This is a genomic window from Acinetobacter lwoffii, assembly GCF_024129355.1.
Classification (GTDB): domain Bacteria; phylum Pseudomonadota; class Gammaproteobacteria; order Pseudomonadales; family Moraxellaceae; genus Acinetobacter; species Acinetobacter lwoffii_I.
Map to the genome: position 1 here is coordinate 173014 of NZ_JAMXXP010000001.1, position 54284 is coordinate 227297.

At 42.5% G+C, this 54284-nt stretch carries 75 protein-coding genes (2 of these 75 only partly in view); 54 read left to right on the forward strand and 21 right to left on the reverse strand.

The window, feature by feature from the left end:
- From trpD to NI468_RS00865, 16 genes are all read right to left on the reverse strand, one after another.
- Positions 1–355: the start of an anthranilate phosphoribosyltransferase gene (gene trpD, locus NI468_RS00790; protein WP_064095533.1), read on the reverse strand. 692 nt of this gene lie to the left of the window's left edge; 355 of the gene's 1047 nt are visible here — the first part of the coding sequence; its start codon is at positions 353–355; its stop codon lies off the left edge, out of view.
- 9 nt (positions 356–364) lie between these two features.
- Complete coding sequence (locus NI468_RS00795; protein WP_253099049.1) at positions 365–949, reverse strand: anthranilate synthase component II; 585 nt, start codon at positions 947–949, stop codon at positions 365–367.
- A 118-nt stretch (positions 950–1067) separates the two neighbouring features.
- The gene (locus NI468_RS00800; protein WP_253099051.1) at positions 1068–1337 is read right to left on the reverse strand and encodes a helix-turn-helix transcriptional regulator; all 270 of its coding nucleotides are present in this window, start codon (positions 1335–1337) and stop codon (positions 1068–1070) included.
- Positions 1327–1596, reverse strand: coding sequence for a hypothetical protein (locus NI468_RS00805; RefSeq protein WP_253099058.1), 270 nt, complete (start codon positions 1594–1596; stop codon positions 1327–1329). The genes NI468_RS00800 and NI468_RS00805 overlap by 11 nt, the downstream gene beginning before the upstream one ends.
- Positions 1593–1907: a hypothetical protein gene (locus NI468_RS00810; protein ID WP_253099060.1), complete on the reverse strand. Its 315-nt coding sequence runs from the start codon at positions 1905–1907 to the stop codon at positions 1593–1595. Before NI468_RS00810 ends, NI468_RS00805 begins: the two co-directional genes overlap by 4 nt.
- Positions 1900–2247: a hypothetical protein gene (locus NI468_RS00815; RefSeq protein WP_253099061.1), complete on the reverse strand. Its 348-nt coding sequence runs from the start codon at positions 2245–2247 to the stop codon at positions 1900–1902. Before NI468_RS00815 ends, NI468_RS00810 begins: the two co-directional genes overlap by 8 nt.
- The gene (locus tag NI468_RS00820) at positions 2247–2489 is read right to left on the reverse strand and encodes a hypothetical protein (protein WP_086044593.1); all 243 of its coding nucleotides are present in this window, start codon (positions 2487–2489) and stop codon (positions 2247–2249) included. Before NI468_RS00820 ends, NI468_RS00815 begins: the two co-directional genes overlap by 1 nt.
- A 130-nt stretch (positions 2490–2619) precedes the next feature.
- A complete protein-coding gene (locus tag NI468_RS00825; protein WP_253099063.1) occupies positions 2620–3612 on the reverse strand; it encodes a recombinase RecT in 993 nt (330 codons plus the stop codon).
- A gap of 18 nt (positions 3613–3630) precedes the next feature.
- Positions 3631–4611 carry a YqaJ viral recombinase family nuclease gene (locus NI468_RS00830; RefSeq protein WP_247144036.1) on the reverse strand — a complete coding sequence of 327 codons (981 nt, stop codon included), beginning with the start codon at positions 4609–4611 and terminating at the stop codon, positions 3631–3633.
- Positions 4608–4955 (reverse strand): hypothetical protein, encoded by a 348-nt coding sequence (locus NI468_RS00835; protein ID WP_338149767.1) that lies wholly within the window; start codon positions 4953–4955, stop codon positions 4608–4610. The genes NI468_RS00830 and NI468_RS00835 overlap by 4 nt, the downstream gene beginning before the upstream one ends.
- 345 nt (positions 4956–5300) lie before the next feature.
- The gene (locus tag NI468_RS00840; protein WP_034171176.1) at positions 5301–5540 is read right to left on the reverse strand and encodes a hypothetical protein; all 240 of its coding nucleotides are present in this window, start codon (positions 5538–5540) and stop codon (positions 5301–5303) included.
- A 46-nt stretch (positions 5541–5586) separates the two neighbouring features.
- Positions 5587–6534 (reverse strand): sensor domain-containing diguanylate cyclase, encoded by a 948-nt coding sequence (locus tag NI468_RS00845; RefSeq protein ID WP_253099067.1) that lies wholly within the window; start codon positions 6532–6534, stop codon positions 5587–5589.
- Positions 6535–6685: 151 nt separating this feature from the next.
- Positions 6686–7039, reverse strand: coding sequence for a hypothetical protein (locus tag NI468_RS00850; RefSeq protein WP_005262268.1), 354 nt, complete (start codon positions 7037–7039; stop codon positions 6686–6688).
- A 316-nt stretch (positions 7040–7355) separates the two neighbouring features.
- A complete protein-coding gene (locus tag NI468_RS00855) occupies positions 7356–7646 on the reverse strand; it encodes a hypothetical protein (protein ID WP_253099069.1) in 291 nt (96 codons plus the stop codon).
- Positions 7647–7797: 151 nt separating this feature from the next.
- Positions 7798–8100: a hypothetical protein gene (locus tag NI468_RS00860; RefSeq protein WP_253099072.1), complete on the reverse strand. Its 303-nt coding sequence runs from the start codon at positions 8098–8100 to the stop codon at positions 7798–7800.
- Between the two features lie 77 nt (positions 8101–8177).
- Positions 8178–8837, reverse strand: a complete 660-nt coding sequence (locus NI468_RS00865) for a LexA family protein (protein ID WP_253099074.1) — start codon at positions 8835–8837, stop codon at positions 8178–8180.
- A 112-nt stretch (positions 8838–8949) separates the two neighbouring features.
- Between NI468_RS00865 and NI468_RS00870 the strand changes: the two genes are divergently transcribed.
- The 18 genes from NI468_RS00870 (at position 8950) to NI468_RS00950 (ending at position 18248) form a co-directional block, all read left to right on the forward strand.
- The gene (locus tag NI468_RS00870; RefSeq protein ID WP_253099075.1) at positions 8950–9150 is read left to right on the forward strand and encodes a helix-turn-helix domain-containing protein; all 201 of its coding nucleotides are present in this window, start codon (positions 8950–8952) and stop codon (positions 9148–9150) included.
- Positions 9151–9158: 8 nt separating this feature from the next.
- A complete protein-coding gene (locus NI468_RS00875; RefSeq protein WP_180031383.1) occupies positions 9159–9434 on the forward strand; it encodes a type II toxin-antitoxin system HicB family antitoxin in 276 nt (91 codons plus the stop codon).
- A gap of 45 nt (positions 9435–9479) precedes the next feature.
- On the forward strand, positions 9480–9644 hold the full coding sequence (locus tag NI468_RS00880) for a hypothetical protein (RefSeq protein WP_253099077.1): 165 nt from the start codon (positions 9480–9482) through the stop codon (positions 9642–9644).
- Positions 9641–10519, forward strand: a complete 879-nt coding sequence (locus tag NI468_RS00885) for a DNA-binding protein (RefSeq protein ID WP_253099080.1) — start codon at positions 9641–9643, stop codon at positions 10517–10519. Before NI468_RS00880 ends, NI468_RS00885 begins: the two co-directional genes overlap by 4 nt.
- Positions 10512–11888 (forward strand): replicative DNA helicase, encoded by a 1377-nt coding sequence (gene dnaB / locus NI468_RS00890; RefSeq protein ID WP_253099082.1) that lies wholly within the window; start codon positions 10512–10514, stop codon positions 11886–11888. The genes NI468_RS00885 and dnaB overlap by 8 nt, the downstream gene beginning before the upstream one ends.
- Before the next feature lie 14 nt (positions 11889–11902).
- Positions 11903–12649 (forward strand): DNA-methyltransferase, encoded by a 747-nt coding sequence (locus NI468_RS00895; protein ID WP_253099247.1) that lies wholly within the window; start codon positions 11903–11905, stop codon positions 12647–12649.
- Positions 12646–12909 (forward strand): hypothetical protein, encoded by a 264-nt coding sequence (locus tag NI468_RS00900; RefSeq protein WP_253099084.1) that lies wholly within the window; start codon positions 12646–12648, stop codon positions 12907–12909. The genes NI468_RS00895 and NI468_RS00900 overlap by 4 nt, the downstream gene beginning before the upstream one ends.
- Positions 12906–13346, forward strand: coding sequence for a hypothetical protein (locus tag NI468_RS00905; RefSeq protein WP_253099086.1), 441 nt, complete (start codon positions 12906–12908; stop codon positions 13344–13346). Before NI468_RS00900 ends, NI468_RS00905 begins: the two co-directional genes overlap by 4 nt.
- The gene (locus NI468_RS00910) at positions 13343–13747 is read left to right on the forward strand and encodes a hypothetical protein (RefSeq protein ID WP_253099088.1); all 405 of its coding nucleotides are present in this window, start codon (positions 13343–13345) and stop codon (positions 13745–13747) included. Before NI468_RS00905 ends, NI468_RS00910 begins: the two co-directional genes overlap by 4 nt.
- Positions 13744–14118: a hypothetical protein gene (locus NI468_RS00915; protein WP_253099090.1), complete on the forward strand. Its 375-nt coding sequence runs from the start codon at positions 13744–13746 to the stop codon at positions 14116–14118. Before NI468_RS00910 ends, NI468_RS00915 begins: the two co-directional genes overlap by 4 nt.
- Positions 14111–14392 carry a PDDEXK family nuclease gene (locus NI468_RS00920; RefSeq protein WP_253099092.1) on the forward strand — a complete coding sequence of 94 codons (282 nt, stop codon included), beginning with the start codon at positions 14111–14113 and terminating at the stop codon, positions 14390–14392. The genes NI468_RS00915 and NI468_RS00920 overlap by 8 nt, the downstream gene beginning before the upstream one ends.
- Positions 14393–14403: 11 nt before the next feature.
- Positions 14404–15099 carry a metallophosphoesterase gene (locus NI468_RS00925; protein WP_253099095.1) on the forward strand — a complete coding sequence of 232 codons (696 nt, stop codon included), beginning with the start codon at positions 14404–14406 and terminating at the stop codon, positions 15097–15099.
- Positions 15100–15111: 12 nt separating this feature from the next.
- Positions 15112–15666 carry a hypothetical protein gene (locus NI468_RS00930; RefSeq protein ID WP_253099097.1) on the forward strand — a complete coding sequence of 185 codons (555 nt, stop codon included), beginning with the start codon at positions 15112–15114 and terminating at the stop codon, positions 15664–15666.
- Positions 15667–15830: 164 nt separating this feature from the next.
- Positions 15831–16070: a hypothetical protein gene (locus tag NI468_RS00935; RefSeq protein WP_253099099.1), complete on the forward strand. Its 240-nt coding sequence runs from the start codon at positions 15831–15833 to the stop codon at positions 16068–16070.
- A gap of 426 nt (positions 16071–16496) precedes the next feature.
- Positions 16497–16622 carry a hypothetical protein gene (locus tag NI468_RS16235; protein WP_276534224.1) on the forward strand — a complete coding sequence of 42 codons (126 nt, stop codon included), beginning with the start codon at positions 16497–16499 and terminating at the stop codon, positions 16620–16622.
- A gap of 496 nt (positions 16623–17118) precedes the next feature.
- Entirely contained in the window at positions 17119–17394 is a 276-nt protein-coding gene (locus NI468_RS00940; RefSeq protein WP_253099101.1) for a hypothetical protein, read from the forward strand.
- Positions 17394–17726 (forward strand): hypothetical protein, encoded by a 333-nt coding sequence (locus tag NI468_RS00945; protein ID WP_005097158.1) that lies wholly within the window; start codon positions 17394–17396, stop codon positions 17724–17726. The genes NI468_RS00940 and NI468_RS00945 overlap by 1 nt, the downstream gene beginning before the upstream one ends.
- A 33-nt stretch (positions 17727–17759) precedes the next feature.
- Positions 17760–18248, forward strand: a complete 489-nt coding sequence (locus NI468_RS00950) for a recombination protein NinB (protein WP_253099103.1) — start codon at positions 17760–17762, stop codon at positions 18246–18248.
- A 70-nt stretch (positions 18249–18318) separates the two neighbouring features.
- Here NI468_RS00950 and NI468_RS00955 read toward each other — a convergent pair whose 3' ends face one another.
- The gene (locus NI468_RS00955) at positions 18319–18501 is read right to left on the reverse strand and encodes a hypothetical protein (protein ID WP_004646436.1); all 183 of its coding nucleotides are present in this window, start codon (positions 18499–18501) and stop codon (positions 18319–18321) included.
- Positions 18502–18743: 242 nt separating this feature from the next.
- Between NI468_RS00955 and NI468_RS00960 the strand changes: the two genes are divergently transcribed.
- The 16 genes from NI468_RS00960 (at position 18744) to NI468_RS01035 (ending at position 30609) form a co-directional block, all read left to right on the forward strand.
- The gene (locus tag NI468_RS00960; RefSeq protein WP_253099105.1) at positions 18744–19181 is read left to right on the forward strand and encodes a hypothetical protein; all 438 of its coding nucleotides are present in this window, start codon (positions 18744–18746) and stop codon (positions 19179–19181) included.
- The gene (locus NI468_RS00965; protein WP_253099107.1) at positions 19141–19782 is read left to right on the forward strand and encodes a putative metallopeptidase; all 642 of its coding nucleotides are present in this window, start codon (positions 19141–19143) and stop codon (positions 19780–19782) included. The genes NI468_RS00960 and NI468_RS00965 overlap by 41 nt, the downstream gene beginning before the upstream one ends.
- 46 nt (positions 19783–19828) lie before the next feature.
- On the forward strand, positions 19829–20320 hold the full coding sequence (locus NI468_RS00970) for a DUF2280 domain-containing protein (protein ID WP_253099109.1): 492 nt from the start codon (positions 19829–19831) through the stop codon (positions 20318–20320).
- Complete coding sequence (locus NI468_RS00975) at positions 20317–21993, forward strand: terminase large subunit (protein ID WP_253099111.1); 1677 nt, start codon at positions 20317–20319, stop codon at positions 21991–21993. The genes NI468_RS00970 and NI468_RS00975 overlap by 4 nt, the downstream gene beginning before the upstream one ends.
- A gap of 11 nt (positions 21994–22004) precedes the next feature.
- Complete coding sequence (locus NI468_RS00980) at positions 22005–23462, forward strand: phage portal protein family protein (protein ID WP_253099113.1); 1458 nt, start codon at positions 22005–22007, stop codon at positions 23460–23462.
- A 3-nt stretch (positions 23463–23465) separates the two neighbouring features.
- Positions 23466–24671, forward strand: a complete 1206-nt coding sequence (locus NI468_RS00985; RefSeq protein ID WP_253099115.1) for a phage head morphogenesis protein — start codon at positions 23466–23468, stop codon at positions 24669–24671.
- Between the two features lie 54 nt (positions 24672–24725).
- Positions 24726–25688, forward strand: a complete 963-nt coding sequence (locus tag NI468_RS00990) for a hypothetical protein (protein ID WP_253099117.1) — start codon at positions 24726–24728, stop codon at positions 25686–25688.
- Positions 25689–25691: 3 nt separating this feature from the next.
- Entirely contained in the window at positions 25692–26066 is a 375-nt protein-coding gene (locus tag NI468_RS00995) for a hypothetical protein (protein WP_253099119.1), read from the forward strand.
- 5 nt (positions 26067–26071) lie between these two features.
- The gene (locus NI468_RS01000) at positions 26072–27151 is read left to right on the forward strand and encodes a major capsid protein (RefSeq protein ID WP_253099121.1); all 1080 of its coding nucleotides are present in this window, start codon (positions 26072–26074) and stop codon (positions 27149–27151) included.
- Between the two features lie 10 nt (positions 27152–27161).
- Positions 27162–27521: a hypothetical protein gene (locus tag NI468_RS01005; protein ID WP_253099123.1), complete on the forward strand. Its 360-nt coding sequence runs from the start codon at positions 27162–27164 to the stop codon at positions 27519–27521.
- A 7-nt stretch (positions 27522–27528) separates the two neighbouring features.
- The gene (locus tag NI468_RS01010) at positions 27529–27981 is read left to right on the forward strand and encodes a gp436 family protein (RefSeq protein ID WP_074382909.1); all 453 of its coding nucleotides are present in this window, start codon (positions 27529–27531) and stop codon (positions 27979–27981) included.
- Positions 27982–27988: 7 nt separating this feature from the next.
- The gene (locus tag NI468_RS01015; RefSeq protein WP_253099132.1) at positions 27989–28486 is read left to right on the forward strand and encodes a phage virion morphogenesis protein; all 498 of its coding nucleotides are present in this window, start codon (positions 27989–27991) and stop codon (positions 28484–28486) included.
- Positions 28461–28883 (forward strand): phage tail terminator protein, encoded by a 423-nt coding sequence (locus NI468_RS01020; protein ID WP_180075143.1) that lies wholly within the window; start codon positions 28461–28463, stop codon positions 28881–28883. Before NI468_RS01015 ends, NI468_RS01020 begins: the two co-directional genes overlap by 26 nt.
- Positions 28884–28892: 9 nt before the next feature.
- Entirely contained in the window at positions 28893–29063 is a 171-nt protein-coding gene (locus NI468_RS01025; RefSeq protein WP_253099134.1) for a hypothetical protein, read from the forward strand.
- Positions 29063–29806 (forward strand): phage tail tube protein, encoded by a 744-nt coding sequence (locus NI468_RS01030; RefSeq protein WP_005262215.1) that lies wholly within the window; start codon positions 29063–29065, stop codon positions 29804–29806. The genes NI468_RS01025 and NI468_RS01030 overlap by 1 nt, the downstream gene beginning before the upstream one ends.
- 464 nt (positions 29807–30270) lie before the next feature.
- Positions 30271–30609 carry a hypothetical protein gene (locus NI468_RS01035; protein WP_253099136.1) on the forward strand — a complete coding sequence of 113 codons (339 nt, stop codon included), beginning with the start codon at positions 30271–30273 and terminating at the stop codon, positions 30607–30609.
- Positions 30610–30639: 30 nt separating this feature from the next.
- Here NI468_RS01035 and NI468_RS01040 read toward each other — a convergent pair whose 3' ends face one another.
- A complete protein-coding gene (locus tag NI468_RS01040) occupies positions 30640–30810 on the reverse strand; it encodes a hypothetical protein (RefSeq protein ID WP_005262212.1) in 171 nt (56 codons plus the stop codon).
- 507 nt (positions 30811–31317) lie between these two features.
- Here NI468_RS01040 and NI468_RS01045 point away from each other — a divergent pair.
- The 15 genes from NI468_RS01045 (at position 31318) to NI468_RS01115 (ending at position 46069) form a co-directional block, all read left to right on the forward strand.
- Positions 31318–31878, forward strand: coding sequence for a hypothetical protein (locus tag NI468_RS01045; RefSeq protein WP_253099138.1), 561 nt, complete (start codon positions 31318–31320; stop codon positions 31876–31878).
- 53 nt (positions 31879–31931) lie between these two features.
- Positions 31932–32312, forward strand: a complete 381-nt coding sequence (locus NI468_RS01050) for a hypothetical protein (protein ID WP_228284850.1) — start codon at positions 31932–31934, stop codon at positions 32310–32312.
- A 103-nt stretch (positions 32313–32415) separates the two neighbouring features.
- Positions 32416–36063, forward strand: a complete 3648-nt coding sequence (locus NI468_RS01055; RefSeq protein WP_253099140.1) for a tape measure protein — start codon at positions 32416–32418, stop codon at positions 36061–36063.
- Positions 36060–36479: a hypothetical protein gene (locus NI468_RS01060; protein WP_253099141.1), complete on the forward strand. Its 420-nt coding sequence runs from the start codon at positions 36060–36062 to the stop codon at positions 36477–36479. Before NI468_RS01055 ends, NI468_RS01060 begins: the two co-directional genes overlap by 4 nt.
- A complete protein-coding gene (locus tag NI468_RS01065) occupies positions 36469–38433 on the forward strand; it encodes a hypothetical protein (protein WP_253099143.1) in 1965 nt (654 codons plus the stop codon). The genes NI468_RS01060 and NI468_RS01065 overlap by 11 nt, the downstream gene beginning before the upstream one ends.
- 9 nt (positions 38434–38442) lie before the next feature.
- A complete protein-coding gene (locus NI468_RS01070) occupies positions 38443–40062 on the forward strand; it encodes a hypothetical protein (RefSeq protein WP_253099145.1) in 1620 nt (539 codons plus the stop codon).
- 70 nt (positions 40063–40132) lie between these two features.
- The gene (locus tag NI468_RS01075; RefSeq protein ID WP_253099147.1) at positions 40133–41380 is read left to right on the forward strand and encodes a hypothetical protein; all 1248 of its coding nucleotides are present in this window, start codon (positions 40133–40135) and stop codon (positions 41378–41380) included.
- Positions 41373–41729, forward strand: a complete 357-nt coding sequence (locus NI468_RS01080; protein ID WP_253099149.1) for a carboxypeptidase regulatory-like domain-containing protein — start codon at positions 41373–41375, stop codon at positions 41727–41729. Before NI468_RS01075 ends, NI468_RS01080 begins: the two co-directional genes overlap by 8 nt.
- Positions 41726–42112 carry a hypothetical protein gene (locus NI468_RS01085; protein WP_253099151.1) on the forward strand — a complete coding sequence of 129 codons (387 nt, stop codon included), beginning with the start codon at positions 41726–41728 and terminating at the stop codon, positions 42110–42112. Before NI468_RS01080 ends, NI468_RS01085 begins: the two co-directional genes overlap by 4 nt.
- Before the next feature lie 16 nt (positions 42113–42128).
- Positions 42129–44216: a hypothetical protein gene (locus tag NI468_RS01090; RefSeq protein WP_253099154.1), complete on the forward strand. Its 2088-nt coding sequence runs from the start codon at positions 42129–42131 to the stop codon at positions 44214–44216.
- Positions 44209–44442 carry a hypothetical protein gene (locus NI468_RS01095; RefSeq protein ID WP_253099156.1) on the forward strand — a complete coding sequence of 78 codons (234 nt, stop codon included), beginning with the start codon at positions 44209–44211 and terminating at the stop codon, positions 44440–44442. Before NI468_RS01090 ends, NI468_RS01095 begins: the two co-directional genes overlap by 8 nt.
- Before the next feature lie 80 nt (positions 44443–44522).
- Positions 44523–44849 carry a hypothetical protein gene (locus tag NI468_RS01100; protein ID WP_004646469.1) on the forward strand — a complete coding sequence of 109 codons (327 nt, stop codon included), beginning with the start codon at positions 44523–44525 and terminating at the stop codon, positions 44847–44849.
- Positions 44830–45126 carry a hypothetical protein gene (locus NI468_RS01105; RefSeq protein ID WP_004646471.1) on the forward strand — a complete coding sequence of 99 codons (297 nt, stop codon included), beginning with the start codon at positions 44830–44832 and terminating at the stop codon, positions 45124–45126. Before NI468_RS01100 ends, NI468_RS01105 begins: the two co-directional genes overlap by 20 nt.
- Positions 45123–45698 carry a lysozyme gene (locus tag NI468_RS01110; RefSeq protein ID WP_004646472.1) on the forward strand — a complete coding sequence of 192 codons (576 nt, stop codon included), beginning with the start codon at positions 45123–45125 and terminating at the stop codon, positions 45696–45698. Before NI468_RS01105 ends, NI468_RS01110 begins: the two co-directional genes overlap by 4 nt.
- A complete protein-coding gene (locus tag NI468_RS01115; RefSeq protein ID WP_253099158.1) occupies positions 45695–46069 on the forward strand; it encodes a hypothetical protein in 375 nt (124 codons plus the stop codon). Before NI468_RS01110 ends, NI468_RS01115 begins: the two co-directional genes overlap by 4 nt.
- A gap of 224 nt (positions 46070–46293) precedes the next feature.
- Here NI468_RS01115 and NI468_RS01125 read toward each other — a convergent pair whose 3' ends face one another.
- Both NI468_RS01125 and NI468_RS01130 read right to left on the reverse strand, forming a co-directional pair.
- Positions 46294–47589 carry a Y-family DNA polymerase gene (locus NI468_RS01125; RefSeq protein ID WP_253099161.1) on the reverse strand — a complete coding sequence of 432 codons (1296 nt, stop codon included), beginning with the start codon at positions 47587–47589 and terminating at the stop codon, positions 46294–46296.
- Positions 47586–48143 (reverse strand): LexA family protein, encoded by a 558-nt coding sequence (locus NI468_RS01130; RefSeq protein WP_253099163.1) that lies wholly within the window; start codon positions 48141–48143, stop codon positions 47586–47588. The genes NI468_RS01125 and NI468_RS01130 overlap by 4 nt, the downstream gene beginning before the upstream one ends.
- Before the next feature lie 166 nt (positions 48144–48309).
- On the opposite strand from NI468_RS01130, the gene NI468_RS01135 reads away from it, so the two are divergent.
- The gene (locus NI468_RS01135) at positions 48310–49062 is read left to right on the forward strand and encodes an IS5 family transposase (RefSeq protein ID WP_004782589.1); all 753 of its coding nucleotides are present in this window, start codon (positions 48310–48312) and stop codon (positions 49060–49062) included.
- A gap of 177 nt (positions 49063–49239) precedes the next feature.
- Here the strand turns inward: NI468_RS01135 and NI468_RS01140 are convergent, their stop codons facing one another.
- Positions 49240–50454, reverse strand: a complete 1215-nt coding sequence (locus tag NI468_RS01140) for a tyrosine-type recombinase/integrase (protein ID WP_253099165.1) — start codon at positions 50452–50454, stop codon at positions 49240–49242.
- 991 nt (positions 50455–51445) lie between these two features.
- Here NI468_RS01140 and glnA point away from each other — a divergent pair.
- The 4 genes from glnA to ubiA all read left to right on the forward strand — a co-directional run.
- Positions 51446–52861, forward strand: a complete 1416-nt coding sequence (gene glnA / locus NI468_RS01145; protein WP_004279641.1) for a type I glutamate--ammonia ligase — start codon at positions 51446–51448, stop codon at positions 52859–52861.
- Positions 52862–52951: 90 nt separating this feature from the next.
- Entirely contained in the window at positions 52952–53227 is a 276-nt protein-coding gene (locus NI468_RS01150; RefSeq protein WP_005107419.1) for a hypothetical protein, read from the forward strand.
- 2 nt (positions 53228–53229) lie between these two features.
- Entirely contained in the window at positions 53230–53736 is a 507-nt protein-coding gene (locus NI468_RS01155) for a chorismate--pyruvate lyase family protein (protein ID WP_004279643.1), read from the forward strand.
- A gap of 5 nt (positions 53737–53741) precedes the next feature.
- Positions 53742–54284, forward strand: partial view of a 4-hydroxybenzoate octaprenyltransferase gene (ubiA, locus tag NI468_RS01160; protein WP_253099168.1) — the 5' portion only. Its footprint extends 336 nt past the window's final position; 543 of the gene's 879 nt are visible here — the first part of the coding sequence; it begins with the start codon at positions 53742–53744; its stop codon lies off the right edge, out of view.

The window sequence follows — 54284 nt, forward strand, 5'->3', positions numbered from 1 at the left end:
TGGTCGAAACGCCGCGGTTACCATGTTTGGCAATGGTTGCGCCCGCTGCTGCAATTACAAATGCAGAAGCAGTAGAAACATTAAACAGGTTCTGGCCATCACCGCCTGTACCCACAATATCGACCAGATATGGAATGTCACTGACATCAATTTTGGTGGCAAGTTCACGCATGACACGTGCAGCTGCGGTAATTTCGTCAATACTTTCGCCTTTCAGGCGTAAGCCCATCAGCAGGGCGCCAATCTGGGCATCGGTCGCTTCACCTGACATGATGGCACGCATCACGTCTTGCATTTGATCCTGAGTCAGGTGAATGTTTTTAGTAATATTACTTAAAGCTTGTTGAATATTCATAAGGTGTTCTTAGGCATAAATTTCGAGAAAGTTTTTAAAGATTTGATGACCATGCTGGCTCAGAATCGATTCAGGATGGAACTGCACGCCTTCGACCGGCAATGTCTTATGTTTCACACCCATAATTTCTTCCATAGAGCCATCCGCTTCATTGGTCCAGCAGGTCACTTCCAGACATTCGGGCAAGGTGGCTTGATCAATCACCAGTGAATGATAACGCGTTGCAGGAAATGGAGAAGGAAGATTGCTGAAAATCCCGGTATCACTGTGGTACATATCAGATAGACGGCCATGCATCACATGTTTGGCACGCACGATATTACCGCCAAATGCCTGACCAATACTCTGGTGACCAAGACAAACGCCCAGTAAGGGAATTTTGCCAGCAAAATGCTGAATCGCAGGAATAGAAATCCCTGCCTCACTTGGCGAGCACGGGCCGGGGCCAATCACTAAATACTTGGGTTGCCATCGCTCTATATCTTCTAATGTCACGGCATCATTACGGACTACTTTTACTTTTTGATTCAGCTCACCAAAATATTGGACGATGTTATAAGTAAAGGAGTCATAGTTGTCGATCATGAGAAGCATATCGCACGTAACCTCTTGAAAATTATGAAAATGAGTATCTTTATTTCTAATCGTTACTCACTATGTTACTCACTTTTAAAACAGTGACTGATTTTGCAGGCATTAAAAAGCCGCTCAATCAAGCGGCTACTTTACCAGTTTTTGAATGCCTTGTGACAACTTCGTTCACATAACTATTTAGATAGTAACTTCGTGGACCATCTTTGCTTGGCTGGTCAATTTCTCCCTTTTTAATCCGGTCATACAAAGTCGGCTCACTCATATTCATCCGCTTCGCAAATTCCTTGATACTCACTCGGCGCTCATCTTGATTTGCCATTGCTCTTTTAAGCTCCTGCATTTCATCAAAAATGGCTTGGAGTAGATTATGCTCAGATTCAACTATCACTTTTCACCTCCATACAACTCTCTACATCTGCAATGGCTCTTTTCAGGTATTTCTTGTGGCGACTAACCTTTACCGCCACCTTGGCATCAGCTAAACCACCCCAACTTGCCACCAGCTCATGACTCTTTACCAGCTGCTTCAATTGGTCGGTATGAAACGAAAGACCATCCTCTAGACTGCAAAAACCAAATCCCATCTCAACCAGTTCTTTTGATCTTTGAAGTCCATTCTTCTGAAAGTATTTCACTGCATCATTCACGACACTTCTCCCAAAGACTTCACCACACCACTCGGCAATTCACTCAAGTAGCAGGTAAACAGGTGATACAGCTTATCCGCATTACTTTCATCCACCGTGATAACCCCACCAGTGCCAGACTTAACACGCTGACGTGACCAGCCGCGCATGTGATACGTGAACTCATTGTCAAAATCCACCGCGTTTAAAATCGCATTGAATGAGTCAACATCACCGGCAGACCATGTTTCGTTGTATGGCTTATCTTTGGCCACAAGGTTGTCGATCTGAAGCTGGGCGAACTGCACGTTGGTTAATTGAATTTCAGTCATTGGCTGGCTCCTGTGGTTCGATTGCTGGATCATTGCCCAACACAGACCAATGTGTGATTAATTCCTGGTTGAGTGCGTCACCATCTTCTATAGATGAGAAGCCCCAAGGTGACTCCCATTTTGCGACCAATTGTTGGTTCATAATAAAGATCTGGTACGGGCCATCAATGCGAGGCGATTCAACTGTGTAATCTTTCCACTCCGGCACCGCTTGGGCTTTGGCTGGAACAACAAGAAAACCAGCTTCATTAATTGCCTTCAAAACTGCTTCTGCTTGCTCATCACCCCATTCATGGGAGTTGCGCAAAATTGCGGTTTTTACGACTTCTTTAATATCCATCACGCCACCTTCACATCTAAATAATCAGGGTTATCCAGGTGTTCTTCATATTCATCGAATAGCACCTGACATGCCGCATTACCTGTTAAATCTTTCTTTAAGAGCACGTAACTCAGTGTCTTGCGTGTGCCTTTGCCGCTAAATGTCGAGCTGCCATCCGCAAGTTCATTTTTGGTATAACCCAATTTTTCTAGCCACAGCTTGAAACCAACTTCATGCTTCTTTTTAATTCTGAAGATCATCTGTACCCCCAAGTGTTCGCAAAATTTCGAAGGCAATCGTCAATACCGAATAGGTTGATGTTGCGGTAAGTTCTAACCCGACCTTTGTGCTGCACAAGCAGCACGCGGGTCATAGAAGAGTAGGAATAACTCATGGCGTTAGCGCCGCTTCTTGTGCTTCATACGCAGAATTGATTTGTGAGATATGTTCTTCAGTCATCTGAGCCGTGAAGGGTTCAAAGCGTGAAGCCATAATTGCGTTAAGCTCCTCCAGATCGGTCGTGTTGCTGATCTCGTTAATTACTGACTGAATTGATTCAGCAGGAAAAGCCTGAGCGGCCTTTAGCTCTTTACGCTTAGCTTTAAATACTTCACCGATTTCAGACTTAGCTGGCTCACCTAAATTCAACTCAGCAATGTCAGCACCAATCTGATCGAGTTCCTCAAGAGAAGTGGCGTTATCAATACGTTGGTAATACGGGGTTAGGTCAATTTCTGTAGCCACCGACTCGACAGCATCTTTCTTTTTGGCCATGCGCGCTTTCAGCGATGACGATCCGCTATTTGCCTTCGTTGTACTGGTTTCTGGTGCAGTGGGAGTAATATCAATTTCCTTATCTTTTTCCTCCTCAGCAATTGCCATGCCCTTGAGCACATCCGGGAACACGTCACGCAGGGCATAGGAACGCGCACGTAGCTTTAACATGCGTTTTGGATACTGCGTCCAAGGCCCCTGTTTACCTGATAAACCTGCCTTTTTCGCATCCTCCATTGTGAATACTGAAGCAACTGGTTCTTCATTTTTCCGCTTCACAGTTACAGTGGCTTTTTGACCATCTTCGGAAATTTCCTCGCGGATGAAATCGAGCAGACCGGATCCACGAACAAGGGCAAGCATTGCATCACCCCAGATAGAAGGGCGACCATTAATCACGGCAATGTTTTGCATAGCTTGTAATGGCTGCAAGCCAATTTCAGCACCCCATTGCATAGCAACAAGAATGTTCCCAGGCTTGCGCTGGTAGTCCTTCGGCACAATGTCAGACTCGGCAAGGATGCCGGCAATCTGCATTGCTTCTTGCAGGTTGTTCGGAGTTAAGAAATTAACGGCAGCGTTTTGGCCTGTTTTAACAATTGAGTTCATATTCTTCTACCTTAAATCTTAATTAATGCGCAGCACGCGAGTGCTTGAAGTCTTCACAAATTGTTCGTAAATATCCGGGTGAGCGGCTTTCAGTGCTTTGCTATCTAGGGTGTTGCGTTCTTGGTATTTGAATGTTGCTAGACGCTTTTCCTCAGCAATAATCATCTCCGCATCTTCCATGCGGGTGCAGATTTGTAGCTTGAGGGTATCTAACTCACCACTGGCTTCTTTGATCGTGGCGTTTAGGTCCTTATATTCAGCGACCAGCTGAGCAAGGTCGTCATCTGCCTGTAGTGCCTGATCAGGATTATGAGTAGACCAGCGATGCAGAACATCATCAAACGTGGTTGGAGCTGGTGGGACGTCAGCCTGAACATGCTCATTCCAGAACTTTGAGCATTCATCTGTGAGCATTTCAAACAGCTCAGGATCGAATGCGACCTGATAGCTACGGAACTTCTGACCACCGATCAGCACACCCAAGCCACACATCGAAGCGCCTGTAATACCCATGTACCACTGCACTTGCGTCAGGTAGTAATCTGGCACCTGTTCAGACTGCTCATCACCCCACAATTTAGCCAGGTACTGGTTAGCAGTCTTGCATTCCAGAATACGGTCGGTGGTCAGCTTTCCATCTTTGATACGGACATTACCTGCAATTTCTGGATTGATAATGGCACGGTCAATATTGGCACGCATCCAGTCATGTTCAGGGTGAGCAATCGTTGCATTAACACGTTGCACCTTAACGCCATTACGTTTGGCATACTCTTTGGCTACGATGTCCTCTAGCATGTTGCCCCAGTACGCAGGCTCACTGGTACTGTCTTCCAGTTCAGAGCGACCTGTCTTATCCAGCCACAATTGATAGGGAGAGCTGTATTTGCTCAAGCCTAAGATTGCCGCTACATCAGAACCACCAATACCAAGACGGCGTGATTGCAACCATTCTTGACGAGCATCTTCGATGCTTTGTAAATTTACTTGAGTATTCATCGCACACCCCCAGCAATCGCAGCATTAATCTTTTCAATTTCATAACGATCAACGTATGCATTGATGGTCTTGTCAAAATGCACCACGTTCAGAATGTCCAGAAACTCAACCGAGGCATCGTCCAGGGCGTATTCAACATAGATGCTGTAATCGTCAGCTTTGACGGTAGCAAAACAGGTTTCATGGCAAGTACGTTTAAGCACTTCATATTTTTGAGCGGTGATAACCACTTGAGGATTATCATCAGCAACTTTGGCAGGCTGGAAAGCGTAAGCTACTGCTATCCCCGCGCTGATTGATGCTGCAATGAATGCAGACTTGAGAATATTGGATTTAGTTGTCATAATAGTCTCACTCATAGGTAGTATATGGGTCACGCTCCAGGTTGTTGCTGCAACGCTGGGGCTTTTCTTTGTTTGTGAGATAAATATCGCATTTCCGATATTGTCAGTCAATAGGAAATCCGATAAAAATATAGAAAAACCGATATTTTTATTTTTTACTATGCTTTAATAGACAAAAGAAAACCCATCACAGGGATGGGTTGGATGGAGTCATTAGAATGATTGGTATTACAAAAGAAGGTCAGTTAATAGAGGTAATGGATTCATCTCCACTAACTGGGGTGAAACTTATCGGTGTTTTAATTACTAATCCTAATGATTTAAGCAAAAACCATTTAAATATCGCTAATCACTTTTACCACAAAGATTCCCAACAACTTCATAAGTTAGTCCTAGAGGCTTTACGTATAAATCTGAATCACCACCATTTGTCGAGTGAGCAACCTTAACAACTTCATATAAAACCCCTTCGTCATTTTCATCTATTTCAATCCATTCACCTACGCGAGGATGGGTTTTGAATTGTCTAGCATAGAGTGATTTTGGTTTAGTTTCAGATATATCAATAACAATTAATTCAAGCATAAGTTCTCCACCCGATCCAAGAGTCGCCCGGGTATGCGGCTTTTTATCAATCATTATTAATAGATTTAATTAAGATTTTATCTTGATACATCTTTCTATCAGCTTCTATGATGGCGGTGGATAACCCATATGTTGGATTTCGCATTGCAAGACCAATTGCCGCACTAACTTCAGCTTTCGCAAAAGCATTTTGAATTCTTGTTACAAGCTTCTCAGCATTCTGCAGATTAGTTTCGATACTGAGTACGGCAAATTCATCACCACCTAGGCGAGCAATAATATCATTGCTACGTACTATGCCTTTTAAAGCTACAGCCATTCTTTTGATCAGCTCATCACCAGCAGCATGTCCTAGATTGTCATTAGTAATCTTTAGATCATTTAGGTCAATCATAAGCACAGCAGTAGGGTGACCATATCGCTTACACCGTTCTTCTTCTAACTCAACTAATCGATCCCAAGCACGACGGTTATAAAGTCCAGTCATTGGATCAGACAATGCTTCCATTTCAAAGCGTTCAGCTTTACGTATGTGTTCGGTTGCTCTTAATTCAGCTTGAATCGTGTAACTAAGCACCTTTCCTATAAGATCAAACAATGGAGCATCCTCAACAAGGACTTTAGACTGAGGTTCGGGATCAATTGCACAAAGAGTGCCAAACAAGGAACCATCTTCTTTTAAAAGAGGTTGACCGATATAGGCTTTAATAGTGACAAGTTTATTTATTGGTGCATCTGTATAAACTTGAACATCGGGCGAGTAAGGGGCAATGCGGGGCGCATTATTTTGTACCATGTGTGAGCAGAACGAATCTGCCCATTGAAATACTTGTCCTGGCTTAACGTTATAGCCATTATCTTCACTTAGTAACACAATCCAGTCATCACCTTCGGTACGGGTAATCATCCATAACTTAAATCCAAATCGTTGAGATAAGAATTTTAAAATAGCTTGGCCAGCCTCTTCGAAATTCTTAAAGTTAATATTATTCATTAAGTTAGTCCGTATTTGTACTAAGAGAGATATGGAAAAACAATTTTTAGACTACAGCGTCATATATTATAATTTTAAACTGATAGGAATATTACTTCATATAATAAAAAGACAACCCACCACTGGGGTGGGTTGCCCTAGAGCAATAATCTTATTTTTTGTATTCAGTAATACTGATAGGTTTGTCTTTCATAAACTCTACAATACCTTCACCAGCTTTGAAGTGAATTGAAACACCATCATTATTGGCTAAACGCATACCACTTCCTGAAATAGCTCGCTTAAGGTGATAAACCTTGCCAGAATTATCTGTCATTTCTGCAGTTTCAAAATTATCCGAAGATTTCAATTCAACTGTAAGATCCATTGGACCAGTAAAGTTAATTACCTGAGTTTCAGCCGGAGTATTGCTCACAACTTTTTCTTGTACCACTTCGTTTTTTGGATTTGAAGTACAGCCAGTAATTGCTAATCCTAACAATGCTGCACCTAACAAATATTTCATTGATACTTACCTTTCTATTTATGAATCATAGGTATCTTTATATTAATTGTTATAATGTAACATTTAAAGATAAGGTTACACTTACCTTACATAAAGAAAACCCGCGGATAGCGGGTTAGTGATGCTTTACTTAGTTATTACAGACCCGGTCATGAGAGGTCTTAAGTCTAATATAAAGATTTAATATTTCAGAAGTAAGAAAGCTTGAGCACTGAATAGCATCTTTCTCTTTGTAGTTATCCTTAGTCACTAGTACTTAATCTTTAAGCACTCTGAGACAACCTAACTAAACTCAGGCCGCCTCAGGTTTCTGTATTTAAAATCCTTCGTAATTACAGACTTCTATGCTTGAAATAAAATCGAGAGGCATAGTCAATCTCTCAGCAGTAATAGTTTCGAAATGAACCCAGATAGCAGCTTCTCTATTCTCAAAACCAATACTTACAATTTTCACTAAATCATAAGGTTCAGCATTATGGGTCAGAATAATATTGTAAAGTTGATCTGAACGTACGTAAGAGATAAGCATTTGATGGATTGCCGCTTGTTCATCACTACTTAGTTCACTGTATTTACTTAGTTTGGGTAAGCCATATTGCGTATTCACTTCAATCCTTATTGATCTTAAGTTTTCTGTAGAAAACGGCGATTCTATCAATTTAGACAAAGCTGAATATATTGGCTTTTGTTAATTCTTTCTTATCAACCATCTTTTGGCCAATTTTCCTTCTTCAGCCAACAAAAATTGATTGAGGGATTTATAGCGCAGAATACTTTTCTAAAAATTCATCTATCCATCCTTGTGCCACTTCAAGATTGGTTATGTCATTCAGCTTTAGATTCGTTTCTTCTGCTTCGTTAAAGCCTTCAATAATAGCTTCAAAGATATTTGCCTCACTAATGACCTCGCGTGCTATTTCAGCAGCGTCATAGCTTTGCTTGGCCTTCTTAAGCGAAGCTATTTGCTTATCAACCCCTTCACCAATTTTACCTAATGCCAATTTAAATTCTTGACGATTAATTGTTAGCGCAGTTTTGGATTTATTAAGTATTGCGATCATTGTGGTTTCCTTCTTTTTTGGGGCTACTATATTCAACATCTTGATAAAACCTAAGCCGCATATAGCGGCTTTTATTCTTAATTCTTACGCGGTTTTTTCTTGGCTCGATAAACGTAGCGAATACAATCCACCACCTCACCAACAAATTCACAATTTTCATCAAGCGGAATAATATTTGGTTTAAATTCCGGGTTAATTGCCTGAAGATATTTAGTGCCATCTGGCTCAATCACCAGGCGCTTAAAAGTCGCGTCATCAAATTTTCTAACAACAACGATATCGCCTGAGTTCATGTCACAAAATGGCAGGGTCGGATCTACAAGAATGTAATCACCTTCATGGAATTCTGGGTAGTTACTCAAGCCTTGAACTTTCAGGTAAAAGCATTTTTCACAATCACCATCTGGAATGGGTAGCCACTCTTCTACTTGTGACATATCGACAGCTTCGACATTAGTCATAGTTCCAGCCTGCACCCATGAAAGAACAGGAGCCATGCGCGGAACTGCTGGCACAACGTTTGTCAATGAAACCTCATCAAAAACGCCTTTCTTTAATTCTTCAGCGGTCACGCCAAGCGCATTAGCCAGCTCTAAAATCGATCCAGTGGATTTCGCATTACCCGTTTCCAAGTCGGAAATAACAGATTGCTTAACTCCAGATTTTTGAGCCAATTCTTTCTGGGTCATTTTTTTCGCTTTACGAATTTTTTTTAAATTTTCACCCAAAGTTGTCATGAACTTTTCCTTAAATACCGCTATCGGAATTCTGATACAAATTCCAATCGGTTTGGCTATTGTATAAATATCGGAAAACCTATATATTTGTAAGAAATATAGGAGGTCTCCCATGAACCAATGGCAAAAAATGATCATTGATTTGAAGGAACAGGGATTAACCCAAACCCAAATCGCTATTGAGATTAATTGTTCTCAAAACTATGTAAGTAATCTTGAAAACGGCTTATGTGGCAAACGCCTTGGATACGAGAAAGGCAAGAATCTTGAAAAATTATGGCTGGCGCACTGCGCACCCCAACAAATCGCATAGGTGAATTTATGAGTCTTGAAAAGAAATCTACACATGTTCGCTTATCTCCTGAGATCCATGAGCGGGCAAAACTACTTGCCGAAATTAAGGGTAAAGACCTTGCTCAATACCTGGCGTATCTCCTAGAGAAGGAAATCGTCGGTGAGTGGCATGTACTTAATTTACAAGCAAAATCATTCGAGCGCTTGGGATTAGGAGCTTTAGTAAGGGATCTGTCTACAGACGTTAGCTTTGGAGAGGGATTGGAAGGGAATCACTGGGATTTAGGCAAAGAAAAAGCCTGATGGATGAGATCAGGCTTTTTATTCAAAACCGAGCAGGAGTTGAACATGAGTAGTTTAACACGAAATTTTAGAGAAAAAATGCTTATTCAAAAAATTCAACTTTTGGAAAAAGCACTTAAAGCAAACCTTAAAAACCCAAGCTTGGATAATGCTTGTTTGGTTGCCAAGGCCCGTCATGAATTATTTGTATTTGCACGAGGTAAGGCATGAACAAGGCAATTCCAATTATCAAATTGATAGAAGCCATGAATGAACAACCGATTGCCTTCAACAAGCATTACGTTTTTCTAGGGTGCGGTATCAATGGTGCACTCATGCTTTCCCAGTTAGTGTACTGGACATCACGCACCAAGGATTCAGACGGGTGGATTTATAAAACACAAAGCGAGTGGACCATGGAAACTGGACTCACACGCAAAGAACAGGAAACAGCTCGCAAGACCTTAAAAAATCTTGGTTTTATTTTTGAGAAGAAAATGGGTGTTCCTCGTCGTGTATTTTTCCGTGTAGAGCGTGAAAATTTATACCAAGCACTGGTTGAATACTCTGAAACCCTTGCTATTCCTGATATGCGCAATTCGGACATACTGAATGCGCAAATCGTACATGCTGAAAGCGCAGATCGTGCAGACTGTACGCTCAATTCGGACATGCTGTACGCTCAAATCGGGCAATCTAATACAGAGAATACAACAGAGAATACAACAGATATTAATTTAGGCGCATCCGCACCCGAACAACCTAAAAAATTCTCTGCTAAAAAATTCTTAATCGAAAACGGTGTATCTGAAAAAACAGCTCAAGAGTTTATTGATCTGAAAAACAAGAAACGTAAAACCATCACTGACCGTTCCCTGAAAATCATCTTCAACCAAGCGATTGAAGCAAAGCTCTCAAATGAGCGTGTATTCCAGATTATCGTTCTACGTGGCTGGGAGTCATTCAAGGCTGCATGGAATTGGGCTGAAACCAATGCTGAGATCGAGCAGCTAGAGAATCCACAGTCAACTCCAACCCCTGACCAACCAGCAGCACCAGTTTTCAAGGGTGTGGCGAAGAAATTTAAGGGGATGAGCAATGACTGAGTTATTTTCGATTCCTACCGAACAAGCCGTTTTATGTTCGTTCATGGATTTCGCCGGATCTGGTGACTACATCGAGCAACTGGAAGAAAGTGATTTCTATGCCAGCCGTCACCAAGTCATCTTCAATTACATCAAACGCCAGCACTTAAAAGGCGAAGGGCATGATGCAGTTGTTGTTTGGGAACAGATTCGCTCAAATCCAGTAGAAAGCACCCAGATTGATGAAACCTACATCATGGAGCTATCGAGTGCCATATCGCTTCCTAGACTCATTCCTACGCACATCAAAACCTTAAAAGATTTATCTACTCGCAGAAAGATTGCAGACCTGAGCAAGCATATCAGCACCATTGCCAACGATACGCTGACTTACACCGGTGAAACCGCAATTGAAAAGGTGCAGTCACTGGTTTCTGGTCTTGATAACACATCGACCCAGCAGGCCACTTTGAGCGTCGAAGCAATTGCTGTGGATGTACTGACTGACATCATTGATCGTCATCAAAAGATTCATGCCGGCATTGAAGTCAAAGCGGGGGTAAAGACTGGTTTTCTTGAACTGGATAACAAACTGGACCGCATTGATCGTACCGATCTGGTGATTATCGGTGCACGTCCTTCGATGGGTAAAACCACATTGGCCCAAAACATCATGCTCGACCTTGCTGTAAATCAGGGTGAAGTGGTGTTGTTCATGTCTGGGGAGATGTCGAAAGAGCAGATCATGGAGCGAATGATTTCGGGCCTTGGTCAGATTCCATTGAAGCAAGTCCGTTCGGCTGTGTTTGATGAGGAAGGTGCAGGTTGTATTTATCGCGCTGTCGACACTTTGAAAAAATGCCCGATCTTCATCAATGACAAGGCATCTCCAAGTCTGGCTGATATTCGCCGTGAAGCTCGTAAGGTTCAGCAAAAGACTGGTGGTCGATTGAATGCCATCGTTGTTGATTATCTTCAGATCATGACCCCACCTGAGAAAACAGGAAACAAGGTGCAGGAGATTGGTGATATTTCATGGGGCCTTAAAAAGATTGCCAAGGACTTTGGTTGCCCAGTGATTGCGCTGTCTCAGCTCAACCGCTCATTGGAGCAGCGACCGAACAAGCGCCCAGTGATGTCAGACATTCGTGAGTCAGGCGCTATTGAGCAAGATGCAGACATCATCATGTTTATCTACCGCGATGAAGTTTACAACAAGGATTCAAAAGATGCGGGTACTGCGGAAATCATCATTGGTAAGGCGCGTAACGGATCAACTGGAACAGTTCGCCTAGCGACTGATTTAGGTCGAGCGACTTTCTGTGATTTGAGTCCTGAATATTACACGCAGTTGCAGGTTGCAGGGCAAAGCGCAGGGGGTGTGGTGTGAAGGAATTCAACTTAATGCTCGGTGATTGTCTTGAACGCATGAAGGAAATCGAAAGCGGTACCGTGGACATGATTCTTTGTGATTTGCCTTACGGTACCACTTGCTGCAGCTGGGATGCTGTCATTCCGTTTGAAAAATTATGGCCTGAGTATGAGCGAGTCATCAAAGAAAATGGCGCAATTGTTTTGTTTGGTGCACAGCCATTTACCGCAGTACTCGCATGCTCAAACCTGAAATTGTTCCGCTATGAGTGGATCTGGGAAAAGCCTAATGCAACCGGTTTCTTGAATGCTAGAAAGCAGCCGTTACGTGCTCATGAAAATATTCTGGTTTTCTATAAGTCACAGCCGACCTACAACCCTCAAAAAACTTATGGCCATGAGCGCAAAACTGCCAAAAAGAAACTGGCAGGTTCTGAGCACTATGGGAAACAGCTAAATATTAAAGATTACGACTCAACTGAACGGTACCCGAGATCAGTTCAGGTATTTAGTTCTGATAAGCAAAAACAAGCTTTTCACCCAACTCAAAAACCAGTTGAGCTTTGTGAACACTTAATTCGCACATATACCAATGAAGGTGAAACAGTACTGGATAACACAATGGGCAGCGGTACCACTGGTGTTGCTTGTGTAAATACAGGTCGTCATTTCATCGGGGTTGAGAAAGAAGAAAAATACTTTCTGGTGGCTCAAGAGCGAATTGCTTTAGCTGGTACCGAAAGAGATCGTCAACCAGATTTATTCGGGGGTGCAGCGTGAGAAAAGAAGCAGACCGCACATACATCAACTTAATGATTATGCGCACCTTGGCAACCACCAGAGGTCGCGTCTCGATCCAGCAAATTTATGACTCCATTGAGCCAAAAATGGATATCTCGATTCGAAGTGTTCAGCGATACATGAATCGGTTGGAGTTTTGGGGATTGGTCAAATGTGATGGGGCGCATCCAAAGGGATTCTCTCTCACACTTAATGCAGAAGAATTTATTAAAGATATGGCGCAAGGAGCAGCAGCATGAACTTAATCGAAAAGTTAGGGTTAGAGAAGTGTAAGCAGATTGTGGATGGGGCGCCTGAGCATTCATACGCAGTAGTTCCTTGTGCAGATGGTGAAATGTATTTCGCTCAAAGAGAGGATGGTAAGTGGTTTCGATACAGTGACGGCTATCAAAAGTGGCTTGAATATTGGGGTAAGTGCGATCCGATGGATGTGGCAATCAAACTGACCGATATTAAATCTGAAATTGACCAGCACTATTACGGCCGAAGTGAAGCAGAAGAATTGGCTGCCTATGCAGAGCTGAGCCAGGAAAAAATTGAAGGTGGCGCAATGCTGATCGGGGATTTCAGTAAGGTTCGAGAGCGAATTCAATCTGTGTTTGATGATGATGGGGCCGACTACGTGACCGACATCCGTAATCACATTAGCCCAACTACAGTGGTGATTGAGAGATGAGTGAATTTGAAAAGTGGTTTGAGGATCAAGACTTCTACACAAACATGCGATTCATCCATGGTGACAAGCTGTTTGATAAGGATGGCGATGTATATCGAGTGCTGCCGGTTCAGATGACTTATCAGGGGTGGAGTTCACAACGTCAGCGTTCTAAGGATGAATTTGTCGCACTCACTCAGGAATGGCACACCAAAGGATGGAATGCTCGTCAGGGTGAGGTTGATGACTTAAAAGCCCAGCTCAACAACATGGAGGCTTGTTATATCGAGAAGAAGAAGGAGGTTGAGGAGCTGCAGGCTAGAGCCAATAAAGCGCTATCAGTGACAGGGAATTACTGTGATGAGGATGATGCAGCCTTATTGGTCTTTGTTTTGGAGAAAGCCCTGCGAGGTGAGTCATGAAAGCAATAAAAATACCGTGTGAACATGACTTGCTAAGCAAGAACCACAATGTCTGGGCAGATGCTGTAATGAGGTGCAAAGGCGGAAATCCTTACTGTGGCGCAGATGGATTCTGTCACGCAGACGGGAAGTGTTTTGCGGATCAGGAACTCACAAGAGAGCAGGCTATTTTAGAGGTAGATCGTTTGGCTCAGGAGCTTCATCAGGCTAAGCAGGAAAATGACAATTTAAGAACTTCTTCTGCGAGCTTAATCAAGCAGCTTGAATTTGCATTAGAGCAGAACAAGAAGTCTGGAAAATCAGAGCGAGTTTTTGCAATTCGATATTGCATTGGTGAGATCAAGAAAACTTTGCGAGGTGCCAATGCGTAGAGCCGCAAAGGTTGATGCAAATCAGACTGAAATTGTTAAAGCGTTACGTCAGGTTGGGGCAAGTGTTCAATCACTTGCTTCAACTGGCAAAGGTTGTCCAGATCTACTGGTAGGCATTCGGGGATTAAATTTCTTGATTGAAGTGAAGGATGGGGCAAAACCTAAATCAGATAGAAAACTCACACCAGACCAAGTGGTATGGCATCAGACATGGCAAGGCCGTGTTTATGTGGTTGAGAGTGTGGAACAGGCATTAGAAGTAATTAGGGTTTAAGGGTGGATGGGATGGCTTTAGTAAAAATTTGGGATAAAGAAATTAAAGGGAAATTGTGGGGTGTTGGGGATATTCACGGCTGCTACAACCTGCTTATGACTCGACTTAAAGAAATTGGCTTCGACTTTGAAAATGATTTGTTGGTTGCGGTTGGCGATCTGGTGGATCGTGGCATTCAGAATGAAGAATGTGTAAGCCTGATTGATGAGCCATGGTTTACATCCGTAAAGGGAAACCATGAGGATTTGGTCATCATGGGTGATGTTAATCGCTCTTACTTCAATTGCCATATTCAAAATGGTGGTGAATGGTTTTATGACCTGGATTACCAGGTTCAGCGCGAAATCATTAAAAAATTAAAAACACTTCCGATTGCATTAGAGATTAGCCACAAGGGTAAAAAGTTCGGTTTTGTCCATGGTCATATTGAGCAGAATGACTGGGATGAGTTTAAGGATGAGCTTAATAATTTTGATAAAGCTCAACACATTATTGATCACAAGCGCTTCCCAACAGAATTAGCCATGTGGGGTCGTGAGCGCCTGAATGACGAGAATCCGCAATATACCCATGTATCAGGGATTGATGCGGTAATCATGGGGCATACGGTAACCCAGAAGCCATGCAAGCGCGATAACTGCTACTGGATTGATACCGGTGCAGTGCATTGGGGAACAATGACAATTTTAGATTTAAGCAAGATTTAAGAGGGAATAGGGATGAATGCGATGGTTGAAAAATTTGAACAGTTTGAATGGTTGATTCGGGGTACTACAGCAAAGTCACCTAACTTTGAGCCTGTGGTACATGGGACTAATGAGAAGCCTTTAACGTATCAGGATAAATTGGGGGCTATTGCTTCAATGGATACCGCTCTGGCGAAGGCAATTGCTTCAGTTATCGTATTTGGCCCAGCGGCAAAAGCTGACTTTGATCATGTGCAGGAACATTTGGCAAATATTATGATTTTGAATGCAGTCCAAGATAAACGTCGTGAACCGGAAGGAATCAAGATTAAAGATTTAGCCAAACGTGTTGCTTTTATGGTAATTCAGTTCGCCTTAGAGCCGACCTTCGAAGATAACTTTACTGCCAAAGGGCGGTTGCATCTTGCAGCTGGTGTTAGAGAGTCTGAGATGAGCTTGAAGGCTTATGATTGCACATGGAAGCAGTACGAAAAACTGATGGCACTAGCGATTGACTCTGCAATAGATGAGGCAGCTAAAGCTATTAGAAAGTACAAGAAAAATACCTACAAAGAATTTGAAGCATAAAGCTAGTAATATTTTTCTGATTCAGGTATTCTTTTTCTATACTGGTCGTATTACGGTTCAACCGAGACCAAGTCATTAAAGCTCGCCAAATGGTGGGCTTTTTTGACATTATTTATTCATAAAATTAAGTGATAATGCCTTTTTGTTTTTGAGCTCTAATTGAAATGGCGATTTTAACTGTTAAAAAACTAGAAGATACTCTCGGTAAATTAGTGGCTGAAGGCAAAAAGCCTGAAAAGATTTTATTAGGCTATAAAGCGTATGGCGAGCTAATGAATGATCGTAGCTTTTTTGAGGAAGTGGCTGGCTCGGCAATGGATCCAAACAAACGAAAATATAAAAATATTAAAATTAAAGTCACTCAAGACGAATACCAGTTTGAAGTGAAGTGTTCAAAAGAATAGGTTTAAGCATCAAGGAAAGCTCACCAAATGGTGGGCTTTTTTGTTGTCTGTAAAAAGGCAACCCATTCCTGCTGGAGTGCTGACCAGTGGAACATGCCTTTGAGTAAACTTCCTTCGGGAATCTAGACTAGGGAGTAGCGTCCCGACCTAAAGAGGATTGAAAGCAAGTAAAGCAGACCGTGCATGTTAGGTGTGTGTGATTGTGAGTAGCGTCTGGCCCTGCGAAAAGGGCTTTTTTATTGCCCTGAGAAATACTAGTGTAATCACACCAAGTTAAAATGCTTGATTAACCAGGAAGGAATCTTGCTTAGTTCGACAAAGTTAATGACATTATTTCAGTAATGAATATTATAAATTTATGTTTTATAAGTGAAAATAACTGACATTTCTTGCGACATGATTGCTTGATTGTCCAGGAGTAAAATCATGCTTAGATTACTGATGTGCTTATTCGGCCTACATGGTGCGACTGAGATCGACTACACAGTTGATGATGAAGAAATCAAGGTGTGTCGGGATTGTTTGAAAGAAGTGAAGCAGGATCACTCATGAGAATGGATCGTGTTTTGTTTTCTTTGCTTCAAGGTAAGCTAAAGTCGAGGCTACAAGTAGCAATACTCCAATTACTATGAAAAATGCATCCCCGGTATAAAACCCAAATCCAAAAGCAATAACACCTGCAGCAAGTAATAATACAGAGAGTACCAGTAAAAAAATGTATTTCATGACTTGCATCGCATTAAAGTAATAATTGAATTAACTTTAAAGTGATATTGTTAACATTACATTAACAAAGTATTATTTTTTCGAATATATTACGGTAAATAAAACCCCTCGCATTCTAGATGTTGAGGGGTTTTTCTTTTCTTATTGGTGGTACCCATGACAGATAAAGTACAAGCTAAACAAGACTTAGAATTTTGCAGTACTGAGCTGTCTAAGTATCAGAATCTCAGCAGATCTGGATTGACGCGTCATCAAATGATAGTAATCGATGAAATTATAATTAAGCTGAAAGAACGCATTAATAATTTACGGTTCACGCTGTATGCGTGATGCAAAGCGATTAGCTGCAATCAGAAAGCTGCCATGCATTCGATGCGGTAATCCCAATAGTCAAGCTGCTCATTCAAATTCAAGCCGTGACGGTAAAGGGCGCGGAATCAAGGCTGATGATAGCAAAACCGTTTGCCTATGCCAGTCATGCCACCATCTGTTCGATACCTTCCAATTGGGTAATCGGGCAGAGAGTGAAGCAATGTTTGATCAGTGGCTGGTGAGAGTGGATCGGATGTTGGTGATGGAAGATAGAGAGGTGTTTTGATGAAGCAAGCTACGTTTTCACCGGTATTTGCATCAATGTATTGCGGCCTATGTGACATTGCCAGAAATAACGGCTATGCACTAACAGTCCACGGCACCATGAATCTTGATTTTGATTTAGTTGCCATACCTTGGACAGATCAGGCAATTGAGCCGGAAGATTTAATCGAGTTAATAGCTGATCGCTGTAATTTGCTAACTGATCAAGAGTTCGGCACAGGGATTTATCAGAAGGCTCCAGAAATTAAGCCGCATGGTCGATTGGCTTGGTTAATTATAATTGGTAGTGGTGCTGCTTTGGATATTAGTGTGATGCCTAAGCTAAGTAATTGAAAATATTATCGTACGAAGTTTTAGGAGCAGGAAATGCAAAAAGCCGTGTTTCCTATCCAGTCGCATGCAGACATCACTAAAGCCATTAACTACATGCACGCCAATTACACTCAAGCGATTAATGAGGGTAAGCCTTTAAGGGTGGTGATTGATCAGAAACAGGATGATAGATCAACTGCGCAGAATCGTTTGTACTGGATGTGGTTAGGTCAGATCGAAAGGAAGACTGGTCAGGATAAAGACTCACTCCATTACGAGTTTAAGAAGCGCTTTCTGATTTATATCTACCGTCGTGATGATCAGGATTTTGCTGAGACATGCAATGCGATTGCCATGCTCAAGCAGAACGAGTGTGAAGAATACCGGGTGATTGCAGAGCAAGTGATCAGACTTTGCAGCACTACAAAATTAAGCGTTAAGCAGATGACCGAGTATTTGAATTATGTGCATGACTTTGCTGTGGTGAAGTTGGGTGTGCATTTAACTGTGCCGGATGATTTGAAGTGGTGTTGTGTAGAATAGATATTTCAAATTTCAAAAAGCCCATCAGGTAGATAGGCTTTTCTTACTAATCAAAAGATTGAGCGATGATTTACTTTTTATCTGTATTTTCTTTTTGATCATCTTGCTCTTTAGTGGAGGTTGTATCATTTTGATTGGGTTTATCTTGTGTAGGCTTCTGTGTATGGTTTTCTGATTTAGGCTTGTTTTCAGTAGCATTATTTGAAAATTGATTGAAAGAAGCTTTTTGAGCGGTATTTGTATTAACTAACATAGTTTTCTCAATTTTTGTTGCCGAAGATTCGACCTATTCAGAGTGACATACTAGTAGCACTTACAATGGGATGATTTGGAGGGGTAAGTGTAGATATATGTAGGATTTAAATGTTTATCTCTTATTTATATTTCAAAGGTTTTTATAATAAACCGGTCGCCAGATTGATCTGTATCACTATTTAAATAGTCAAGGTATTTAATTTATATCTTCTCGATACATTGCTGATACAAGGGGTGTATATGGACGAAAAAGAATATTTCTGGAAAACCAAGAAGCGTCCAATCAAAACCAAACCCCGCAATAAGCCACTACCGAAAGCCAAAGAAAAATACTTAGAAGCAGAAGAAACCCTATTTCAAGAATTAGAAGAACATGCCATTGGTTATCGTCGAAAGTTTCAATTTGAATCAACCAAAAATTGGCGGTTTGATTTTTATATTGTGAAGCTGAACCTTCTTATAGAAATTGTGGGCAGTCCATGGGCGGTTGGTCGTGGTGGGAAAAAGATAGCGAATTCATTTAATAAGTATGATCTTGCTGAAGATCAAGGTTATACATTTGTGCGCCTTGAACCTCATCAGATTGAATCGGGTTATGCAATTAACTGGATTCGAAGTCAGTTAGAGAGATTAGAAGATGGAACAGTTCAGACCATTCTCGCCGACGGAGCTGATTGATCAGGCTGAGGAAGAAGAAGCCATTCGTTTGGCACCGGCACCAGAGCTTAAAGAATGGGTCGTGAATAACTGGCTTACTCTCGGTGGTGAGTTACATAACCCGGATCATGATCATATTGCTGAATTACTGCATGACAATGAAGAGTTCCTTGCATTCGCCTGGGCTTCATCTGCCGCCGTAGCGAAAAAACGTATGGTGTTGGGCCAATGTGAAAAGGTCATGTTTAACGTAGGTGGGTGGAAGAAAGCACGCCAGGAACAACAGATGCGGGACTGGTTTGGCTTTGTACCTCAATATTTAATTACTGTTGATGCAGCATTCTGTGAACAGGCTTCGGATCGTGAGTTCTGCCGCTTGATTGAACATGAGTTGTATCACATTGGTGTAGAGCGTGATGAAGATGGCGAAATCATTTATAGCGATATGACCGGACTGCCTAAGCATTACCTGGCTGGCCATGATGTTGAAGTGTTCTTTGGTGAAGTTAAGCGTTGGGGTGCAGACGAAACTGTGAAGCGATTGGTTGAGCTTTCAAAACAAGCGCCGTTTGTATCTGAAACAAGTATTGCTGCGTGTTGTGGGAACTGTGTGATTGGTTAAATTTTTTTGCCTATCTTGTACGACGTAGAACGACAAAGAGGTGTTTATGGCAGCATTAAAAGAGCCTGTAAAAATGTTTATAGTTCAGTCTCTTGCTTGCTTTGAAACCCCTCAACAAGTAGCAGACGCGGTAGAAGAAATATATAAGATCAAGATTGATCGAAAACAATGTCACAGTTATGACCCGACAAAATATGCAGGTCGTAATTTCAGTAAAAAATTAAAGGATTTATTTGAGCAAACTCGCAAAGAGTTTCGTGAAAATATTGATGATATTGCGATTGCTAACAAGGCGTTTCGTTTACGTGAGCTTCAGAAGATGTATGAGGATTCTGGAAAAAATAAACGGGCAAAACAAAATCTGCTGAAACAGGCATTCCAAGAAACAGATGGCCGTGTGACAAAGCAGGAAATCACTGGTCCAGACGGCGGACCTATTCAGCAAGAAACCAAATCAACGCATCAATTCACACCAGATGAGCTTAACGGACTATCCGCGCAAGAGCTTTCGCGTTTAGCAATTAATGGCAAGTTATGACTTATGCAATCGAAGATATAGCGCCACTAATTAAAGAGTGGACGATCAATACACGTCTGCCTGAAATCATTGAAGAGATGAAACGGCGCTATTACTACCGGATGCTGATAGAGCAGAATGAACTAAGTCGAGAGGCTGAAATCTACAAATGCAAGAATGATCCGGCTCACTGGTTTAATCACTGGGTATGGACTTATGACCCACGTGGTATGCCCTTTGGGTTGCCGGCCAATATTCCTTTTGTTTTACGTCCTGGTCAGGTTGAACTCGTTGATTGGTTAATTGAACGAGAAAGTACCCAGACCCATGGCTTGATTGAAAAGAGCCGTGATGAAGGGATGTCCTATGTGGTGTTGGGCTTCTATCTGCACCGGTGGTTATTTGTTGAAGGCTTTGCGGGTGGCGTCGGTAGTCGTAAAGAAGATCTGGTGGATAAGAAAGGCGATCCGAAAACGTTACTGCACAAATTCAGGGATATGTTTTCCAAGCTACCAGACTGGATGAAGCCTAAGGGCTTTGTCGAGAAAGTGCATGACAACTACATGCGAATCATCAACCCGGACAACGGCGCAACGGTTACGGGTGAGGCTGGTGACAATATTGGCCGTGGTGGTCGTACCACAATGTACTTTCTGGATGAATGGGCATTCGTAGAGCGGCAAGAAGCTGTTGATGCTGCCATTTCTCAAAACACAAACGTACATATCAAGGGATCTACACCAAACGGTATTGGGGACAAGTTTCACCAAGATCGTTTTAGTGGTCGTTACGCCGTTTTTACGATGGCATGGCGTGATAACCCAGATAAGAATTGGCAGGTCGAATTTAATGGCAAATTAATTTACCCCTGGTATGAAAAACAATTAGCCACTCTTGATGACATTGTTTTAGCTCAAGAGGTTGATATTGATTATGCCGCCTCGGTAGAAGGTGTGTTGATTCCATCAGCATGGGTACAAGCTGCCGTTGATGCTCATCTTGAATTAGATATTCAGCCGTCAGGTGAACGTATGGGTGCTCTTGATGTGGCAGATGAGGGTAAGGATAAGAACTCCTTTGCTGCACGTCATGGCATCGTACTGCAGTATTTGGACACTTGGTCAGGCGTTGGTGATGACATCTTTGGCACAACTCAGAAAGCTATTGATGCTTGTCTTGATCTACGTTTGAACTCGTTTTATTACGATGCCGATGGTCTTGGTGCTGGTGTACGTGGTGATGCCCGAGTCATTAATGAGCAAAATAGATCCAAAGGTATTCCGGAGATCGAAGCAAATCCATTCCGAGGCTCAGGTGCGGTGCACAACCCGGAGCAGGAAATGGTTGAGGCGCGTAAAAACGTAGACTTCTTTGCCAATCTTAAAGCTCAGATGTGGTGGTCACTGCGCATCAGATTCCAGAATACTTATCGAGCTTTACAAGGTATGCAATATGACCCAGACAATCTTATTTCGCTCTCTACCAAAGACATAAACAAGCAGGAGCTTGAACAGCTCAAGCGAGAGTTATCGCAACCCACTTATACAAAAAATGGTGCAGGCAAAATCCTAGTCAATAAGCAACCGGACGGGGCCTTGTCTCCAAACCGAGCAGACGGCGTCATGATTTGCTTTAGTGATATCCGAGAGCGAAAACGGAAAAAACCTGCAGGTGCAGGTAGTCGAACCTATTAAAAGGAAAACATATGGCAAAGTCTAAAAAGGACAAAGCGTCAAAAAAGGCTTTGTCTTACGGCAATTTATACACTCAAGAGGCAGTCACTCAGTTTTTGGTGAATTTTGGCAAGCAACCAGATACGGATGAAGTGTTGCGCAAAGCGGGTATTACTCGTCATAGATTACGTGTATTGCTAGATGATGATGAGATTGCACAAGTAGTTGAAACACGGATTGATGCACTTTTAGCAACACCGTTGCGAATTGAACCAAATGATACGGATGAAGCGGAAAAGCTGAATCTCATCCTGAAAGAATGGTTCCATGAAATTGCGACTGCTGCCATGAGTGCACTGTTCTTCGGGTACTCGGTTCAGGAAGCTGTATATGAGTTAAAGCCGGAAGGTTATGTGGGTATCCAGTGGATTGGTGAAAAACCGATGCAGTGGTTTGAGCCTAAGAATGATGGTCGGCTAATCTATCGTCAGGATGGAAACAATGCAGAGCATGAGGTAGATCAAGCATTCAAATTCTTCTTAACACGTCGTAAAGCTACATACGAACAGCCATACGGTAAAGCACTATTAGCCACGCTGTATTGGTTATTCTTCTTTAAGCAGAATGGCTTCAAATTCTGGGCGAAATTTCTCGAACGTTTTGGAACACCAATCTTACTGGGTAAATGCAAAGATACTGAAACTGATGATATGAGCAGAGCCTTGTTAAAGGCTCATGCTCAAAGCGTATTGTCGATTGATGCAGATGATGATGTTCAGATTCTTTCTGCACCAGGAACAAACGGTTCTGCAGGTGCAGCATTCGAATCGTTCAATAATCAGCTGATTCGCCAGATCCAGAAAGTTGTACTAGGGCAGACACTTACCAGCGGGACTGATGGGAAGGGAAGCTACAGTCTTGGTCAAGTGCATGAAAATGTACGAATGGATAAGCTTAAATCTGATATTAGGCTTGTCACACCGACTTTACAGGCTGTGGTCAATGCTCTATGCGCTTTAAACGGTTGGGGTGATTATGAAGTAATGCTTGGTGAAAAGCCAAAACCGCTGAATAAGGATCAGGCTGAGCGTGATGTTCATTTAAAGAATGCTGGGGCCAACCTTTCTAAAGATTATTTTATTCGTGAGTACGGACTGCAGGATGGGGATCTGGTTGAGCAAACACAAACTGCCTTCAATCAATTCTCTGCAGTACCTCACCAGGCATTCAACTTTAAGGCATCTGCAAACAAGCTCTCACCAGAGCAGCAGGAAGTTGAAGAGCTGACTGATGGTCAAGATGAATTGCAGTTACTGAAACCGGATCAGGTCAAGGAATTGGTATTCAAGTCTGATAGTCCTGAAAGTCTGGCTTATAACCTGATGCAGTTAATACCTGGTGCAACTCAAACACAGTTCACAGCCAATCTAGATCAGGCTTTGTATGCTGCAGATGTGTTGGGGTATGTGACAGCTCAGAATGGGAAGTAAACCATGCAACCAGTCACATTCCTTGAGGCACTTCGGTTTGCTCACAGTAAAAAAATCGTGCTGCCTGATGAGTTTTATTCAATGGATCTAAAGACCCGGCAGATGGCAACTACGGTTAGTTTTCTATCGAGTCTTGAGCAAATTGAGACTGTCATCAAGGCGGTGAATAAATCGATTGCCGACGGCGGTACTTTTAAAGATTTTCAGAAGCTCATTGAAGAATCTGAAATCATTCTGCCAAAGCACTACCTGGACAATGTATTTCGTACCAATATCCAGAGTGCGTACGGTCATGGGCGGTGGCAACAACAGCAACGAAATAAGGCTAAGCGCTCGTACCTAATGTACTCGGCTATCGATGATAGTCGCGTACGTCCTGCTCATTTAGCTTTGAATCGTATCGTACTGCCGATTGATCATCCATTCTGGTTGACACATTATCCTCCAACGGGTTTCCGCTGTAGATGCACGTGCGTAGCTTTAACAGAGAAGCAGGCATTGAAATACGGCATTACACCTGATGATCAGTTGCCTGAAATTGCCGAGGCTTTGGATTGGAGTTCTCACCCATTGCAGTTTGGTGAACTTGAATCACTGGTGGATAAGAAAATCAGTGCTTCAAGTCTGGATAAGGAGTATCTCCTCGAGCAGAAGGAAGTCATCAGGGCAGAATGGACGGCGAGTAAAAAGCTCACCAGTCTATTTGCGCCGATGGATGATAAGGCTCGGGACCTATTCGATACGGTGGCCAATACGGTAATTCCACTTGATCCAAGTATTCGGCCAAGTGCGATCCGTACCTTTCTAGACTATGTGCAAGGAAATGATGCCGCACTGACTGGCTATTTAAACTCTGCTACAGGCTCACTAGCTGATGATGTTTTGAAACGATGGTTAGTTGATGACATGAAAGCCATTCAAGTCGTGGCAAGCAATACAGCTTCAACCGTGGTGGGTGCTGCGACACTTAATCAAGTAGCGGCTTATCAGGTAGGGCAAACAGTTCAATTGAATACGCCGTTGCTGATGGCTGATACAGCTTCAGATATCGTGATTAAGATTGAGAATGCTCAAGGGCTCGGTATTGACCTAGACATGCTAAATGCTGGCAACGGCGTTCTCATGCCGATGGGATTATCTTTTGAAGTGGTTTCGATTGAAGCGGTGGAAGGGCAGATGATTTATACACTCAAAGCCTTGGTCAACTAATTTACATATTCAACTTTGAGCACCTTCGGGTGCTTTTTTATTGGAGCATGAAAAATGCCAGATCCAAATGAAGAACGGCTGAAGTATTTATTTAATGCCTCTGCGATTGAGGTACCCAAAGCCGTGGAAGGGCAGAAACGGAAATTTAAAGGCACTGCTTATGCCGGTGGTCGTGTAGATGGTCACTGGTATTGGGGGCGCTCCGGTGTGGTCTTTGATCTTGATGGAATTGAGATTGATAAGCCGACAGCCTTACTTGAAGAACACTTCGGCTCAAGTCGAATTGGTGTCGTTCAAACCGTGGATACAAACGGAAAGATTGATGTATCAGGTGATTTCCTTACAAACGCCAAAGCACAGGAAATTGTCCAGGACTCTGATGACGGTTTCCCGTTCCAGATGTCGATGATGATTGATCCGGGATCGATTGAAGAAGTGTCTCAAGGCAAAACGGTCACTGTAAATGGTCAGTCGTTTGAAGGCCCAATCACCATCTTCCGTCAAAACCGTATTCGTGAATTTACGATCTGCTCGACTGGTGCTGATCGCAACACATCAATTAAAGCCTTCTCGGGCAAAACCAATCCAAACCCAACCAAAGAGGACACCAACGTGACCGAATTAGAAAAAGCACAACAGGCCAAAGAGCAGGCAGAGCGTGAACGTGATAATGCCCTAGCTGAACTTAAGCAATTCAAAGCACAAAAGCGTGCTGATGAAATTGCAGCTTTAGAAACTGAGCTGAAAACACAGTTTAGTGCTGAAGATAAAACAGCTTATACCGATATGGATGATTCAGTTTTTGCCTTCACGGCCAAGCAACTTCGTCAGTTCTCGGCAGGTAGCCAACAGCCGCCAGCTACACCACAGGCACAACAAACACCAAGTGTGAATCCAGCATTTGCTCACCTGTTTAGCCACCAAGCTAATCCGGGGCAAGGTGGCCAGTCGAATAATACCGACACTCACAAATTCACTTCAGGTGCACAAGCATTTGCAGAACAAAAGGGGAAATAATTCATGGCTATTCACTATGTACCGCCTATTTCAGTCACATCAAAACGGCTGATCCTGGACAATGAAAAATTACGTCGTGCTAATGCCAAGGTGCCAACCGCCACAGCATTTAAATATGGCGATCTTTTAACGCTGTCAGATACCAATGTGCTGGCTCATGCTGTAGATGAAAAAACATGGGATGTAATTTGTGGTCAGGATGTGTCGGCTGCAGAGGCGACGATCAAGGCCGCTGATGGGATCGAAATCCCAGTGTATTACGGCGGAGTGTTCAGTATTGAAGCTGTATCTGTAAATGGAACCTTGCTGACTACTGCTCAATACGATGCAGCGCGTGCACAGGCAACTAAAAACAAAATCGAACTTTCTAAGGTGTAATTAACATGCCACAGTCTTTTAATCTTGAGGGCACTCCGCTCGAACTTCTTGATGTGGGTGAACTCGCACTGATTCACTCGAATTACCGTCCGATGGATACCTGGCTTTTAGACAAGCTTTTCCCAAATCGCCCGTTATTCACCCGTGATGATGTACCTTTGGCTGAAGTATCTGCCGAACATGATCTGGCACCACTGGTATCTCCGCAACAGCCTGGTAAGCCATTTGATACCACCCAATCTGGTGAAGTACGCCATGTTAAACCGGCTTACTACAAGCCAAAAAACCAAGTCACTCCGGCTGAAACTTTTGAAATTGCCTTGCTTGAGCGCTTACGTACTGCAGGTATCATCTCAACTGGTAACCAGCGACTATCTGAGCAAGAGCAAATGATCATTGCTCAAATCTCGGTAATGAAGCGCAACCATGATGCAATTGATAACTCTGTCATGATGATGGCGATTGATTTACTGAAAAATGGTAAATACGAGCTTCAATCAGATGATTATGAATACAACCTGGTGGATTACCGTCGTGATGCATCTTTGACATTTACGCCATTAACCAAATGGAATGAAGCGGGTGCTAAACCAGTAACTGATATCCGCACTATGCTTGAACGTCAATTGGCTGCTGATGGTGGTGAAGCCAAGCTGTCTGTTATGTCTGGCTTGGTTTGGGCAGCTCTCTGGAACAATGAAGAGTTTAAGAAAGAGTTCATCACGCCGTATGCCGGTATTTCTGTTCCAGTGAATCCAAGCTTTGGTGTCAAAGAATCTGCAACATTCAAAGGTACTTTTGATGGAATCGAATTCTGGGTATATGACGCAACTTACCGCAACAAGGGCAAGGTGAATCGTTTTATTCCTAAGGATTACTTCTCTTTGATCTCTGATACCAATGGTTCAGTTGCTCACTGTAAGATTAAAAACATGCTGGCCAACGGCGTTGCTCAGCAATACTTTGATCGTCAGTGGTACTGCGAAGATCCAAGCGGCATCATGCTGATGACTGAATCTGCTCCACTGGTTGTGCCGTCTAACAAGAACGGTGTCGTTGGTGGTACTGGCTTTATCACCCTATAAGGAGCAAGACATGCCGAAGTACACAGCAAAACAATCCATCGGGCATTTTATGCCGGGTGATGAAATCAAAGGGCTTGAAGCTAAACAACTTCAGGCCCTTTTAGCATCTGGGGCTATTGAAGAATATCAAGAGCCTGAAGAACCTAAGGCAGATGGTACTGCTACACGCTTGGCTGAGCTTGAAAAGGCCAATGCTGAACTAACAGCAGCAAATAAAACCTTAACCGAAGCCAATCAGACAGCAGCTGCTGACAAGGCAAAGGTAGATCAAGAAGTTACCGAGCTAAAAGCAAAAGTGGCTGAAATGGAAAAGGTGAAACCTGCTGCAAAACCTAAAGCAGACCCAAAGCCTGCTGACGATGCCAAGTAGGTGATTTATGTATGCGACTGAAGCAGATTTGGTCGCACGATTTGGGGCTTCAATTGAGAACCTGAAATTGATGTATGAAGATGCAGCAAAAGGTTCTCAAGCAATTAATGATGCAATCCAGGATGCAATGGAGGAGATTAATGGTCATATCGGTGGTCGTTATCCTTTGCCGCTTCCCAATGTGCCGAGTAATTTAAAGCGTATGGCGTGTGATATTGCACGTTACCGCCTTCATTTTGAGCAGCCAACCGATGAGGTGCGAAAACGCTATGAAGATGCAATTGCATTCCTAAAGCGTGTGGCTGACAACAAAGCACATTTGCAGATTCAGTTACCTGAAACAAACCAGATCGTGGATGACCAACCTAAAGGACGACCTTCAACGGCGCCAGTCGGCACTTCGTATACCGGTGGTGTATTTGGGGATTCTATCCTGGATCAGATGCCCAGCATGAAGTGAGGTGTTTATGGCTTTCGCAATAACCATTCAGGCTGATAGTTCACCTATTGAAGCAGTGCTTAAGCAATTAGGTAGCTTTGACTCATTAAAGGCTCAGTTATTTGATGAGATCGGTGCTGGGCTTGAAAGTAGTGTCCACAATCGGTTTTTAACCGGTACTGATGTTGATGGTAACCCGTGGAAGATTTCATGGCGTGCACGTATGCAGGGTGGCGAGACGCTGCGCGATACTGGCCGCCTAATGAATTCCTACACACACAATGTACTTTCAAGTGGTGTGGAAGTGGGTACAGATGTTGCGTACGCGCCACATCTGCATTACGGCGCAACAATCCTACCTAAGAATGGCCAATACATCACTTTTGCAGTGGGTGGCCAATATCGGAAAGTTAAGCAGTCGATTCTACCGCCTCGAACTCAACTCGGCCTTGATGCTGAAGATGAGGTTATGGTTTTGGATATTGTTGGGAGTTTTATAGATGAGCACCTTCTTCGCGGTGCGTGATGAGATTGCAGAAAAACTGAAAGAGATTCCAGAATTTCTAAAGATCTATACGCCGTTGAATTCAGTCAGCGTAACAGAGATGTCGCAAGTCACGCCGTCGGCACACGTCAATTTTGTCCGTATAGATAAAAAGGCAAGTGCAGGTCGTGGAAGCATCAACCAGATCGGCCAGCAATGGGCGGTTACGGTGGCGTGTCGCAATGCTCAATCTCAAATGACCGATGGACGTGCTGTAAGTGATGAAGCGGGGCTTTTGACTGAGAAGGTGATTCAACTGCTTTCCGGTTGGCAGCCTCAAGCATCACGCACGACACTGGATTTCATATCGGTTCGGGATGGTTATAGTCCGGGCTTTGCATACATCACGATTATTTTTGAATCACAAAAATTCATTTAGGAGCCAGTCATGGCAAAACAATATAAGGCATTACAGCCTGTCGGTCGCTTTAAAAAAGGTGATGTAGTCGGCGGACTGGACGATGCTCAAATTAAAAAATTAGTGGCAGATGGTGTGATTCAGGAAGTGCCTGAAGCTAAAGCTGCTCCAGCCAAGAAAACCACAGGGGATGAAAAGTAATGGTTAAATCAGATTTAATCTCGCTTCAAGGCGAGCTTCATTTGGCGAAGATGGTTAATAGTGTGCCATCTGCCTTATTGCCCGTTGGTAATACACCGGAATTGCAGATCGCAATCTCTAGTGAATCCACTGATCACTATGAAAGTAAAACCGGCCTCCGTGCTAAGGATGCGGTACTACGCAAACAAACTGCAGTGGCTATCTCTGGTACGCTTGAAGAAGTAACAAAGCAAAACTTAGCAATGGTCCTAAGTGGCAAATCAATCGAAATCCCTGAAACTCAGCTGACTGATATTACTCTGGGTGCTGTAGAAGCTGGCGCCATGATTGACTTAGGACATCGTAATTTAAGTGAAGTGGATTTTAAAGACAGCTCGGATGTTGCCATCACTTCAGATAAATATGTACTGGATGCTGTTTACGGCACAGTCATTTTTAATGAAGCTATTGTTGGTTCAGTTAAGTTTTCTGCCAAAGCCGGTGCTAAGACACGTACTACAATTGCAACTAACCTAGGCAATGAATATCGCTTGCTGTTTAAAGGCATTGATACTGTTACAGGCGATAAGGTGATCTTAACTTTATGGCGCGTCGAATTTTCGCCAGATACCGAGTTTGATCTAATTCATGAGGACTTCGGATCTTATTCAATTGAAGGTGAAGCACTGGCAGATATCTCTAAAGCTAATGATGAAGAGCTAAGTGTATTTGGTCATATTGAGCGTTTTAGCGTAGCTGCATAAACCCATAAACCATACAGGCACAAAGAACTCCACGGCGCTATGCGTCTTTTTTTGTGCCTGCCTTATAGTAATAAGTCTTAAAACATTTAAGATGAAACTTAATAAATAGTAAAAAATAAAGATTATGTAATCTTTTGTTATTCTAATTTTCATCTGATGGGGATATAAAAGATATTCAGTTCATGTTAAGAATAAAACTGCTATGACTAAAATAGAAATATTTGTCTCCATCCTAGCCGTAATAATTATTTCTACTTTTATTTATCTTGTATGTCAGTAAGTTAGTAAGCTAAGAACCGCCTTTGGGGCGGTTTTTTGATAAGTGGAAGTTTCACCTGGCTATATAGGGTCAATTTTAAAAAGACTTAAAATAGTAAAACATAACTTTACAAATCCACTCTCCCGAGGCTTTAAATAAGATTGAAAATTAATGTAAAGTGTCGCCCTTAATACATGGGGATATTATGAAAAATTTAAGCTTATTCTTTTTTATTGTGATTTTAGCTGGGTGTGGACACAAGGAATCTAGTGGTCAGCATTTTGATTTAGAAACAAGCAAAAAGGAACAGCTTGAATTTGCAAAAGAAGCTACAAAAGAATTCATTCCCAATCCTGATTCAGCTAAGTTCCGCAATCAAATAGGAGAGTGTGGAGAGGTAAGCTATAAAGAAGCAGACGGTAAAGATATTGGTTTTCAACGTTTCATTGTGCTTCAGAAAAATATAGTGCTTGTAGAAAATCAGACGGATCAAAAGCAATTTGAGTTGTCATGGAAGAATGCTTGTACGCCAAGCTGGAAGTAATTAAAAAGCCCTTTAATTAAGGGCTTTCTTTTATTCACCAGATGATTCAGATTTTTGATCTTTTTCATTTCCATACTCTAAAGCAACCTGTTGCGCTTCAGCTGCAGCAGTGGCTTCTATTGGAATCGAGTCAGCTGCGATAGCAACGGTACCGGTAAATCCCATTAAAGCTAAGATTAGAATTTTCGAATACTTTTTCATTTGAATTTCCTCTACGTTTCTAAGACTTAATTTCAGTGTAGAGAATGATTTAAATCGTGGATGTAGCAGCTATGTCGGGATATGTAAGATATTCAGGTCTAAAGTTATAGGTTTCTAGGTTTGCGTAAGAATGCTTTTCGGTTGAAACTTTTTGTTGAGTTGCTTAACGAAATGTTTGAATGCTTCAGTAGGTAGCTACACTCTAAAGACTAAAGAAACTTCCCTAACTTCTAAATCTTTGTAACATCCAATAATTTTTTTGTAATCTTTATGTTATTAATTGTTTGCTTTGCTTATCATGTGAGTGATGAAAAGTGGAGCGCCGAAGATGCTAACAAAAACAGAAATCATTGTTGTCATACTAATGGTACTAGCCTTAATTTTCATTGTTTATGAGATGGGGCAAGGTGGTAGTTGGACTTTATAGAATTCAGCCTTTATCAAAGTTAAAAGAAAAGCACCTTCGGGTGCTTTTTTAATGCCTAAAATTTAAATCGAGACATCATCATGAATGATTTTTTCCTAGCAACAAATCGAAGCATCAAAATCAATGACATTGAAGTGCGTCAGATCCAGATGAAAGACTTTGACACCTGGGCAATGCATGCTGAAGTTTTGAAAAACTTCATCAAAGATCAAAATCATTCAGATGAAATTTTGACACAGTTATTTAAAGCTCATGGGGTACAGGTCATTTCGACTATTGCCTGTGTTACTGATCTGGACCATGAATCACTGGTAAAGCTTGCTGCTGAGGAGCAGGGATTTAAAGAGCTACTTAAGGCCGTACTTCTGGTCAATCAGACTTATTTCAAATACGAAAAGCCTAAACGCGGCGTTAAAAAGAAAGATGACTCCACCTGGTTTGATTCATTCCAGTTTCTGGTATCAATGGGCCATCAGCATAGCGAAATCATGGAAATGACCTACGGCGCATTCCAAGGCTACGTTAAGGCTGCAAATAAGCTGTATAAGCAGGGAATCTTCAATAACGCCGTTGCAGCACGTGTGGCTCAGTCTGACAAAAAAGGCTTTGAATCATTCAAGAAAGAAATGGTTTCTGATTGATCAAGTAGCACCCTAAAGTTATGATGGGAAAATAATAATTTATGGATATGAATATGAAACGTTCTTATATTTTATTGGGGGTATTCGCATTACTACTTTTTATTGCTTTGCCTTTTTTAGCAAGTGATGATTCCGATTCTCAAGCCGAGCCAGTCCAAGCCTCAGTAAAAACTGTAGCCAGCAGCCAATCTGAGCAGTCAAAAAGAATTCAAGTACAAACAGATTCACGTATTGCATTAAAGAGCTTTCTAAAAGACTCTGATAGCGCTGAAATAAGAAACCATAATGGTAACTGTGGTGAAGTTAATAGTAAAAATAGTTTTGGTGGATACACAGGCTTTAAGCGCTTTATTGCAAGCCCAACAATAGTTGCCGTTGAAGGTGAGAATATGAATCCAGAAGAATTCCAGAAAGCTTGGAACCAGGTCTGCTAATCTACAGATCATCGTGATTAAGAAAGCATTATAAGGTGCTTTTTAATTTCTAATTTATACCCGCTTCGGCGGGTTTTTTATTGCCTGAATTTTAGAGGTCAGTATGTCTGGTAAAAATTTAACATTCAAATTAATCATGGATGCCGACACTAAAGGTTTCGTTGGCAACATCAAGCAATCAGAAGATGCAGCAAAGTCAGTATTTAACGCAATAAAACAAGAATCGGAGCGGTTAAAACAGGCGACTACCGATGCCTCAAAGGAAATGGGAAATATTATCCCTAAAGGCACCAGTGAATTAGCAGACAAGCTCTCTCAGTCTCTAAATACTGCTACAGGCATTATCAAAGATGCTGGTGATAATGCAAAATCTACAGCAGGCAATTTTACAGATTTTGGTAATAAGGCTGAAAAAGCATTAGGCCAACTTAAAGGGGATTTAGCTCAAGCCAAGCAAAACCTTGAGGCGTTTTCAAAAACTAAAGCTTCACCTGCAGATATTGAAAAAGCACAAGTTCAGGTTGATCAACTTGAAAAAGAAGTTCAGCAAGCAGATCAGGCTTTTAGCGGATTTCAGGCAGAAGTGGGCAAAGCCAATACAAGCCTAAAAGAAACGGATACAGCTGCTCAGACGGCACAGAAGGGAATAGGGGTACTAAAAACCGGATTTACCGCCCTTATTGGGGTTATGGGCGGTATTGGTATTGGTTTAGGTCTTCGTGAATTGGCAGAAGCAGCTGACTCATATACCAACCTATCTGTACGCATTCAGATTGCTACCCGTGAAGGAGGGGATTTCTCTTCTGCAATGGCAGGAGTTCATCAGGTAGCATTAGCCACTAATTCCAGTCTAGATGCTACAGCTAGCTTATTCACCCGATTGAATACAGTCGGCAAAGAAATGGGGATGACGCAGCAACAAGCGCTAGACCTTACTAAAACAGTTACCCAAGCAATTCAGATCGGTGGTGGTTCTGCACAAGCAAGTGAAACAGCTGTTCAACAGTTTATTCAGGCTATGCAGGGTGGTGTGCTGCGTGGTGAAGAATTCAACTCCATTATGGAGAATGGTTATGGCTTAGCTGAAGCCTTAGCAAAGGGCTTGGGAGTCACGACTGGTGAGCTTCGCAAGATGGCTGAAAATGGCGAGCTTTCGTCAGAGCGAGTTATCAAGGCCGTTCAAAGCCAGGCTACCCAGATCCAAGAAACCTACAACCAGTTTCCAACTACTATCAGTAACGCTCTACAGCGTATAGCTACATCGTGGCAGATTGTAATTGGTGAAATGGATCAGGCTAATGGTTCGAGTGCCGCTGTTGCTGATGCCTTGGTTGTAGTAGCTGATAATCTGGGAATTATAAAAGTATTCCTGGATGATGTTGGTCTTGGTCTTGCTTCGTTAATTGGGGATTTGCAAGGCGGGATTGATGCAAGCACTATTGATGCCTTCAAAAATGCCATATCTGCTGCTTATGATGCGGTTAAGGATCTGGTAGCCCAGGTATATGAGTTTGGTGTGGTTGTTCTCGATACTCTTGGCACATCAATAACAAACACGTTATCTATTTTTTCCTCGTTCACAGGAGGGGTTTCATCTGCAGGTGAACAAGTTAGCTTCTTGGAGCGAATTTTCCAAGGACTGGGAATTACATTTGGCTTTGTAAGCGATGGTCTTACAGCAATCGGTATTATCCTTAAAGTTGCGACAGGCAACTTCTTTATGCTTGCCTCTGCTGCAAACAGTGTTATGGCTGCACTTACTTGGGGGGATGTAAGTAAACAGTTCGCAGCCAATGCCGACTTGATGAAAGACAAAGCCAAGGAGTATTACGCTGAAGCTGATCGTGAGGCCCAAGAGTTTCAGTCAAAGGGTGTACAACGCCTAAATGAGGCAGCTCAAACTCAAGGACAAAAAACAGCAGAAAGATTAGCTTTATCCAAGCAGGAGTTGGAGCAATTACTTTCTGATCAGCAATCAGAAGTTAATGGAAAAAAAGCTACGGAGTCCGAAAAGTTAAATGCGGTTCAGGATTATGCCGAGGCAGCCATCAAGGCCAATGGCGGTGTCATGGATGGCGTGATGCAGGCCGATCTATTAACCAAAGGCTACATCGTCACCATTGATGAGGCTGGCAAGGTTAGTGTTCAGGCAAGTCAGAGTGCAGAGCAGGCTGCCGAAAGTGCCGCTAAAAAGGAAGAAGCTCTCAAACTGACCAAGGAGAATGTTAAGAAAGCCGATGAGGAATATCTGGCTTATCAGAAACAGGCAACAGCTGAACGTGCAATTCTGGAACAGCAGATTGAACAAGCCAAAAAGTCTGGTGATTTGAACGCCTTAGCCTCCGCCCAATCCTCAATTAATGCCATCAACGCTAAAGAAGCAGAGTTGGCCAATAACCGTGATTTACGTATAGCTGAATTAAATAAAGCTAATACCGGGTCTGGCCAAGTGGCTGAAACGGCGTATTCAAGAGCATCTGCTGCTGCTAAGCTGTTTGGCGTGGATCTGGATGTATCTCTGAATAAAGTATCCAAGTCTTTTTCTAGTTCCGGAAATGAACTGGATGGACTTAAGATTAAGTTGGATGAGGCAGGGTATACAGGTAAACAGGCCGGTGATGTTCTTTACCAGGCATGGGAGGATTGGCTTAGTAAGGCCAAAAGCCAGGCGGAGATTGATGCAGCAAATGCCAAGATGCGTGAGTTTGAGGCCCAAGGAGTATTCTCAACCAAGCAGGTTGAACTCGGCATTATGGCTATCCGTAAGGCTAATGCTGAATTGCCAGATGAATTGGATGAAACAGGGAAGGCCTTTGAGCGTGTCGGGATCAAAACCAAGGAACAATTAAAGCTGTCTGCTCAACAGGCTTTAATGGACTACAACACAATTCGAAATAGTGGTGAAGCCACTGCCGAAGGGATTGAGCAAGCACACAAAAAAGCAGCCCAAGCAGTAGCACTGTCTGGTGATGCAGGAGTCATAGCTGCATTTAATGCTGCGGATGCTACACAAAAGCTCAAGGTTCAAATTGATGATACCGGCAAGGCTTCTGTAGAGGCCGGAGATAAAGCGAATGATTCACTCCACAGCATGCGCCAATCAACGGATCGGGTTCGTGACGGGGTTAAAGGCATTGAGGGCAGTGTTCACTCTGCTACCCGGGCAATAGACGGCGCTAAGTCATCTACCGAAGAATGGGCTGATGCAGTTAACAAGGCCAAAGGCGAATTTGATAAGGCCATGAAGCAGCAAAGTAAATCGCTTGGCAGTCTGGATAACTATGATTCTTATAACAAGAATGATGTTATCTCTATGCTGAAATCTCAAGGTTATGACGATAAAGATGCCAAAAAACTTGCGGGTAATATCTGGTCGCAAGCCATGGAAGCAGATCGTGATGCCAAGATGGCAAGTTATGGTAATAGCGGTGTAGGTGGTCTAGATACGCTCATGAGACAGATGTATGACGATGCAGCGGCTAAGGGAATTACTACGCAACATGGTACCAACAAGATTAATGAATTGCTTCGCAGTATCAATGTGGCTTCTACCGGTTCCAGTAGCCTGAACGACTACGCGCCGTCTATTCCTTCCGTACCATCGGCTAGAGATATTGACTCTACTCCAAAGACCACAATTCGGATCGAGGCGGGTAATGGACAATATGTGGATGCTCAGGTTAATGCTGATCAAGTAAATCCATTAACTCAGATCCTCAAACAATTAGGAACACTTAAGGGTTCAACATGAAGCTTATCCGCTTAGCAACATCAGAAACCGTCCCATTAGAGGACGGTTTTTTATGGCCTGATGAATTTTCATGGAAGGCCATTGAACAGAATCAGACCTATACCATGGATGGCTCTCTGATCATTCAGGAGGGCAAGAAGAAGTCGGGTCGACCAATTACTTTACAACCAGCAGATCCGCAAATGGGCTGGATCAAGCTACGTGAACTACGAACTGTTTTGGAATGGTCCAAGCTGCAAGGTGAGAATTTCAGACTGCAGTTTGAGCAGCCGCATGACAACCGGCAATTCACCGTCAAATTTAACCACCAGGATGGGGCTTTAGAGGCTGCACCGGTGAAAGGAATTCCAGCTGTATCACTGGATGATTATTTTAATGTGACCTTACGCTTTACGGAGTTAGACGATGGCGATTGAAACCAAGGATTTAGTGATTTACAAGTCTGAACGCTTGACTGATAACTCTGATGGCGGTGGTAAATATTCTGGTGTTGTAGTTCAAGATGGTATCAGCAATAACCTGTTCAATGATGTGTCGGAAATGGATCGAACCATGGGTGATGTCTCCATGCGTAAGGTCTTTCCAGCAGTCACGACTGAAGACACTGATTTACTCATGGGTGCAACAGTATTTGTATCTGAATTGCCGAAAGATCCGAACGTATCGGCATTGCTGTTCAGCACCAAAAACTGGACCGATGAGCGTCAGTCTGCACAGAACCGGGTGGAAAACTACCTAGCAAAAGGCGGCCAGATCGCAGGTACACCACTGGATACCCACTGGAAAGGTATGTCATCGCTGCAGGTGGCCATGTTTCCGCAAGAAACTGAATCATCCGTTGGGGATACGATTGTCCTGATCAGTGATGAAGGCAAGGTATTAGAACGTGAGCAGTACGTACGAATCACCAAGGTTGAAACTCGTACCGCAGTCATGGTGGTGGATGGCAAAAACGTGGAATACAAGGTTGCCACTTACTCACTCAATGATGCACTGGAAATTGATTTTGTCGGATTATCAGCACGTCAGTGGTACAACGGTGAGAAATCCAAGACCATCATTCGGGATACGATTGTTGCGGATACCGGCCTTTACTATTCATCGACTGCATTGGCAGATAATGCCAATGTGGGTGAATTCACGGTAAATGCCAAAAGTATCTTTGCTCAGCTAATTCCATCCACCCAGACCGGAACTCCAATTATTGATGTCAATGCAGCGGGTGAAAGTGTGGTACTGGTAGCGGGTAATGAAGACACTATTACAGTCAATTACCCGAATATGGTGATTGGTGTCAGCCAGAACCTTTACATTGGCTCTGCGGTAATTCCATCAAGTCTGTCTTTTAGCTTGCAAGGCCAGCAAATTAATGACCAAGGTGGATTATTAAAGAATACTCAAGGTACGCAAGTCGGTACGATTGATTACCAGCGTGGTTTGATTCAATGGACCGCAGCAGCGCCAGCTGGCACCTCAAGTTTGAATATTAGGTTCAAGCCAGCCGCTGCACCGAACCAGTATTATCAGAGTCATGCGATTCCAGTGACTCAGAATAACCAAAGCACCAACTGGACCGGAGTTTTAATTCCAATTCCTGCACCTGGTGCACTTTCGATTTCATACATGTCGCAGGGCAAGTTCTATGAGCTTAAAGATGATGGTTCAGGCCAATTAAAGGCCGCCAGTCCATCTTTTGGTTCAGGTATGATCAACTATGAAACTGGCTCATGGTTATTAACGACTGGCGCACTACCCGATGTAGACACACCAATTCTGCTGAACTGGGGCACACCAATTGTCACTTTTGTTCGATCAAACTTGAGTGTAGAAAAAGCTGCTTTTGAGTTTGATTTAGAGCGACCAGGTGTATTGCCAGGTATCACCATTAACTGGACTCTTGAAGGGGTAGCCAAAACAGCGACTTCTAACGCTCAAGGCAAATTCACGGGTGATGCGACAGGTGAAATTAACTATGCTACCGGTATTGGCAAGATCATTCCCAATAAGTTGCCGCAGAAAGGCACAGTCTTTTCGGTGATCCATAACTACGGGTCGTCACTTAATCAATCCAAACCAAATATTACTCCCGATGAAAACCACAAATTAAATTTCACCATTGGTACCGGACCAGCAATTCAGCCAAATAGTGTTGAGTTAAAAATTCCACTTCAAAGCAGTGAGGGGATTACAGGGTCTGTAACCCTGACAGATGTGCCGGTGAATGCAACTATGGGCAATCTGGTGAATAGCCGCGGTCAAGTGCAAGGCACCATTATCTATGCCACTGGCGCAGTTGAAGTCACACCAAAAAGTACAGCGAGCAGATTTGTGCAAACCTTTACACCTATGGCTACCTATGCGGCTGCCTAGCGAGGAAATATGTCTTTTTATTCTCCACAAACGTCAGACATTCAAGGTCAGCAGGTTGAATTAAAAGCCCTTAATGCTGTTGATGTTCAAGTGAAATACCGCGATACATCCGGCTCAAACTCGGCAACTCATACCGTGACGGCAAACAAACTCAAGCTGGATTTATCCTCCGGTTTTGATGAGCAAATTCTGACAGGCTCAGCCCGATTTAAGGTGGGCGCTGATACCTTTCTGGATCGTACTGGCTTGCTGTATCGCAATGTGAATCCGGCGAATAACAGCGGGATTCAGTCTGGTGTGATCCAGTATGGTACCGGTATTGTTGAAATCGACTCATGGACACCGAATGCAGAGAACACGATTACTCTGGAATCCTTGACCACTACAACTGACTTGTTGCCAGTCAATAAGATCAGCTTTAGAACGCCGATCATGCCAATCCGGCCACAATCATTAACTGTGGTTGTAGGTACCATTGAATTCGGCCAGCTTACACTAACCGCTGATGAGAATGGGGTGATTGAAACCAGTCGGGCGCATGGTCAGGTCAATTGGGATAATGGCTTTGTAACGATTTACTTTTATACCAAAACCAAAATCACTGAGGCCAATCGAGCAGAGATTGAGGCCAAAGACTGGTATGACCCTTTACTTGAATATCAGGAAGGTCTGGACACTTATATCAATGTTCCGGTCTGGGTGGATGCTTCATCCGTGCGCTATAACGCAGTGGCTTATACCTACATTCCGCTAGATTCAGAAATTCTAGGGTTGTCTGCGACACGTTTGCCAATTGATGGTCGGGTACCGATTTTCAGGGTGGGTGGCATCGGGATTGTCAGCTCAAGCAAAGCACAAGAGCTGCCCAGTGCAATTGCAGGTACCACATACGATCTGAATGATCAGCGTATTTCATGGGCAGAACTTGAGGATACTAACGGAACAAAAGTAGCTTTCGATCTATACACTGTTGATTATGACTATGGTCGCGTGACGCTCGGGGGTGACTTTGTGATGGGTAATCTGGTTGCGCCGCTAACAATCAAGTATCGCTATCAAGACATGGGCTTGATCCGTGATGTGCAGATTAATGGCCAACTAACCTTTACCAAACCTTTAACCCATAACTATGATGCGGTCGATACCATTGTCGGATCTGCTTTGGTGGTTGGTGATATGCAGGCACGCTATACACGAAAGTTTGTACAACAGGCTTGGAGTAGTGTATGGAATGATGAGCCAACAGGATCGGCAATTTCAGCGAATTTTAATGATTCACTTTATCCGATTCAAATCACGAATAAGGGTGCAATTCAAGAGCGATGGGCGATTGTTTTTACAGGTCCAGAAAGCTTCTACTGTGTTGGTGAGTATACAGGTCGCTTAACGCTTACAGGGTCAGTCAGTACAGACTATGCACCGATAAACCCAGTGACTGGCGTAGCGTATTTCACCATTAAAAAAGAGGGCTGGGGTGCAGGGTGGGCCAATGGTAACGTCTTGCGCTTCAACACGATTGCAGCAAACTTTCCAGTCTGGGTGATTCGTACCGTCAAACAGTCAGAACCTGCAGTATTGTCAGATCAGTTCCAGATCATGCTACGTGGCGACATTGACCGCGTTGTTTAAAAGACCGGGTAATTAAAAAAGTTAAATCACATATGGCCGCTCTATGCGGTCTTTTTATGAGTAAATAAAAATGGCAATGAAGCAGACAAAAACAAAACTGTTTGATTTTTCAGACACTGGTTTGGATTTTAGCCCTGGTTCTAAAAATCTATTTCCGGACAGATTTAAAAAGATGTTGGCACTGGGTTATAACGAGCAGACAGTAACAAGTGTTGCGGTGGCAGGAAATCAGGTTACTTTTGCCTATGGTGGTACACACGGTTATGCATCGGATCGAGTTTTAAAAATAGATTCAGGCGCTTTATCGTTAATTAATGGTGGTGAATTCTGGATTGATTCGGTCACTACAAATACCGTCACATTCACGCTTGATGGCGCACCAACTTCAATTGCTGGAAATTTCACAACTAAGGTTGCACCGCTTGGGTATGAGCTGCTATTTGAACAACCTTATGTTCATCTTTATAAGTTTAAGGCTTTGGATGGCTCGGACTTGTTTTTACGTCTCGTTTTTCAGGCGAATGCAGAACACCGCAATGTTGTACTGGTGTGCATTGGTAAAACCGCCAATATAGCAACTGGTGTGATTACCGATGTAAATGCTCAAACAGAAACACGTGAAGCCACAACACATACAGCAAATATCTCAAAATGGGAATTCACTGTCGGCCTAAACAGCAATCAAAATAATTGGACTTATGCTCAAGGAAGCAATACATATCGTAAAGCAAATGTTGTGGGTAGTGCTTATCACTTATCAATCTTCACAAACACCGGCTACACATCGGGAGATAATATTTCGTATGCCATAGTCAACGGATTTTATCCGTTAATTGATATTGGCTATGATTTACTTAAGTACCCTGTTGTGTTTGGTTATACCTTTGGCTTAGCATCTGGCGCACCCACTGGTGGTGGTGCAATTAACTATACAAACTATTTGCGTGGAATGTGTGGAAATATCGCGGTAAAAATGGTAGTTGAAAGCTCGAATTCCAACAAAACCGTTGCTACACCGCAAGCGACAAATACTTACTTACCTGTCAATATTGATGCATTCAATACTACAACGACTGAGCCAATAGCCATCTATGATTATTCAACAGGGCAATTTTTAGGATATATCGAGCCGAATTGCTTGATGTGTGTAAAGTGTGGGACAACTAGCTACTTAAGCCCATTGGCACAAAATACCCCATCTATTCAGCGGGATGTTGAGCAGGATGTGCTTTGTCCAACACATTGTATCTCCTCATACTCAAGTTTACAAAATGCGTGGTTTTGTACATCTCCTATTGATGAGGTGAAATATGTTTAAGTTGGCACGTTATTTTTTTGGGGGATATATAGCTAATCCTGAGAAGCTACAAGCAAAAAAAGCAAAAGTGATTCGCTTTAATCCTAAAAAAATACTTGTAGTTTCTGCCAGTTGGCAGGGGTATGGAAGGATTAAAGGCACTACTAAAAAAGTAGGTGCAAACTTTTCACCAGTGCCTGTATGTGTATTTCGCAGAGATAGCCGTCAATTGCTTTGGGAGGTTAAGTCCAAATCCGATGGTAGTTATGAGTTTAAAAATATTGCGAAAGGGCTTGAGTGTTTCGTGGTGGCTTTCGACCCAAACAATCAATATAACGCAGTCATTCAGGACAAGGTGATCGCAAAATGAGTAAAACATCAATCAACGCTCGGCTTGCCATGATTCAAGCTTTTGCCAGTTTTATGGATAACGGTGGCCAAAGTGCTGCCGTTATTTTTTATGAGGGTGTGAAGCCAGTCAGCCCTGCGGTTGCAGCAGACTCAAACAATGCATTAGTCACTTTAGTATTTCCCGAACCGTGTATTAAGGAAGTCACGCCAACTTATGTTGAATTTCATCCAACGGATACCGCCACTGTAATAAAGGCTGGTACTGCAACATGGGCGCGGATCTACAACGGTGCTGGTGAGGTCGCTACGGATCTGACAGTAGGTACAGATATTGCGTTGGCTAACACCAATTTAGCACTTGGTGGCACACTGGCCATCACATCAATAAAACTCAGACCTTAAATTAAAGGGTGCTCATGTGGATTTTAAAAATAAGCTTGGCACCGTTGATGCTCACAACCTAAACCTAAACTTTAAGCCTGATAATGCTGATAGCCATAACATCATTCTAAATTTTGAGCATCTAGCTGATGGCTCGACCAATCTCAATTTTGGCGAAGATGTTTCTGCTGTAATCGATACTGTGCTTGATACCGGGTTTTCATTTGAGGTCACCGCAGTCTATGCGGATAGTGGTGCAAATACTGCGGTCATAGATACAGTGCTCGACACTGAATTTAGCTTTGATGTTATTGCTGTATTCAGTGAAAATACTGATGTCATTGGTCAGCTCGATGCGGTTTTAGACACCAGTTTTAGCTTTGAAATCGAAGCGGTATTTAGTGAAAACCTGTGCACGATTGATACCGTTTTAGATACTGAATTTCAATTTGAAGTTAAAGCGTTATTCGATATCAATCATCTGGTCGGTGTGTCTTATGGTTTTGACATGCGATACCAGAAGGCCATCACAGCCTTAAGCACTACAGAAATACCATGGGCCAAGCCAATCTTAAGAGTCTCAAAAGAGGCTCTTTTTTATGACCAAGGCTTGGTGATTTCAAATCAAGTGGATATTTGGCATGAGCAAGCAGGATTCTTAACCCGAGCAATTAGATCGCTACATGAGCAAGCCACCGGTTTAAGTTCTGATGCATACATAATCTGGGAAGAAGGCGATAAGCGCTTTATTCATCAGCGTTACTTGCATGAAGAAACGTTCAAGCTGCGGCATAACCGGGAAACGGTCTGGCAGGAAATGATCCGCCGGCGCAAGACTTTTACTTATTCACATGAAGTGGCTCAGGTGTTTGAGCACCGCTTTTCATTTGATTGGGATAAAAGCCTCGAGATTGTTACCCAGTCAGATTTGCCTTGGGATAAAGCCAAAGCAATTCATTACCGCAAGCATCCGGTTTTGCCATGGCCAAAGCCTGAAACACCCAAATATGAAGGCAGCACAGATCTAAACTTTATCTGTCTTTGTCATGACGTTGATTCACATGATGTTGTTTTAAATTTTGGTGCAGATGACTGTATTCCAGCACTGCCGAAAAGAAACTGGTGGTATTTCGTGAATACACTAATAGCCGAGCGATTAGATACCGGCGAGAAGATCAAAGTTATGGATGGTACATACAGTGCCAGCCGATCACAGTGGTGCTGGACCTATTCTGTGACAGTTGCTCACTCTGAAAAGGAAAAGCTGCAACCGATAGATGGGCAGCCGGTGATTCTTAAAGTCATGATCAATGGATTTGAGCATCATATTTTATTGGAAGATCCAGAAGAGACCCGACGCTTTGCCAGTGTGCTTTACACTTACCCAGGCCGAAGTGTGACAGCTTTGAATTCTGACAAGTACGCACCTTCACGCTCATTTATTCAGGACAATGAACGAACCTCTGTACAGTTGGTGCAGGCTGAACTGGATCGAGCCAATGCAGATACAGCTCTGGATTGGAAACTGATTGATGAGTTGGGCTGGATCGTACCTACTGAAAGCCTGAGTTATGCAGAACTGGCACCAATTGATGCAATAAAGCAGGTTGTTGATGCAGGTGGTGGCTTTATCTATAGCCAGAAAGCGCGCAATACACTGACCATTTTACCCCGCTACCAGAAAGGTTATTGGGATACGATGACAGTAGATGATTACGACATTCTGCTATCTGAAAGCCTGGTCATGCAGCAGAACATCAAGCAGAATGATGAATATGTCGCGGATTTTAATGCCATTACCGTGGTGAATAGTCGCAGCGGTGAGAGTCTAAAAGTACAGCAGCGAGGAACCTCGGGTGATGTGCCGTTAGAGACAGTCACGGGTCCACTATTTAATGTAGTGTCAGGTGCCAGTTTCGGCAAAAATGAACTGGTCAAAGCCAATATTCAGGAGCTGCACACTTTCTCAGATATTCCGGTCAGTCAGGAAATTGGCGAGATGTTACCCGGAAAAACCATCGCTTTTAATGGCCAGTGGTGGGGCGTAATTGATTCGGTATCAGGTAGCTTTTCACACGAAAAGGTCAATGAAACCATTAGCGTGGAGCGTATCAGCCGTGACTAATCCTTTATTTGAACTGCGGAAGCTTTTAAATCCTACCCATGCTGAGTACATCGGCACCATTACTTCAGTGAAGCACCCAGAATACCGGGTACAGCTTGATGGAGGATCCGGTCCAGTACTTTGCACATCCGGCACAGCTTATAACCTGGGTGCCAGAGTATTTGTTTCCAATCAAGTGATCCTGCGACCAGCACCCACTGGCCAGCACTCAGAAATAGAAGTCTAAACTCAACCAAATAACAGCACCTTTTTAGGTGCTTTTTTATTGCCAAAAAATAGGGGTATGTATGACTAAAGGGGATGTATATGGACTTTCTTAGTCAAGTATTGGAAAGCATAAAGAACCATTCACACATCCTTTTTACAGGTGTGCTGGGTGCAACTTTTGGCTTTCTATTAAGCAAGGAGCCAACCCGGGATCGCTGGATAGGATTCTTTGCCGGCTTCATTTTATGTGTGGTCTTTGCTAAACCGGCAAGTTTATTTCTTGCTAGCGGTAACTACCCAGAACTATTTGGTTTCATTCTGGGCGCTGCTGGTAAAAGTACAGCTGAAGCATTGCTGAGTTTGGCTCGATCAAGAGTTCTTGGTTTAGTCAAAAAGGAGAATGAAGATGCTGCTAATCATAAGTAAGACGGCATTGGTATTGTTTATATTTTCGTTTGCAATCATGGCATTTCATCCAAAAATCCAGCTCCCAAAACACATCGATTTTCTATTGGTGTTGTCGATCCTTTTTGGGGCAGCACTTTTTGTTAAAGATGAGTATTCGCCCAGTCCAGCTGGAACCCTTTTTTACACCACGGTAAGCATTTTATTCGCACTATTTACCCGACAACTCTATATTTGGGGTAAGGGTGGTGCACGTCCTAAATTTTTTAATACGGATAAAGATGGTGACAACCCATGAAACATATTTTTGATTTCTTGCGAAAGATTAGCGGCGGCAAACTCACCCAGAAACAGGTTGATGCTGCTGACAAACTGATTGCAACTGCTTACGATGATGTCACCAGTATGCTGGGTATCGCTACGGATGAAATGAGCATCAGCCCAAGTGGTATTGATCTGATCCGTAATTTTGAAAGCCTACGGCTCAATGCCTATGATGATGGCGTGGGGGTATGGACCATTGGTTATGGCACCACAAAATACCTAAATGGTATTCGTGTCAAAAAAGGGGATACCTGCACACTGGAACAAGCCAAAAGCTACATGCAACATGACTTGAAAAAATTCGAGCAAACCGTCAATAGCGCAGTCAATGTTCCGATCAATCAGAATCAGTTTGATGCCTTGGTTTCATTGGCCTATAACATTGGACCTACCGCATTTGAAGAATCCACTTTGGTCAAAAGGCTGAATGAGAAAAATTATAAGGCGGCAGCTGATCAATTTGGCTTATGGGTAAATGCTCGTGGCAAACGCCTGCAAGGTCTGGTGAATCGCAGGAAAATTGAAATGGAGTTATTTTTAAAATGACTCTAAATCTATTATGGAAATACAAACACTGGATCGCAATTGCGGTCTTTTTCTTTTTATGGCTAGGGCAAGTTGCTTACACCAATCACTTAAGCGGAAAGCTGCGCAAGGCTGGTGAACAATGCACAGTAAAAATTCAAGAGATAGAACAAAAACATCTCAAGGCTCTGGCTGAAAAACAAAATCAAATTAACCAGATGAGTTCCGATTATGAAGCAACAAGATCAGAGCAACGTGTGCAGGTCGAAACGGTTACACGTGAAGTGCAAAAGATCATTGATCGTCCTGTGTATCTCAACCATTGCTTTGATGATGATGGCGTGTCAGCCATCAACTCACTTATCACCAGTGATACCAGCAAACCTCCTTGAGCCCTGTCCTGATTTGCAAAAGCTGGAATCAGGGCAGGGTAAGGTTGCTTTAGTCTGGTCTATTGATGTAGTGGCTAAATATAACGACTGCAAAGCGCGTCATGCTGCAATTGTGAAAACCATTAGATAAAACTGAATGATTCACCAGAAAGCAATATTCCAATAAAATAGATAAATGCCTTCATTTGAGGGCATTGTTTATCATTAAAATAAGTAATTAGTTGTTAATTAATCCTCAGGATCCCCTCCCAACTAAAATAGTTCTGAGTCAGATTTTGTCTGGCCATTGCCCATGTTCGACCATGCATTTTGCATGGACCAATTGCTATTTTCTTATCTCCAAATCTCACCTTAACCTGTTCAAGGGCAGATTGAAGTTTCTCATTCTTCTCTATTTGAGTACTATCAGATAGAAGGTCATATATGTATGTCGATTTTGGCTCAATTGCAGTCAAAATTACACCGCATTTCTTAAACTCGATTCCTTCTTGAAACAGCTCATTCATTCGCTTCATTACAGCCCGGTTCATGACGGCAGCACAATCAGTCGGCTCAGCAAATCCGATATTGATCGACTTGTTATAGAAAGGTCTGTTCTTGTCAAAAGGATTGGACTGGGCAAAAGCAATCACACAACCACAAAGAGATTCATCTTCTCTTAACCGCTTAACAGCGTTCTGCAGATAACCACTCATTGCCTCAGATAATGATTGGATATCTATTACCCGTGCGCCAAATGAGCGTGATGAAATGATTTGCTTCTTGGTTGGCGCAGCCTGCTCAAGTTCGATACATGAAATCCCTTGCAGTTCCATGACAGTCCTCTGCACGACCACTGAAAACAGTTTTCCCATTTGATGTGGATTAGAGGTGGCTAAATCAAGAACAGTATTAATACCTAAGCCTTTTAGTTTTTTACTATGCTGACGACCAACTCCCCAGACTTCGGAAACATCAATCAAACTCGAAAAATAATCTCGGTGCTTCGGATCCATAGAAACCAGATCACAAACCCCATTAAAGCGTTTAGCCTTTTTAGCCATATGATTGGCAAGCTTTGCTTCGGTTTTTGATCGACCAATACCAACACAAACCGGTAATCCGATCCACTGCAAGATCCGCTGTCGCATATTTTGCGCATATTCAACCAGGTCATAATTTTCAGAATAGGCAGTAAGCTTTAAAAAGCACTCATCAATCGAATAAACTTCCTGCTCACCTGGCGCCACGTAATCAGCCAGAATCGAATGGAAACGTTGAGACATTTCAGCATACAAAGCATAGTTACTCGAAAGTACCTGTACATTATGTTTTTCGACAATATCCCTAACCTGGAATAGGGGAACACCCATCTTAATACCAAGATCTTTTGCTTCTTGGGAACGTGCAACTGCACAGCCGTCGTTATTTGAAAGAACAATGACCGGCACATCTTTAAGTTTAGGATTAAATAGGCGCTCACAGCTTACATAGCAATTATTTACATCAATGAGCGCGTATATTTCATTGTTATAGCTCATCTGAATTTCTTGATTACATTTGTGACTACACCCCAGATTTCAAATTGCTGACCTTCTTGGGGATGAATATCTGGATAACCCTCATTCTCAGCTTTCAACCAGCAACCTTTCACATCAATAATTAGCCGTTTCACTGTCAATTCATTATCGATACTGGCAATCACAATATCTCTATGCCTAGCCTGAATACTGCGATCTACAACCAAGGCGTCATTAATATCAATTCCTGCATTTAGCATAGAAAGAGAATCCGCACGAACAATAAAAGTAGCATTCGCATTATTAATGAGGTACTCATTCAGATCGATTTTTTTATCAATATAATCTTGAGCGGGCGAGGGGAATCCAGCTTGAACGCGTTCGGTTGCCAAGGGTATTTCTATTTTTGTGACAGGATCAAACTGACGGATATCACTAATTTCATTTTCTTTTTTAAGAGATTCTAGGTATTCTTTAATATCAAGAATTTTAGATTCAGGCACTCGAATAACTTTAGTCTCTTCAGACTTTTTTCGACCTGCCCCGGCTCGAAAACCCCCATGAGTACTGTTCATAACTTTACGACTCCTTGATTTTTGTAACAATAATCAAGATTGTAAAGACTCGATAAAAATCAAACAAATAAAATAGGGCGTGTTGAACATTGGGTATAAATTAATGGCAAAAAAAATAGCGAACGGTTAATCTTTAAGTTCTCACACAAAAAAGATATCGTTCGCTATGCCTCGCACCATGCTCAAAGATGAACACTGGACAAGACTGAAACCTATATTACTAGAACTTAATATCTATGACAAAGGAAATCTTAGACAAACGGTTGAAGGCGTGCTTTATCGCATGCGTGTTGGCTGTCCTTGGCGCGACTTACCCGAGTATTTTGGCAAGCCTAATACCATCTATAAAGCTTACCAGCGCTGGTTTCGCAGTAATAAGCTGATTGCATTATTTACGTTACTGATCAAAGACGCAGACCTTGAGTGGGTCTTTATCGATGGCACTCATATTAAAGCGCATCAGCACAGCAATGGAGGCAACGAGAACCTACAATCCATTAGCAAAAGTGTGGCAGGCCGCGCGACCAAGATTCACTTAGCAGTTGATGCTCATGGCAATCCGATTATCTTTCTTTTATCAGATGGCACAACCCACGATGTCAAAGTCGCACCTGATTTAATAGATAAGGTTAATTTGAGCGATACAGAGGTTTTATGTGCCGATAAAGGCTATGATTCTGATGCACTACGAGCCCATATTGAACAAGCAGGGACGCATAATAACATCCCTCGAAAACGAAACACTCAGTCTTCTAACGACCATATGGACTGGGACTTGTATAAAGCCAGGCATCTAGTAGAAAATGCTTTCGCTAAGCTAAAACAGTATAGGGCGGTTGCCACCAGATTTGATAAGCTCAAGCAGAGTTATGAAAATACGGTCGCTCTTGCTTGTGCTTATATCTGGCTCAAATTATGAATGTTCAACAGGCTCTAAATCTTTTAAATTCAAAGATGCGTCATAGAGTGACGCAAAATTATGATATTTCGGATGAACGGTTACAGTACTAATTGACTTGGTAAAGACTCTTAGCCAGAGCTGCACAGCTCACTCAATTGCGACGAATGTGAATGTGGGGATATGTGTTGGGGTTATTTAATCCTTCCACCCATCCACAATATCAGCCCAATCCTGCATCATTTTTCTGCGATCTGCTAAGTATTTAGCATGGTTATAAGATGCGCGGGTTTTATTCTCATCAGCATGAGCCAGTTGGGTTTCGATCCACTTTTCATCATAGCCAAGTTCATTCAATAGGGTAGATGCCGTGGCCCGAAAATCATGTGCTGTAACGTCATGCATGATGTACTGTAGCGCTCTATTAATTGTAGTAGCTGGCATCATCCCGCCATTATAAACACCTTCAAAAACATATCTCTTACGGCCAGTGAGCTTCTTTTGTTTAAGTAGAAGTTGATAAACCTGCTCAGACATTGGAACCACATGTGTTCTATTTTTCTTGGTCAGTCGCAAGCCTTTTTTCAACTGCTCTCGCGTCTGCTTTTCAAAAGTAATAGTCCTTTCCTCAAAATCAATAAATGACCATTGCAGTCGGCGCACCTCAATTGTGCGAAGCATGGTATAGAACAAAAATAAAATAGAATTTACCGTCGACTCGGCACCACCATAACTATCGATCCGCGCTCTAAATACTTTCCGCTCGGCCAGGCTTAACGGTCTCGCATGCTCCACGTCTGGCCGCGCAATAACTTCACGCACCGCATAGGTCGGATCATTCTCAGCTCTTAATGTCGCAATTGCATATCTCATCACAGAGCCAATCTTCTTTCTGTTTTCAATTGCTGTTACTTCACCAGTGCCACGGTTATCCTGACCCTTAACGCGCTTTACTGTATTTTGCATGATCTTCAAAACGTCAGCAGAGGTCACATCTTTAATATTTTTATGCCCAATAACTTTATAAATATCCTTTTCCATTGCTCGGTGAAAAGCATCAACATAGGTCTGGGATTTATCCTTTAGACGATCCGCAGCATATTCCTTTGCGATAGCTTCAAAACTATTCTCATCACACAGCAGCGCAGCTTTTTCTTGTTGGCGATGCACAGCTGGATCAATATTGTTTGCAAGCAGTGATTTGATTTCGTCTTGCTTTTGACGTGCCTCTGCTAAGCTTACGATAGGGTATTCACCTAGACTGATCATTGAGGCCTTGCCTGCATAACGATAGCGTACACGCCAAAGCTTTGTACCGGTAGAGCGAACCTCAATACATAGTCCGCCTTGGTCGGCAATACGGTATGCTTTTTCCATTGGTTTTAGTTTTTTTAGCTTGGTATCGTTAAGCATGTGAGTAACGCAAGAGATTAAATATTGTTACTCACTATATTACTCACAAAAGTGATTAATACAATTTAATTCTATTTAACGGTATTTAACTGGAAAGGCTTGATAATAAAGACATAGGGATTTTAATTTAATGGCATTTTACAGTATTTAATTATTATGATAATTCTCGATCATTAAAAGCATGAGCTTAACCTATTGAAATTAATGCACTTAACTGTGCTAATGTTGTCCAGATCGTACTTTATTTATACGTGTTGCAAGCACTTGCCTGACACAACTAAATCATTGATTTCATTGTGTGAAAATAAAGCACGCTTCATCATAGCAAAAAATAGCCGCATTCGGCGCAACAATTTCGTTCAATTTATTGGCTTTAAAAACTTGTAGAAAATTAAATAAAATTTTAATCATGATTTAAAGTAATGGGCTTACTCATAGAGATTTTTAAGTGACTATTTTTTAGAGTAAAACTTAAAAATGAAAAAATAAGAGCAAAGAGAGGCTAAAAGTTTGATGAAAAAAACATCACTTGAATAATTAAGCTTTGTATAAACTTTTCTATTGAAAGTAGATTTAAAGAAAATGCCTCATAATAGGCATACATCCCTAAATGAATCACAAAACTTTCTTTACTGATATCTACTAAAAAACGCTCAATTTTTATCCAAAAACAAGTAAAAACTTAACAAAAGTAAGAAAAAGCAGCATATTTGCTATAAAAAGCTATGTTTCTCATACATCTTTATAGATACATGCACTATTTAGGTGCGCTAAAAAATAAAGCTGAAATAAAATAAATGAAGAATGCTTGAATATAGTGCATTTAGTTTTGCAGCTAGTATAATAGCCGCAAAGTATTTTTGTCACTTCATGATTTCTTATAAAGATTTCAAGATTTTATCTATACTTTTAAAAGTTGGTACGGTAATTGCTTAATAACTATCAACTGCTAACACGCACTTCACGGGTGCAACAAAAACATCGGAGCAAAATGAGCATGGCGAACAAGGTCCTTCAACTCATACAAGAAAGTGGCGCAAAATGGGTCGATTTTCGCTTTACTGATACCAAGGGTAAAGAGCAACACGTCACTTACCCAGCAGACAGTATTGATGAAGATACATTTGAAGACGGCAAAATGTTTGACGGTTCTTCAATTGCAGGTTGGAAAGGCATCGAAGCATCGGACATGATTTTACGTCCGGATGCGGCAACAGGTTTTATCGACCCGTTCTTTGCAGAGCCAACAGTTGTTGTAACTTGTGACGTAATCGAGCCATCAACTGGTCAAGGTTATGATCGTGATCCACGTTCGATTGCGCGCCGTGCAGAAGAATATTTGAAATCTACCGGTATCGGTGATACTGCATTCTTTGGTCCAGAACCAGAATTCTTCGTATTTGACGAAGTAAAATGGGAAATCGACATGTCTGGCGCGCGCCATACATTGATCGCTGAAGAAGCTGCTTGGTCAACTAACAAAGACTACGAAGGCGGTAACTCTGGTCACCGTCCACGCGTAAAAGGCGGTTACTTCCCAGTTCCTCCTGTAGATTCTTCACATGATATGCGTGCTGATATGTGTGCAAGAATTGAAGACATCATGGGCCCAGGTCGTGTAGAAGTACATCACCACGAAGTTGCTTCTTGCCAGTTAGAAATTGGTGTGAGCTTCAACACTATGGTGCGTAAAGCAGACGAAGTTCAACAGTTCAAATATGCGGTTTGGAACGTTGCGCATCAATATGCAAAAACAGCAACCTTTATGCCTAAACCAATGGTTGGCGATAACGGTTCTGGTATGCACGTGCATATGTCGATCTCTAAAGACGGCAAAAACCTGTTTGCTGGTGATGAATATGCAGGCCTTTCAGAAATGGCGTTGTACTTCATCGGTGGTGTAATTAAACATGCCCGTTCTTTGAATGCGATCACTAACCCTTCTACAAACTCGTATAAGCGTTTGGTTCCACATTTCGAAGCACCGATTATGCTTGCTTACTCAGCGCGTAACCGTTCTGCATCTATCCGTATTCCTTACGTGTCTAGCCCGAAAGGCAAGCGTATTGAAGCGCGTTTTCCAGATCCAATGATGAACCCGTACCTAGGTTTCGCGGCATTGTTGATGGCTGGTCTTGACGGTATTCAAAACAAGATCCACCCAGGTGAAGCTGCTGACAAGAACTTGTACGATCTTCCACCGGAAGAAGAAGCAAAAATCCCTACAGTGGCGCATAGCCTGGATATGGCGCTTGAAGCACTTCAAGCGGATCATGATTACCTGTTAAAAGGTGGCGTGTTCACGAAAGAAATGCTTGATGCTTATATCGAGCTTAAAACTGAAGAAGTTCGTCGTTTAAACACGACTACTCACCCAGTTGAATTTGATATGTACTACAGCTTGTAATTCATCACGAATTAAAGCGAAGAAAACCCGCGCATGTCGCGGGTTTTTTTGTATCATCTATTTATAATTTTAAATGATTGATGGGCTTAAATGGCACAACGTAAAAAGCACACCAGCTTTTATCCATGGATTGATCCAAAAGATCATAACAAAGGTTTTAAGTTGAACTTCTCTGAAGTGACTTATCTTGAAGTGGGGCGGACTCCCGAGGGTTATAAGCAGGCTCAATTTGTGGCGCTGAAAAATCCTGAAATGGCGCTGGATTATGCTTATCCAGAATCATTTTATTTGAGTACTGAAGGTTTTATTTTAATTAAAACCCCACAAGGCAAATATGAAATCATTGCAAAAACAGATAACTGTTAACAATGAATAGTCGTTCTAGAAATCAAAATCAGCGTGTGTTGCTGTCAACTCTGCCTGTTGAGTTAAAACCGTGGCTGTATGCATCGGGTTCACTCACGCAACAACTGACCGATTTGGCGCAAGGACAATTCCATGTCGAGCCAATTCAAGAGCATTTTCAGCGTTTAAGCTTTGCCAATGCCAAATGGATGCAGATGTCACATCAGCATACTTCCTGGGTGCGTGAAAGTTATCTCTACGGCTCGGAACAGTCTCCTTGGGTGAAAGCCAAAAGCATCTTTCCGATTTTAAGCCTGCAAAAAAAAGCCCGAATTTTTCAGCATATTGGCACCAAACCGATTGGCTGGTTTCTGTTTCAGCGCACTAATCCACTGTGCCAGCGCCGGGTGGTACTTTTAGATGAGGGCTGGACCCGTCAGAGCTGCTATACTTGGCACGGCTGTAAATTTATCGTACAAGAAACATTTTTACCGGCATTTGAACACTTTATACAAAATTCACGGGCTTGATTTTTATGGCAACCGCACAAGCAATCACCTGGCGTGAGCGTCTTAGCGCCTATTATTATCTTTGTCGTTTTGATAAACCGATTGGGACTGAACTGGTTTTTTGGCCTACCATGTGGGCGCTGTGGATTGCAGCTCAGGGCATGCCACGTATTGAAATTTTAATTCCCATGATTTTGGGTGTGATTTTTATGCGGGCGGCAGGCTGTGCCATTAATGATTTTGCTGACCGTAAAGTCGATGCACATGTGGAGCGTACTAAAAACCGCCCATTAGCGACCGGGATTATCAGTGCCAAAGAGGCCATGATGGTATTTCTGGTTTTGGTGGCTGCCAGTGCCTGCTTGCTATTTTTTCTGCCAATCGAAACTTTTTACTGGTCATTTGGGGCTTTGTTTCTAGCGTTTATTTATCCTTTTATGAAGCGCTATACCCATTTGCCTCAAGTCTTTCTGGGGGCGGCATTTTCCTGGTCGATTCCGATGGCTTATACCGCAGTTGGGCAAACGCCGGATTTAACCTGCTGGCTTTTATATTTTGGTAATCTGGCC

What these genes read in the sequence shown, in the direction of transcription:
- NI468_RS01065 (WP_253099143.1), top strand. Translation starts at nt 36,469, where the DNA reads ATGGCGATTGAAACCAAGGATTTAGTGATTTACAAGTCTGAACGCTTG.
- NI468_RS01035 (WP_253099136.1), top strand. Translation starts at nt 30,271, where the DNA reads ATGAAAAATTTAAGCTTATTCTTTTTTATTGTGATTTTAGCTGGGTGT.
- NI468_RS01085 (WP_253099151.1), top strand. Translation starts at nt 41,726, where the DNA reads ATGAGTAAAACATCAATCAACGCTCGGCTTGCCATGATTCAAGCTTTT.
- dnaB (WP_253099082.1), top strand. Translation starts at nt 10,512, where the DNA reads ATGACTGAGTTATTTTCGATTCCTACCGAACAAGCCGTTTTATGTTCG.
- NI468_RS00950 (WP_253099103.1), top strand. Translation starts at nt 17,760, where the DNA reads ATGCAAAAAGCCGTGTTTCCTATCCAGTCGCATGCAGACATCACTAAA.
- NI468_RS01075 (WP_253099147.1), top strand. Translation starts at nt 40,133, where the DNA reads ATGGCAATGAAGCAGACAAAAACAAAACTGTTTGATTTTTCAGACACT.
- NI468_RS00975 (WP_253099111.1), top strand. Translation starts at nt 20,317, where the DNA reads ATGACTTATGCAATCGAAGATATAGCGCCACTAATTAAAGAGTGGACG.
- NI468_RS00940 (WP_253099101.1), top strand. Translation starts at nt 17,119, where the DNA reads ATGCGTGATGCAAAGCGATTAGCTGCAATCAGAAAGCTGCCATGCATT.
- NI468_RS01045 (WP_253099138.1), top strand. Translation starts at nt 31,318, where the DNA reads ATGAATGATTTTTTCCTAGCAACAAATCGAAGCATCAAAATCAATGAC.
- NI468_RS00965 (WP_253099107.1), top strand. Translation starts at nt 19,141, where the DNA reads ATGGAACAGTTCAGACCATTCTCGCCGACGGAGCTGATTGATCAGGCT.
- NI468_RS01115 (WP_253099158.1), top strand. Translation starts at nt 45,695, where the DNA reads ATGACTCTAAATCTATTATGGAAATACAAACACTGGATCGCAATTGCG.
- NI468_RS01050 (WP_228284850.1), top strand. Translation starts at nt 31,932, where the DNA reads ATGAAACGTTCTTATATTTTATTGGGGGTATTCGCATTACTACTTTTT.
- NI468_RS00945 (WP_005097158.1), top strand. Translation starts at nt 17,394, where the DNA reads ATGAAGCAAGCTACGTTTTCACCGGTATTTGCATCAATGTATTGCGGC.
- NI468_RS00840 (WP_034171176.1), bottom strand. Translation starts at nt 5,540, where the DNA reads ATGCTTGAATTAATTGTTATTGATATATCTGAAACTAAACCAAAATCA.
- NI468_RS00930 (WP_253099097.1), top strand. Translation starts at nt 15,112, where the DNA reads ATGAATGCGATGGTTGAAAAATTTGAACAGTTTGAATGGTTGATTCGG.
- NI468_RS00845 (WP_253099067.1), bottom strand. Translation starts at nt 6,534, where the DNA reads ATGAATAATATTAACTTTAAGAATTTCGAAGAGGCTGGCCAAGCTATT.
- NI468_RS00875 (WP_180031383.1), top strand. Translation starts at nt 9,159, where the DNA reads ATGAGTCTTGAAAAGAAATCTACACATGTTCGCTTATCTCCTGAGATC.
- NI468_RS00910 (WP_253099088.1), top strand. Translation starts at nt 13,343, where the DNA reads ATGAGTGAATTTGAAAAGTGGTTTGAGGATCAAGACTTCTACACAAAC.
- NI468_RS01000 (WP_253099121.1), top strand. Translation starts at nt 26,072, where the DNA reads ATGCCACAGTCTTTTAATCTTGAGGGCACTCCGCTCGAACTTCTTGAT.
- NI468_RS01150 (WP_005107419.1), top strand. Translation starts at nt 52,952, where the DNA reads ATGGCACAACGTAAAAAGCACACCAGCTTTTATCCATGGATTGATCCA.
- NI468_RS01015 (WP_253099132.1), top strand. Translation starts at nt 27,989, where the DNA reads ATGGCTTTCGCAATAACCATTCAGGCTGATAGTTCACCTATTGAAGCA.
- NI468_RS01105 (WP_004646471.1), top strand. Translation starts at nt 44,830, where the DNA reads ATGCTGCTAATCATAAGTAAGACGGCATTGGTATTGTTTATATTTTCG.
- NI468_RS00915 (WP_253099090.1), top strand. Translation starts at nt 13,744, where the DNA reads ATGAAAGCAATAAAAATACCGTGTGAACATGACTTGCTAAGCAAGAAC.
- NI468_RS00815 (WP_253099061.1), bottom strand. Translation starts at nt 2,247, where the DNA reads ATGGATATTAAAGAAGTCGTAAAAACCGCAATTTTGCGCAACTCCCAT.
- NI468_RS00810 (WP_253099060.1), bottom strand. Translation starts at nt 1,907, where the DNA reads ATGACTGAAATTCAATTAACCAACGTGCAGTTCGCCCAGCTTCAGATC.
- NI468_RS01100 (WP_004646469.1), top strand. Translation starts at nt 44,523, where the DNA reads ATGGACTTTCTTAGTCAAGTATTGGAAAGCATAAAGAACCATTCACAC.
- NI468_RS00835 (WP_338149767.1), bottom strand. Translation starts at nt 4,955, where the DNA reads ATGACAACTAAATCCAATATTCTCAAGTCTGCATTCATTGCAGCATCA.
- NI468_RS01060 (WP_253099141.1), top strand. Translation starts at nt 36,060, where the DNA reads ATGAAGCTTATCCGCTTAGCAACATCAGAAACCGTCCCATTAGAGGAC.
- NI468_RS00990 (WP_253099117.1), top strand. Translation starts at nt 24,726, where the DNA reads ATGCCAGATCCAAATGAAGAACGGCTGAAGTATTTATTTAATGCCTCT.
- NI468_RS01020 (WP_180075143.1), top strand. Translation starts at nt 28,461, where the DNA reads ATGAGCACCTTCTTCGCGGTGCGTGATGAGATTGCAGAAAAACTGAAA.
- NI468_RS00955 (WP_004646436.1), bottom strand. Translation starts at nt 18,501, where the DNA reads ATGTTAGTTAATACAAATACCGCTCAAAAAGCTTCTTTCAATCAATTT.
- NI468_RS01055 (WP_253099140.1), top strand. Translation starts at nt 32,416, where the DNA reads ATGTCTGGTAAAAATTTAACATTCAAATTAATCATGGATGCCGACACT.
- NI468_RS00970 (WP_253099109.1), top strand. Translation starts at nt 19,829, where the DNA reads ATGGCAGCATTAAAAGAGCCTGTAAAAATGTTTATAGTTCAGTCTCTT.
- NI468_RS01010 (WP_074382909.1), top strand. Translation starts at nt 27,529, where the DNA reads ATGTATGCGACTGAAGCAGATTTGGTCGCACGATTTGGGGCTTCAATT.
- NI468_RS00985 (WP_253099115.1), top strand. Translation starts at nt 23,466, where the DNA reads ATGCAACCAGTCACATTCCTTGAGGCACTTCGGTTTGCTCACAGTAAA.
- NI468_RS00820 (WP_086044593.1), bottom strand. Translation starts at nt 2,489, where the DNA reads ATGATCTTCAGAATTAAAAAGAAGCATGAAGTTGGTTTCAAGCTGTGG.
- NI468_RS01005 (WP_253099123.1), top strand. Translation starts at nt 27,162, where the DNA reads ATGCCGAAGTACACAGCAAAACAATCCATCGGGCATTTTATGCCGGGT.
- NI468_RS00960 (WP_253099105.1), top strand. Translation starts at nt 18,744, where the DNA reads ATGGACGAAAAAGAATATTTCTGGAAAACCAAGAAGCGTCCAATCAAA.
- NI468_RS00865 (WP_253099074.1), bottom strand. Translation starts at nt 8,837, where the DNA reads ATGACAACTTTGGGTGAAAATTTAAAAAAAATTCGTAAAGCGAAAAAA.
- NI468_RS01025 (WP_253099134.1), top strand. Translation starts at nt 28,893, where the DNA reads ATGGCAAAACAATATAAGGCATTACAGCCTGTCGGTCGCTTTAAAAAA.
- NI468_RS00830 (WP_247144036.1), bottom strand. Translation starts at nt 4,611, where the DNA reads ATGAATACTCAAGTAAATTTACAAAGCATCGAAGATGCTCGTCAAGAA.
- NI468_RS00870 (WP_253099075.1), top strand. Translation starts at nt 8,950, where the DNA reads ATGAACCAATGGCAAAAAATGATCATTGATTTGAAGGAACAGGGATTA.
- NI468_RS00925 (WP_253099095.1), top strand. Translation starts at nt 14,404, where the DNA reads ATGGCTTTAGTAAAAATTTGGGATAAAGAAATTAAAGGGAAATTGTGG.
- NI468_RS01080 (WP_253099149.1), top strand. Translation starts at nt 41,373, where the DNA reads ATGTTTAAGTTGGCACGTTATTTTTTTGGGGGATATATAGCTAATCCT.
- NI468_RS00920 (WP_253099092.1), top strand. Translation starts at nt 14,111, where the DNA reads ATGCGTAGAGCCGCAAAGGTTGATGCAAATCAGACTGAAATTGTTAAA.
- NI468_RS00880 (WP_253099077.1), top strand. Translation starts at nt 9,480, where the DNA reads ATGAGTAGTTTAACACGAAATTTTAGAGAAAAAATGCTTATTCAAAAA.
- NI468_RS01155 (WP_004279643.1), top strand. Translation starts at nt 53,230, where the DNA reads ATGAATAGTCGTTCTAGAAATCAAAATCAGCGTGTGTTGCTGTCAACT.
- NI468_RS01030 (WP_005262215.1), top strand. Translation starts at nt 29,063, where the DNA reads ATGGTTAAATCAGATTTAATCTCGCTTCAAGGCGAGCTTCATTTGGCG.
- NI468_RS01070 (WP_253099145.1), top strand. Translation starts at nt 38,443, where the DNA reads ATGTCTTTTTATTCTCCACAAACGTCAGACATTCAAGGTCAGCAGGTT.
- NI468_RS00980 (WP_253099113.1), top strand. Translation starts at nt 22,005, where the DNA reads ATGGCAAAGTCTAAAAAGGACAAAGCGTCAAAAAAGGCTTTGTCTTAC.
- NI468_RS00995 (WP_253099119.1), top strand. Translation starts at nt 25,692, where the DNA reads ATGGCTATTCACTATGTACCGCCTATTTCAGTCACATCAAAACGGCTG.
- NI468_RS00935 (WP_253099099.1), top strand. Translation starts at nt 15,831, where the DNA reads ATGGCGATTTTAACTGTTAAAAAACTAGAAGATACTCTCGGTAAATTA.
- NI468_RS00825 (WP_253099063.1), bottom strand. Translation starts at nt 3,612, where the DNA reads ATGAACTCAATTGTTAAAACAGGCCAAAACGCTGCCGTTAATTTCTTA.
- glnA (WP_004279641.1), top strand. Translation starts at nt 51,446, where the DNA reads ATGAGCATGGCGAACAAGGTCCTTCAACTCATACAAGAAAGTGGCGCA.
- NI468_RS01130 (WP_253099163.1), bottom strand. Translation starts at nt 48,143, where the DNA reads ATGAACAGTACTCATGGGGGTTTTCGAGCCGGGGCAGGTCGAAAAAAG.
- NI468_RS01140 (WP_253099165.1), bottom strand. Translation starts at nt 50,454, where the DNA reads ATGCTTAACGATACCAAGCTAAAAAAACTAAAACCAATGGAAAAAGCA.
- NI468_RS00895 (WP_253099247.1), top strand. Translation starts at nt 11,903, where the DNA reads ATGCTCGGTGATTGTCTTGAACGCATGAAGGAAATCGAAAGCGGTACC.
- NI468_RS00905 (WP_253099086.1), top strand. Translation starts at nt 12,906, where the DNA reads ATGAACTTAATCGAAAAGTTAGGGTTAGAGAAGTGTAAGCAGATTGTG.
- NI468_RS01110 (WP_004646472.1), top strand. Translation starts at nt 45,123, where the DNA reads ATGAAACATATTTTTGATTTCTTGCGAAAGATTAGCGGCGGCAAACTC.
- NI468_RS01040 (WP_005262212.1), bottom strand. Translation starts at nt 30,810, where the DNA reads ATGAAAAAGTATTCGAAAATTCTAATCTTAGCTTTAATGGGATTTACC.
- NI468_RS00795 (WP_253099049.1), bottom strand. Translation starts at nt 949, where the DNA reads ATGCTTCTCATGATCGACAACTATGACTCCTTTACTTATAACATCGTC.
- NI468_RS00850 (WP_005262268.1), bottom strand. Translation starts at nt 7,039, where the DNA reads ATGAAATATTTGTTAGGTGCAGCATTGTTAGGATTAGCAATTACTGGC.
- NI468_RS01125 (WP_253099161.1), bottom strand. Translation starts at nt 47,589, where the DNA reads ATGAGCTATAACAATGAAATATACGCGCTCATTGATGTAAATAATTGC.
- NI468_RS01135 (WP_004782589.1), top strand. Translation starts at nt 48,310, where the DNA reads ATGCCTCGCACCATGCTCAAAGATGAACACTGGACAAGACTGAAACCT.
- NI468_RS16235 (WP_276534224.1), top strand. Translation starts at nt 16,497, where the DNA reads ATGCTTAGATTACTGATGTGCTTATTCGGCCTACATGGTGCGACTGAG.
- NI468_RS00885 (WP_253099080.1), top strand. Translation starts at nt 9,641, where the DNA reads ATGAACAAGGCAATTCCAATTATCAAATTGATAGAAGCCATGAATGAA.
- NI468_RS00860 (WP_253099072.1), bottom strand. Translation starts at nt 8,100, where the DNA reads ATGATCGCAATACTTAATAAATCCAAAACTGCGCTAACAATTAATCGT.